Origin of the sequence: Mobilicoccus pelagius NBRC 104925 (assembly GCF_000247995.1) — a bacterium.
Taxonomy (GTDB): domain Bacteria; phylum Actinomycetota; class Actinomycetes; order Actinomycetales; family Dermatophilaceae; genus Mobilicoccus; species Mobilicoccus pelagius.
Genome location: NZ_BAFE01000043.1, coordinates 1 through 57,479 on the forward strand (window position 1 = coordinate 1; position 57,479 = coordinate 57,479).

48 protein-coding genes are annotated in these 57,479 nt (G+C 71.7%); 21 read left to right on the top strand and 27 right to left on the bottom strand.

Features of this window, described 5'->3' with window-relative positions; genetic code table 11:
• Positions 1-360 precede the first annotated feature (360 nt).
• Entirely contained in the window at positions 361-1,443 is a 1,083-nt protein-coding gene (locus tag MOPEL_RS06070; protein WP_009481984.1) for a CPBP family intramembrane glutamic endopeptidase, read from the top strand.
• Positions 1,444-1,542: 99 nt separating this feature from the next.
• On the opposite strand, the gene MOPEL_RS15800 is transcribed toward MOPEL_RS06070, so the two are convergent.
• On the bottom strand, positions 1,543-2,943 hold the full coding sequence (locus MOPEL_RS15800; protein ID WP_009481985.1) for a DNA polymerase III subunit epsilon: 1,401 nt from the start codon (positions 2,941-2,943) through the stop codon (positions 1,543-1,545).
• Between the two features lie 166 nt (positions 2,944-3,109).
• Between MOPEL_RS15800 and ddaH the strand changes: the two genes are divergently transcribed.
• Together ddaH and MOPEL_RS15805 are read left to right on the top strand one after the other, a co-directional pair.
• Positions 3,110-3,880 carry a dimethylargininase gene (ddaH, locus tag MOPEL_RS06080; protein ID WP_040633186.1) on the top strand — a complete coding sequence of 257 codons (771 nt, stop codon included), beginning with the start codon at positions 3,110-3,112 and terminating at the stop codon, positions 3,878-3,880.
• A 48-nt stretch (positions 3,881-3,928) separates the two neighbouring features.
• Complete coding sequence (locus tag MOPEL_RS15805; RefSeq protein ID WP_141631213.1) at positions 3,929-5,419, top strand: glycosyltransferase; 1,491 nt, start codon at positions 3,929-3,931, stop codon at positions 5,417-5,419.
• 859 nt (positions 5,420-6,278) lie between these two features.
• Here the strand turns inward: MOPEL_RS15805 and MOPEL_RS06090 are convergent.
• Positions 6,279-7,061, bottom strand: a complete 783-nt coding sequence (locus MOPEL_RS06090) for an ABC transporter permease (RefSeq protein ID WP_009481988.1) — start codon at positions 7,059-7,061, stop codon at positions 6,279-6,281.
• A complete protein-coding gene (locus MOPEL_RS06095; protein ID WP_009481989.1) occupies positions 7,058-7,990 on the bottom strand; it encodes an ABC transporter ATP-binding protein in 933 nt (310 codons plus the stop codon). Before MOPEL_RS06095 ends, MOPEL_RS06090 begins: the two co-directional genes overlap by 4 nt.
• Positions 7,991-8,202: 212 nt before the next feature.
• Between MOPEL_RS06095 and MOPEL_RS06100 the strand changes: the two genes are divergently transcribed.
• Entirely contained in the window at positions 8,203-9,447 is a 1,245-nt protein-coding gene (locus MOPEL_RS06100; protein ID WP_169316286.1) for a glycosyltransferase, read from the top strand.
• A gap of 301 nt (positions 9,448-9,748) precedes the next feature.
• Here the strand turns inward: MOPEL_RS06100 and MOPEL_RS06105 are convergent, their stop codons facing one another.
• The 8 genes from MOPEL_RS06105 to MOPEL_RS17595 form a co-directional block, all read right to left on the bottom strand.
• Positions 9,749-10,675, bottom strand: coding sequence for a triphosphoribosyl-dephospho-CoA synthase (locus MOPEL_RS06105; RefSeq protein WP_051992230.1), 927 nt, complete (start codon positions 10,673-10,675; stop codon positions 9,749-9,751).
• Entirely contained in the window at positions 10,672-11,178 is a 507-nt protein-coding gene (gene citX, locus MOPEL_RS15810) for a citrate lyase holo-[acyl-carrier protein] synthase (RefSeq protein WP_169316287.1), read from the bottom strand. The genes MOPEL_RS06105 and citX overlap by 4 nt, the downstream gene beginning before the upstream one ends.
• A 119-nt stretch (positions 11,179-11,297) precedes the next feature.
• Positions 11,298-12,893 carry a citrate lyase subunit alpha gene (gene citF, locus MOPEL_RS06115; RefSeq protein WP_009481993.1) on the bottom strand — a complete coding sequence of 532 codons (1,596 nt, stop codon included), beginning with the start codon at positions 12,891-12,893 and terminating at the stop codon, positions 11,298-11,300.
• A complete protein-coding gene (locus MOPEL_RS06120) occupies positions 12,890-13,867 on the bottom strand; it encodes an aldolase/citrate lyase family protein (RefSeq protein ID WP_009481994.1) in 978 nt (325 codons plus the stop codon). The genes citF and MOPEL_RS06120 overlap by 4 nt, the downstream gene beginning before the upstream one ends.
• Positions 13,864-14,148, bottom strand: a complete 285-nt coding sequence (gene citD, locus MOPEL_RS06125; RefSeq protein WP_009481995.1) for a citrate lyase acyl carrier protein — start codon at positions 14,146-14,148, stop codon at positions 13,864-13,866. The genes MOPEL_RS06120 and citD overlap by 4 nt, the downstream gene beginning before the upstream one ends.
• On the bottom strand, positions 14,148-15,218 hold the full coding sequence (gene citC, locus MOPEL_RS06130; RefSeq protein ID WP_009481996.1) for a [citrate (pro-3S)-lyase] ligase: 1,071 nt from the start codon (positions 15,216-15,218) through the stop codon (positions 14,148-14,150). Before citC ends, citD begins: the two co-directional genes overlap by 1 nt.
• A 464-nt stretch (positions 15,219-15,682) precedes the next feature.
• Positions 15,683-15,871 (bottom strand): nucleoside triphosphate pyrophosphohydrolase family protein, encoded by a 189-nt coding sequence (locus tag MOPEL_RS17145; protein WP_009481997.1) that lies wholly within the window; start codon positions 15,869-15,871, stop codon positions 15,683-15,685.
• 397 nt (positions 15,872-16,268) lie between these two features.
• Positions 16,269-16,592 (bottom strand): LytR C-terminal domain-containing protein, encoded by a 324-nt coding sequence (locus MOPEL_RS17595; RefSeq protein WP_009481998.1) that lies wholly within the window; start codon positions 16,590-16,592, stop codon positions 16,269-16,271.
• Between the two features lie 402 nt (positions 16,593-16,994).
• On the opposite strand from MOPEL_RS17595, the gene MOPEL_RS06145 reads away from it, so the two are divergent.
• A complete protein-coding gene (locus tag MOPEL_RS06145) occupies positions 16,995-18,617 on the top strand; it encodes a helicase HerA-like domain-containing protein (protein ID WP_009481999.1) in 1,623 nt (540 codons plus the stop codon).
• Positions 18,618-18,726: 109 nt separating this feature from the next.
• Here MOPEL_RS06145 and MOPEL_RS17600 read toward each other — a convergent pair whose 3' ends face one another.
• Both MOPEL_RS17600 and MOPEL_RS06155 read right to left on the bottom strand, forming a co-directional pair.
• Complete coding sequence (locus tag MOPEL_RS17600) at positions 18,727-20,352, bottom strand: hypothetical protein (protein ID WP_009482000.1); 1,626 nt, start codon at positions 20,350-20,352, stop codon at positions 18,727-18,729.
• Between the two features lie 150 nt (positions 20,353-20,502).
• A complete protein-coding gene (locus tag MOPEL_RS06155; RefSeq protein WP_009482001.1) occupies positions 20,503-22,047 on the bottom strand; it encodes a hypothetical protein in 1,545 nt (514 codons plus the stop codon).
• Positions 22,048-22,723: 676 nt separating this feature from the next.
• Between MOPEL_RS06155 and MOPEL_RS06160 the strand changes: the two genes are divergently transcribed.
• Positions 22,724-24,136, top strand: coding sequence for a malectin domain-containing carbohydrate-binding protein (locus tag MOPEL_RS06160; RefSeq protein ID WP_009482003.1), 1,413 nt, complete (start codon positions 22,724-22,726; stop codon positions 24,134-24,136).
• Here the strand turns inward: MOPEL_RS06160 and MOPEL_RS06165 are convergent.
• Complete coding sequence (locus MOPEL_RS06165; RefSeq protein WP_009482004.1) at positions 24,109-24,978, bottom strand: glycosyltransferase family 2 protein; 870 nt, start codon at positions 24,976-24,978, stop codon at positions 24,109-24,111. The two genes, MOPEL_RS06160 and MOPEL_RS06165, sit on opposite strands and share 28 nt — an antisense overlap.
• A 122-nt stretch (positions 24,979-25,100) precedes the next feature.
• Between MOPEL_RS06165 and MOPEL_RS06170 the strand changes: the two genes are divergently transcribed.
• A complete protein-coding gene (locus MOPEL_RS06170) occupies positions 25,101-26,396 on the top strand; it encodes a glycosyltransferase family 2 protein (RefSeq protein ID WP_009482005.1) in 1,296 nt (431 codons plus the stop codon).
• 24 nt (positions 26,397-26,420) lie between these two features.
• Here MOPEL_RS06170 and MOPEL_RS06175 read toward each other — a convergent pair whose 3' ends face one another.
• Together MOPEL_RS06175 and MOPEL_RS06180 are read right to left on the bottom strand one after the other, a co-directional pair.
• Entirely contained in the window at positions 26,421-27,926 is a 1,506-nt protein-coding gene (locus tag MOPEL_RS06175) for a lipopolysaccharide biosynthesis protein (RefSeq protein WP_009482006.1), read from the bottom strand.
• On the bottom strand, positions 27,923-28,786 hold the full coding sequence (locus MOPEL_RS06180; RefSeq protein WP_009482007.1) for a beta-1,6-N-acetylglucosaminyltransferase: 864 nt from the start codon (positions 28,784-28,786) through the stop codon (positions 27,923-27,925). The genes MOPEL_RS06175 and MOPEL_RS06180 overlap by 4 nt, the downstream gene beginning before the upstream one ends.
• Before the next feature lie 167 nt (positions 28,787-28,953).
• Here MOPEL_RS06180 and MOPEL_RS06185 point away from each other — a divergent pair, with 167 nt between their 5' ends.
• The gene (locus tag MOPEL_RS06185) at positions 28,954-31,116 is read left to right on the top strand and encodes a hypothetical protein (protein ID WP_009482008.1); all 2,163 of its coding nucleotides are present in this window, start codon (positions 28,954-28,956) and stop codon (positions 31,114-31,116) included.
• Positions 31,117-31,125: 9 nt separating this feature from the next.
• Here the strand turns inward: MOPEL_RS06185 and MOPEL_RS06190 are convergent, their stop codons facing one another.
• Positions 31,126-32,025 carry a glycoside hydrolase family 16 protein gene (locus MOPEL_RS06190; protein ID WP_009482009.1) on the bottom strand — a complete coding sequence of 300 codons (900 nt, stop codon included), beginning with the start codon at positions 32,023-32,025 and terminating at the stop codon, positions 31,126-31,128.
• A 247-nt stretch (positions 32,026-32,272) separates the two neighbouring features.
• Here MOPEL_RS06190 and MOPEL_RS06195 point away from each other — a divergent pair, with 247 nt between their 5' ends.
• Entirely contained in the window at positions 32,273-33,355 is a 1,083-nt protein-coding gene (locus MOPEL_RS06195) for a glycosyltransferase family 2 protein (protein WP_009482010.1), read from the top strand.
• Here the strand turns inward: MOPEL_RS06195 and MOPEL_RS06200 are convergent.
• From MOPEL_RS06200 to MOPEL_RS15820, 4 genes are all read right to left on the bottom strand, one after another.
• Entirely contained in the window at positions 33,270-34,058 is a 789-nt protein-coding gene (locus MOPEL_RS06200; RefSeq protein ID WP_009482011.1) for a glycosyltransferase family 2 protein, read from the bottom strand. The two genes, MOPEL_RS06195 and MOPEL_RS06200, sit on opposite strands and share 86 nt — an antisense overlap.
• Before the next feature lie 433 nt (positions 34,059-34,491).
• Positions 34,492-34,638 (bottom strand): hypothetical protein, encoded by a 147-nt coding sequence (locus tag MOPEL_RS17605; RefSeq protein WP_169316288.1) that lies wholly within the window; start codon positions 34,636-34,638, stop codon positions 34,492-34,494.
• Between the two features lie 152 nt (positions 34,639-34,790).
• A complete protein-coding gene (locus MOPEL_RS15815) occupies positions 34,791-35,360 on the bottom strand; it encodes a hypothetical protein (protein ID WP_009482012.1) in 570 nt (189 codons plus the stop codon).
• Entirely contained in the window at positions 35,348-36,133 is a 786-nt protein-coding gene (locus tag MOPEL_RS15820) for a DUF4352 domain-containing protein (protein ID WP_009482013.1), read from the bottom strand. The genes MOPEL_RS15815 and MOPEL_RS15820 overlap by 13 nt, the downstream gene beginning before the upstream one ends.
• A 202-nt stretch (positions 36,134-36,335) precedes the next feature.
• Here MOPEL_RS15820 and pepT point away from each other — a divergent pair, with 202 nt between their 5' ends.
• The gene (pepT, locus tag MOPEL_RS06215; protein WP_009482014.1) at positions 36,336-37,595 is read left to right on the top strand and encodes a peptidase T; all 1,260 of its coding nucleotides are present in this window, start codon (positions 36,336-36,338) and stop codon (positions 37,593-37,595) included.
• A 141-nt stretch (positions 37,596-37,736) separates the two neighbouring features.
• Here the strand turns inward: pepT and MOPEL_RS06220 are convergent, their stop codons facing one another.
• Positions 37,737-39,932: an alpha-amylase family glycosyl hydrolase gene (locus MOPEL_RS06220; RefSeq protein ID WP_009482015.1), complete on the bottom strand. Its 2,196-nt coding sequence runs from the start codon at positions 39,930-39,932 to the stop codon at positions 37,737-37,739.
• A 182-nt stretch (positions 39,933-40,114) separates the two neighbouring features.
• On the opposite strand from MOPEL_RS06220, the gene MOPEL_RS06225 reads away from it, so the two are divergent.
• A complete protein-coding gene (locus MOPEL_RS06225; RefSeq protein ID WP_009482016.1) occupies positions 40,115-41,458 on the top strand; it encodes a flagellin N-terminal helical domain-containing protein in 1,344 nt (447 codons plus the stop codon).
• Positions 41,459-41,492: 34 nt separating this feature from the next.
• Here MOPEL_RS06225 and MOPEL_RS06230 read toward each other — a convergent pair whose 3' ends face one another.
• From MOPEL_RS06230 to MOPEL_RS06245, 4 genes are read right to left on the bottom strand one after another with little or no spacing between them, the layout of a single operon-like run.
• Positions 41,493-42,206, bottom strand: coding sequence for an NTP transferase domain-containing protein (locus MOPEL_RS06230; protein WP_009482017.1), 714 nt, complete (start codon positions 42,204-42,206; stop codon positions 41,493-41,495).
• Entirely contained in the window at positions 42,182-42,781 is a 600-nt protein-coding gene (locus MOPEL_RS06235; RefSeq protein WP_009482018.1) for an HAD family hydrolase, read from the bottom strand. The genes MOPEL_RS06230 and MOPEL_RS06235 overlap by 25 nt, the downstream gene beginning before the upstream one ends.
• Positions 42,778-43,518, bottom strand: coding sequence for a class I SAM-dependent methyltransferase (locus MOPEL_RS06240; RefSeq protein WP_009482019.1), 741 nt, complete (start codon positions 43,516-43,518; stop codon positions 42,778-42,780). Before MOPEL_RS06240 ends, MOPEL_RS06235 begins: the two co-directional genes overlap by 4 nt.
• Positions 43,515-45,026, bottom strand: a complete 1,512-nt coding sequence (locus tag MOPEL_RS06245; protein ID WP_009482020.1) for a CDP-glycerol glycerophosphotransferase family protein — start codon at positions 45,024-45,026, stop codon at positions 43,515-43,517. Before MOPEL_RS06245 ends, MOPEL_RS06240 begins: the two co-directional genes overlap by 4 nt.
• Positions 45,027-45,236: 210 nt before the next feature.
• Here MOPEL_RS06245 and MOPEL_RS06250 point away from each other — a divergent pair, with 210 nt between their 5' ends.
• Entirely contained in the window at positions 45,237-46,448 is a 1,212-nt protein-coding gene (locus MOPEL_RS06250) for a glycosyltransferase (RefSeq protein ID WP_040633182.1), read from the top strand.
• A gap of 28 nt (positions 46,449-46,476) precedes the next feature.
• Here MOPEL_RS06250 and MOPEL_RS06255 read toward each other — a convergent pair whose 3' ends face one another.
• Positions 46,477-47,541 (bottom strand): glycosyltransferase family 2 protein, encoded by a 1,065-nt coding sequence (locus MOPEL_RS06255; protein WP_141631217.1) that lies wholly within the window; start codon positions 47,539-47,541, stop codon positions 46,477-46,479.
• A gap of 185 nt (positions 47,542-47,726) precedes the next feature.
• Here MOPEL_RS06255 and MOPEL_RS06260 point away from each other — a divergent pair, with 185 nt between their 5' ends.
• From MOPEL_RS06260 to MOPEL_RS06300, 9 genes are all read left to right on the top strand, one after another.
• Entirely contained in the window at positions 47,727-48,239 is a 513-nt protein-coding gene (locus MOPEL_RS06260) for a hypothetical protein (RefSeq protein ID WP_009482023.1), read from the top strand.
• Positions 48,240-48,250: 11 nt separating this feature from the next.
• Positions 48,251-49,513 carry a glycosyltransferase gene (locus MOPEL_RS15825; protein ID WP_009482024.1) on the top strand — a complete coding sequence of 421 codons (1,263 nt, stop codon included), beginning with the start codon at positions 48,251-48,253 and terminating at the stop codon, positions 49,511-49,513.
• A gap of 203 nt (positions 49,514-49,716) precedes the next feature.
• Positions 49,717-50,529, top strand: a complete 813-nt coding sequence (locus MOPEL_RS06270; RefSeq protein ID WP_009482025.1) for a flagellin N-terminal helical domain-containing protein — start codon at positions 49,717-49,719, stop codon at positions 50,527-50,529.
• A 103-nt stretch (positions 50,530-50,632) separates the two neighbouring features.
• Entirely contained in the window at positions 50,633-51,973 is a 1,341-nt protein-coding gene (gene fliD / locus MOPEL_RS06275) for a flagellar filament capping protein FliD (protein WP_009482026.1), read from the top strand.
• A 25-nt stretch (positions 51,974-51,998) separates the two neighbouring features.
• Positions 51,999-52,388 (top strand): flagellar export chaperone FliS, encoded by a 390-nt coding sequence (fliS, locus tag MOPEL_RS06280; protein WP_009482027.1) that lies wholly within the window; start codon positions 51,999-52,001, stop codon positions 52,386-52,388.
• Between the two features lie 4 nt (positions 52,389-52,392).
• Complete coding sequence (locus MOPEL_RS06285) at positions 52,393-52,698, top strand: hypothetical protein (RefSeq protein WP_009482028.1); 306 nt, start codon at positions 52,393-52,395, stop codon at positions 52,696-52,698.
• 143 nt (positions 52,699-52,841) lie between these two features.
• A complete protein-coding gene (flgK, locus tag MOPEL_RS06290; protein WP_009482029.1) occupies positions 52,842-54,347 on the top strand; it encodes a flagellar hook-associated protein FlgK in 1,506 nt (501 codons plus the stop codon).
• A 15-nt stretch (positions 54,348-54,362) separates the two neighbouring features.
• Positions 54,363-55,259, top strand: coding sequence for a flagellar hook-associated protein FlgL (gene flgL / locus MOPEL_RS06295; protein WP_009482030.1), 897 nt, complete (start codon positions 54,363-54,365; stop codon positions 55,257-55,259).
• A 315-nt stretch (positions 55,260-55,574) separates the two neighbouring features.
• Positions 55,575-57,392, top strand: coding sequence for a heparinase II/III domain-containing protein (locus tag MOPEL_RS06300; RefSeq protein WP_009482031.1), 1,818 nt, complete (start codon positions 55,575-55,577; stop codon positions 57,390-57,392).
• Positions 57,393-57,479: the final 87 nt, after the last annotated feature.

Consider the following 57,479-nt stretch of genomic DNA (forward strand, 5'->3'; position numbering starts at 1 on the left):
CGGCGCACCGTCCCCCGGCCCGTGCAGGACGTCGACCGGGTCCTCGGGCCCGCCCCTGTGCCGTCCACACCCCGCGTGGTCGGGGTGGCCGGGTCTCACACGGACATCGCGGACGCCGATGGCGAGGAAGTGGGCCGAGGCGGACGCGACCACCACGCGCGGCCCGTAGCGGCCGCCCGTTGCCGCCTCTTCACGAGAGCCGCCCACGGCGCCGCTCTCGAGGACGAGACGCATCCACGCTGCCCAGCGCTGCCGTGCCGGGTGGATCTGACACATGTCACGGGCCTGGCGTGTGTTCCGCACCACGACGGGTGAGCAGGGGCACCGGCCGTCCTCCGGATCGTCGGGGAGGCTGGGGCCATGACCACGAGCGACCACTCCACCGAAGATCCGATCGGCGCGACCTCCTCTGCGACGGCGGAGACGCCGCCGGCAGCCGCGACGGCTGCGACGAGCGGCACGCCGGTACCGACCGGCACGCACGAACCGAGTGAAACGGCGGCGGTGCTCGACCCGACGCTCGCGCCGCCCGTCCTCCCGACGGAGCCGCGGCCGGGGAGCGAGTACCCCCACACGCTCCGTACTCCCGCCGCGCGGTGGTGGCGGCCGCTCGTGGGCATCCTCGTCGCGGTCCTCCTCTTCGTGGCCGCATCCATCGCGTGCTTCGTCGCGGCCCTCGCCGCCGATGTGGCCGTGTTCGGGCGCACGGTCGACCCGTCGTCCATGCGGCTCACGCCGGCGCTGTTCGTGGGGACGCTCGTGCCGCTCATCCTCCTCGTGCCGATCACGTGGGGCATCACCCGGTGGTTCCACGGGCAGCGGTTCGGATGGACGGGCAGCGTCGAGAGCCGGTTCCGTCTCGGGCGGCTCGGGGCGGCGATCCCCGTGATGCTCGTCCTGCTGCTCGCCTACTTCACGGTGTTCACGCTCGCCTTCCCGACGGGGACCCCCGGCCGTGGGGAGCACTGGCTCGCGTTCCTCGTCATCGGCGTGCTCCTCCTGCCGGCGCAGGCGGCGGCCGAGGAGATCTTCTTTCGTGGCTACCTCATGCGTGCCGTCGCCTCGTGGTTCGCGCGCCCGCAGCTCGCGTTCGTCGTGGGCACGCTCGTGAGCGCCGTCCTCTTCGCCGCCGCGCACGGCGCCGCCGACCCGTGGCTCAACCTCTACTACCTGTGCTTCGGGATCACCCTGTCGCTCCTCACGCGGCTCACCGGTGGCCTCGAAGCGGCGATGCTCGTCCACGTGGCGAACAACGTGGCCTCGGCCGTCGTCGGCAGTCTCCTCACCGACATGAGCACCGCCTTCGACCGCAGTGCCGGCGTCGGCGGCCCGTTCATGCTCGTCCAGATCGTCGCCATCGCTCTCGTCGCCGCCGCACTCGTGTGGTGGACCCGCCGCCGCGACTTCGCCACCCGCGTGCCGGAGGTGCACGGCGTGGCGTGACCGACCGGCCTCTCCATGCCGCGCACGACGTGGCGTGGAGAGGACGTTGCGTGGAGAGGACGTGGCGTGGAGAGGCCTCGCTGCGCCGGGGGCGAGGTCTCAGATCGGGCTGATCGCCCGCACGGGCCCGCGTTCGCGGCGGGGGCACGCGGAGGTGTAGTGGCCGATCTCGAGGCAGTGGCCGCACCGCGGCAGGTGAGGCATCGGCGCCGGCGGCAGCGGCTTGCGGACCGGCCGGGAGAACGACCCCGAGCCGGGCTCCGGCGCGGGCGGCGGCTCCGGCGGGACGAGATCGTCGAAGTACCCGGGGATCCCCACCGACGCCGCCGTCGTCCGCAACCGGCTCACTCCGCGCGCGCCGATCCGCTCGTGCTCGAACGCCGCCCGCCGCAGCAACTCGAGGAGCCGCTCCTGGATCTGTCGCAGCTCCGCCGCGCCGTACCCCGCCGCGACCATGAGCCTCGTGAGCCCCCGCACCTCCTCGGGTACGAGACGACCCTGCAGGAGGAGCGGGACGAGCACGTCGACGAACCGCGCCACCCGCACGTCGTTGAGCTCCCGCGCGAGGCCGGACGTCCGCGCGAAGAGATCCGCGAGCCACGGGTCGGGCGCGTCGCCACCGGGGGCCGGCACCCGCCCCGCGGGCAGGACGATCCGACGCGGGTCCCCGGCCGCCTCGCAGGGGTACGTGAGGCGCTCGCCGTGCGCGCGGAGGATCGCCGGGAGCACGGCCGCGACCGCGTACGCGTCGTCGACGGCGCTGCGCCCGACGACGACGGCGGACCCCACCGCGCGGGCGAGCGTGGAGAGGCGGTGGTTGCGGGTCGGGAACGTCGTGAGGCCGAGCTGCCGCGTGCACAGGGCGGGGATGCTCGGCGCGAGGACGCCCGCCTCCATGAGGTGGGCGTCGAGGAACGCCTCGAGGAACTCGACGTCGTGGGCGACGACGACCCTCCCCTCGAGGAGCGCGAGCAGGTGGGGCGCCGCGCGGGCGAAGGAGGGTGCCTCGTGGATCCGGTCCGTCATGCCGACGAGGTGCGGCGGGATCGGCGCGACGCCGGGGGAGAGGTAGCCGTCGTGTCGGCCCTCGACGGTGCCGCGGGCGTCGACGTGGAGGACGGCGATCGCGACGAGTCGGTCGCGCACCGGCGTGAATCCCGTCGTCCGGTAGCCGAGGACGGCGTACCCGCCGGTGTGCCGGGTCCCGCCGAAGGCGCCGTCGGCACCTACGCCGCCGAGGCCGAACAGGCGCGTACGGCCGCGACGTGGAGCGGGCCACGGCGGTGCGCCGGGCGTGGTGGGTGACGCCGCGTCTCGCGTGGGGGTCTCGCCGGGGCGTGGACGCAGGGCCGGCCCCGGCCGGGTGGGCGGCGGGGGCACGGGGACCGGCAACGGGTCGAGCGGCGTCGCCTCCGCCTCGTCATCGGACTCGGCCGCGAACAGGCGGAAGAGCACGAGGAGGACGACGGCGAGCACGACGACGCTCACGAGCTGCGTCATCCCACCTCCACCCCTCGCACCGTCACGTCTCGCACCGGTGTTCCCTGCCCCCATCGGGCCCGCACGGGACGACCTGAGCCGTCACCTCGTCGACCGGTGCCGTGGAGCGGGACCCAGGCCGTCATCCGGCCCGCCGATGGCGGGGATCGGTGGCACGCTGGGGGGTATGAACCGTCGTCTCGCGCTCGTGCGTCGTCCCGGGGACCGTCTCGCCGAAGGACTCGTCACGCACATCGACCGTTCCCCCGTCGACCTCGACCTCGCGATGCGGCAGTGGGAGGGGTACGTCGAGGCGTTCCGCCAGGAGGGATGGACCGTCGTCGAGGTCCCACCCGCCGACGACCACCCCGATTCCGTCTTCGTCGAGGACCCCGTGTTCGTCTACGGCGACCTCGCCGTCCTCACCCGCTCCGGCGCCCCGGAGCGTCGCGGGGAGACCGACGGCCTCGACGACGTCCTCACCGCCCACGGCTACCGTGTCGCCCGCATCACCGAGCCCGCCACGCTCGACGGCGGTGACGTCCTCAAGTTCGACGGCACCGTGTGGGTCGGGCAGGGCGGCCGCACGAACATCGAGGGCCTCGAGCAGCTCCGCGAGCTCCTCGCGCCGTTCGACGTCGACGTCGTCGGGGTGCCCCTCGAGTCGGTGCTCCACCTCAAGTCGGCCGTCACCGCACTGCCCGACGGCACGATCATCGGATACCCGCCCCTCGTCGACGCGCCGATCACATGGGGCGAGGAGTTCCTGCCCGTCCCCGAGGAGTCCGGCTCCCACGTCGTCCTCCTCGGCGAGGACAGCGTGCTCATGGCGGCCTCCGCCCCCGAGACCGCCGAGGTGTTCCGCGAGCGGGGTCTGCGCGTCGTCACCGTGGACATCTCCGAGTTCGAGAAACTCGAGGGTTGCGTCACCTGCCTGTCCGTGCGGCTGCGGGGCTGAGTGGCGGTCGTCCTCCTCGGGCTCGGATCGCGGGGCGATCTCACACCGATGCTCGCGCTCGCGCACGCCTGCCGGGCGCGCGGGGAAACCGTCCGCGTCGTCGCGCTGCGCGAGTACGGCGACCTCGTCGCGGGCAGCGGCGCCGAGCACATCCCCGTCGAGGCCGACGTCGCCGATGCCCTGTGGCACCCCGACCCGTGGGTGCGTCGCGTGCTGCTCGCGCAGCCGGGGCTCATGTACGCGCAGATGACGGCGCGCCTCCGCCGGGCCGCGCCCCTCGTCGTCGACGCCCTCGACCGGGCGAGCCGACCGGGCGACACCGTCGTCGCGGGACTCGCCACCGCCGGGATCGCGACGGCACTCCACGACCGACGCGCCGTGCTCGCCCTCTTCGCGCCCGTCCTGCCGAGCCGGGAGCCGTCGGCGACGGTGATGACCCCCGGGCTGCGGGGGTGGCCGACGACGTTCACCTCGACGTGGGGTTGGATGCTCTCGACCGAGATGTCCGGTCGGGCGGGGCGGCTCGTGCGCGCGCGGTCCGAGGGTGTGGCGTCCGCCGAGAGAACGCATGGGGGCGTTTCGACGACCGCGACGGAGAGGTGGTCGCCCCGAGCGGCCACGGGCTCGACCGCCACGGACACGTCGGCCCGAGCGGCAGGAGCGAGGGGACTCCGACTCGTGTCCGCGCCGGGGGCGCGGTCGCTGAGGGCGGTGACGACCCGCGGGTACGCGGCCGTGGCCGGATGGGGGCACGCCCTCCTGGGGGTGCCGGGGGCTGCCGTCGTCGCAGGGCGACTCCCCATCCTTCTCGCGGCCGATCCCGCGCTCGTCCCGCCCGCCCCGGACCGGCCGGTCGGAGTACGACAGACCGGTTTCTGGACCCTCCCCTCCGACGACGTCCCCGCTCCGCGCGGAGGGGGCGCCGCGGCGGCCGCGCCGGGGCGCCCCGGCGGGAGTCGGGTGCACGAGGGCGGCCCTGCGACCACAGCGCGCCTCGAGGAGTTCCTCGCCGCGGGTCCGCCCCCGGTGTACGTGGGTTTCGGCTCGTGCCCGGCCGCGGACCCGGCCGCCGACCAGCGCATGTTCGTCGCGGCGGCACGCCGGGCGGGGGTCCGGGTCGTCCTCCAACCACCTCCCGGCGCAGCGCCGGAGGCGGGGGACGACGTACTCGTCCTCGGGGAGTACCCCCACGAGCGGCTGCTCCCGCGGATGGCCGCCGTCGTCCACCACGGTGGGGCCGGGACGACGGCCGCGGCCGTCCGCGCGGGGGTACCGAGCGCGGTCGTGCCGCACCTCGGCGACCAGGGGTACTGGGGTCGGCGGATCGCCGACCTCGGCGCCGGGCTCCGCCCGGTGCCGCGGGCCCGTCTCACGACGGAGCGCCTCGCCCGGCTGCTCGCCGAGGTGACCGGCCCCGACGCCCCGGCCATGCGTCGCGCGGCGCAGGACCTCGCCGCCCGTCTCCGCACCGACGGCGCAGAACGCGCCGCCGATCTGCTCCTCGGCGACCCGTCCAACGTCCGCTGCAGCGAGCCGTAGACCGCCCCGCCCGTGTGTGTCCGGGGTGGCGGGTGGCGGACCTCGTCGATCATCACGGACCACGACCACATGTCACCTCTGCCCACGACCGTGGGCTTCTCAGCTGCTCCTTCGTGGTGGGGTTCGGAGTTGTGGTCGTCGTTCGGGGCGCCGACGGGCGGATCGGGGCGCCAGTTCTCGTCCGTCAAATCGCGAGGATGCGTATCCGTGTTCGGATCCGCGTCGGATCCGCTGCGTCCCCATGGCGCAGAAGCGGCGTGCACGACAGGGGGCCGGTCGGGCGGTTCGTGAGACGCGTTCCACCGTCTCGCTCCTGGGCCCCGGCTCATTCCTCGCCGGTCCCGTCTCGGCCGCCGCCGTGGGCACGGCATGCGATCGTCGTGAATGACGACCAGAACTGGCACGGGGCCGGGTCGGCAGACGCTTCACCTGGGCTTGCGTGGCAGGGGTCGGAGTTGTGGTCGTCGTTCGGGGCGGTGGGGCGGCTCTGCCCGTTGGAGGGCGGTGACGTGTCGTCGCTGTGGGCCGGTAGCGGTGCATCGGCGGGTGCGGCACGCGATCGTCGTGAATGACAACCAGAACTGGTGCCCGGTCGGGTCGGCAGGCGTTTCACGTGGTCTTTCGTGGTGGGGGTCGGGGTTGTGGTTGTCGTTCGGGGCAGTCGGTGGCGCAGCGACGTGGGCGGCGTCAGGGGCAGGTCTGCCTCGTCCCGCGATCATCGACGGGGCCGGTTCGGTCCGCGCACCATCAGCGGGGCGAGGAACACGACCCTCGGGACGGGGCCTCCGGCATGGGTCGGCGGCATCGCTCTTCGCCGGTGTCGAGGGCCAGGCCGGGCGGGGTGCCCTCGGGGCGGGCGTCAGCGGAAGCGACGGCCCTCGTCGCGGCGGTTGGCCCACACGGCGAGGGCGAGGAGGGCGGCCGTCCACCCGAGCAGCACCGGCAGGGACGACGGCGGGATCGGCGCATCGAGGAGCGTGCCCACGGCGAGGTCGCGGGCCGCCCGCACCGGGGTCGCGAGGGACACGGCGTCCGCCCAGTGCGGGAACGTCTCCGGCGGGAACATGAGCCCGCCGACGAAGGCGAGGGGGAACGTGACGATCTGCGCGAGGGCGAGGGCCGAGCGCGGCGTCGTCGTGTAGGCGATCGCGACCGCCATCGCGAGGAACGGCAGCCCCGAGGCGAGGACGATCGCCGCGGCCGCCGGCGCCCGCCACCACGCGAGGGCACCGGCGGTGAACGCCTCCGGCGCGGCCGTCGCGAGCGCGGCGACGAGGAGCAGGGGGACGAGGCTCGCCGCGACGGCGACGAGTCCGACGACGAACCGGGCCGCCGTCGTCGCGACGGCGCCCGCGGGGAGGGTGCGCAGGTACGTCGTCCACGGGTCGGCCCGGTCCTGGGCGGCGGAGATGCCGTAGCCGAACACGAGGGCGCTGAGCACGCCGAAGAGGGAGAGCTGCGTCGTCGCGACGAGCGACTGCACGGGGTCGGTGACGATGCCGCGTTGGGGGAGGACGAAGAACGCGAACGCGAGCGTCGGGTACATCGTGTTCGTCACGAGCGCGAGGGGGCTGCGGGCGATCTCGAGGCCCTGGGCGCGGGCGTGGGCGAGGACGAGTCGCCAGGCGGCGGGGCGGGTCATCGGGGGTCTCCGGTGAGGTGGCGGACGGCGTCCTCGAGAGCGGCGGGTCGGACGTCGAGGTCGGCGAACGGGATGCCCCGAGAGGCGAGTTCGCGCACGGTGGCGTCGCCGTCGCGGGTGCGGATCTCCCACGACCGGGCCGTGCCCCTGGCGCCGGGGCCGTCGGCTGCGACGACCTCGACAACCCCGGGGAGGTCGTGCAGGAGGGCCTCGGAGGCATCGCTGCGCAACCGGACCCGGGCGATCCGGGCGAGGCCGCGGATCTCGCCGATGGGTCCGTCGGCGACGAGGCGCCCCTCCACGAGGACGGCGAGGCGCTCGGTGAGGGTCTCGATGTCGGGGAGGTAGTGGCTCGTGACGAGGAGGGTGCCGCCGCGCGCGTGGTAGCCGGCGAGCTCGCGCCAGAGGACGTCGCGGGCGTCGAGGTCGAGTCCGGTGGTCGGCTCGTCGAGGACGACGAGGCGAGGGCGACCGACGAGGGCGAGCGCGACGAGGAGCCGCCGCTGCTGGCCGCCGGAGAGCCCACCGCACTGGGCATCGGCGACGCGGGTGAGGCCGAACCGGTCGAGGAGGTCGGGGGTCGGCACGGGGTCGGGGTAGTGCCCGGCGACGAGGGCGACGACCTCCCGCACCCGTAGGGCCTGCGGGAGCGACGTCGCCTGCGGGGTGACGCCGAGCGCGGCGCGGGTCGACGGGTCGCGGGGCGAGCCGCCGAAGAGGCGCACGGTGCCGGTGTCGGGGCGTCGGAGGCCGGTGACGAGGGAGAGGAGCGTCGTCTTACCGGCGCCGTTGGGGCCGAGGAGGCCGAGGGACTCCCCGGCGCGGACGCGCAGGTGGACGCCGTCGAGGGCGACGTGGGTGCCGAACGTCCGACGGACGTCGGCGAGGTCGAGGACGGCGTCCCGGTCGTCGGGGGAGGGGGCGGTCATGGGTCTCCCGGTCGTGGGTCCGGCGGGTCGGCCGGGCGTGTGCGGGGTGGTCGGGCGACGGGCGGGGTCGTGGGGCGGGCGCCGCCGGGGCCGAAGGGGGCGGCGGCTCGTCGGGCTCCGCCAGGTTACGGGGGCGCCACCGGATAGCGTGACGCGCGAGGCGTGATCGACGGACGGGGGCGGGCATGGACGGGCGGGTCACCGTGCTCGTGGTGAGCGTCGAGATCCCTGCGCACACGGTCAACGCGACCCCGTTCGTCGCGAGGCTCGTCGAGGCGGGGCATCGGGTGCTCTGGTACTGCGACCCGGCGTTCCACGCGCATGCGCGGCGGCACGGCGCCGAGCCCCTGTCCCCGAGTCGCGCGGCGCCGACGGCGGTGCGCTTCGACGGGTTGCGCGACATCCGTGCCGCGTTCGCGCGGGCGTTCGTCGGGGAGGCCGCCCGGCGGTGCGGCGACCTGCGTGGGGTGATCGAGGCGGAGGGGGTCGACGTCGTCCTCACCGATGCGCTCGCGTTCGGTGCGGGCATGTCGGCCGAGTCGTGCGGGGTTGCGTGGGCGAGCTTCGGCGACGGCCCGCTCCACTACGCGGAGCGCGACACGCCGCCGTTCGGTACGGGGTTGCCGTACGTCACGGGGTGGCCGTGGGATCTGCGGAACGTCGTCGTCTCGGCGGTGACACGACTCGTGTTCGCGGGCTCGGCCCGGCGGCTCGCGCGGGCGCGTCGTGCGTGTGGGCTGTCGCCGCTGCGCGGTTCGGTGCTCACCGCGAATCTGTCACCGATGCTCCACCTGCATGGTGCGACACCGGGATTCGAGTACCCGCGCCGCCGGTTGCCGGCGCAGGTGCGGTGGGTGGGTGCGTTGCGCCCCGTGGGTGCCCCGTGGCAACCCCCGCCGTGGTGGACGGAGCGCGCCGACCGGCCGGTCGTGCTCGTGAGCCAGGGCACGATTCGCGACGACCCCACCGAACTCCTCGTGCCGACGCTGCGGGGTCTCGCCGACCTCGACGTCACGGTGCTCGCGACGACCGGGTCGGCCGGCGTCGAGGCCGTCCGCGACGCCTGTGGGGGGACGATGCCGGAGAACGCGATCGTCGTCCCGTTCGCGCCCTACGATGCGGTGCTCCCCGACGTCGACGTCTTCGTCACGAACGGCGGGTGGACGGGTGTGACCCTCGCCCTCGCGCACGGTGTGCCCCTCGTCCACGCCGGCGTCACCGAGGAGAAGGCCGACATCGGCGCGCGCGTCATGTACTCGGGCACGGGTGTCGTGCTGCGCACCTCTCGCCCCACGGCGACGCAGGTGCATCGGGCCGTCACGGCGGTGCTCGGCGACTCGCCGTACCGCGCGGCGGCGGCCCGTCTCGCCGAGGAGATGGCGGGGCACGACGCCGGACGCGAGGGGGCCGACCTCCTCGTCCGCCTCGTACGGGAGGGCTCGGTGCCGCCCCACTGACGGGCCGGCGTCGTCGACCGCGCCTGGTCGGCCGATGCCGCGGGGCGGTCCGGATGACGGGCCCGGCCCTCGGGGGGTCGCCTCGGGACGAGTCGCCGTGGAGGGCTCCGGATACGCGGCCCTCGTCCGTCGACCCCGCGAGCGTGGGACGGATGGCCTCGTCCGGTGTCGTGTGCAGCGGCACGATCTGCCGCGCGAACCGGCACCAGGTGTCACGACGTCACGGCGCGGATCTCGCCGCCCCGGAGGACGAGCCCGTCGGTGCGGACCGACGACGCGTGGGAGGTCGGCCCGCACCGGGTCAGGCGGGAGCTTGCGGCAGCGCGGAGAGCCAGATCGTCACGGCGAGGAGATCGGCCGTGCCGCCGGGGGAGAGTCGGGCGTGGATGAGCTCGTCGTCGAACATCTCGACGAGACGCACGTAGTCGGGGTCGAGGGCGCCGCCACGGGCGAGGATCCGCTCGGCACGGCCGGCGACCCACCCCATCGCGTCGACGCCGCCGCGATGCGCGAGGTTCGTGTCGGCGTTGACGGCAAGCATCGCGAGGAGCGCGTGGAGCAGCGCCCGGTCGCGCATCATCGGCCCGAGGGCCAGGTGGGGTTGGACGGCGAGGATCTCCATCGCCTCGCGGTAGGCGACGAGTCCGACCTCTCGTGCGGTCGCGTACCCGGAGGCGGCCTGGCCGCGCGCGCCGGTGAGCCCGTGGTCGCGGAAGAGGCGTTCGCCCGCGGTGGCCGGGGCGCGGTCGCTCGCGATGAGGTCGTCGACGAGGACGGCGGTGGCGACCTCGGCGACGTCGTCGCAGACGCCCACGTCGATGCGCCGCCCCTCGGCGATGCGGCGGCCGGCACAGCCGAGGAGCAGCCCGAACGCGAACACGGCGCCCTTGTGCGTGTTGATCCCGTCGGTCGCGTCGAACATCACCTGCTCGACGGTGCGTCCCACGGAACGGAGGTCGGCGAGGAACGCCTCGTCGTCACCGGACTCGCCGGGCGTCCGTGCGTACCGGGTCCCCACGAGGCCGAACTCGACCCACCAGGGGGCGAGGGCGTCGGCGCTCACCGTGAGGGTGTGGAGGTCCATGTCGGAGTGGGCGCCGTTGTTGCGGTGGTCGACGAGGCCGGGCTTGGGGGTGAGGCGTGCCTCGACCCGCAGCGCCGAGTCGACGAGACGGGCGAGCCTGTCGAGGTCGGCGTGGACGGAGGCCGGCACGGCGCACCCGGTCATGCCAGCACCTCGGCGATGGCCGAGGCGAGGGTCGGCAGGTCGTGGGCCCGGGACCGGGCACACGGGGCGGCGGGCCCGTCGCAGACGAGGCACCGGCGCGGTGGGGCGCCGATCTCGGCACGGGAGACGGGCACGCCGTCGATGACGACGTCGAGGTCGAAGAGGCGACCCCACGGGTGGGTGTCCTCGACCTCGACGAGGCGCCTCTTGACGGCGTGGGGCGGCCCGGCGAGGACGAGGTAGCCCTGCGGTCCGGCGATGGTCTCGTGGGTCTCGACGTGCCGGGCGTTCTCGGCGCCGACCGCGTCGATCGTGCACCGCACGGCGGCGTCGAACACCTCCACGGCCCACGCCGGGTTCTTGTCGGGTCCGGGCACGACGAGCGTGAGGCTCGCGAGCGCGGCCGGTGTCGTCGCCGATCCCGCGGATTCCGCTGCGTCGATAACGAACTCACGCGCAAGCTCGCGCTGTCGCTCGACCCGGGCGTCCCGGGCGGCGAGCACGGGGGTCACGTCGGCGGGGCCGTGCGTCGGCACCGCCGCCGGGGACGCCCCGACCTGCGCAGCCGGTCTCGACGGCATCTGTGCCGGCGGAGGATTCGACGGTTCGACCGCGGTGTCGATCATCGTCGGCCCCCGGCGACCTGGCGGACGACGTCGATGACGCTGCCGTCGCGGTAGCGGATGAGACCGACGATGCGGTCGTCGAACTCGATGGGGGCGGGGGTGCCCGCGATCGACGTGGCGCGGGCGTGGAGCTCCTCGATCGTCGTGACGGGCAGCCCGGCCGCGACGAGCCGGTCGCGCACTTCGGGGCGGGAGGGGTGGACGGCGATGCCGTGGTCGGTGACGAGGACGCCGACGTTCTCGCCGGGGGTGACGAGGGTCGTCACGCGGGACACGACGGTGGGGATGCGGCCGCGGATGAGGGGCCCGACGATGATCGACAGGTTGGCCCCGGCGGCGGTGTCGCAGTGCCCGCCGGAGGCGCCCATCATCACGCCGTCGGAGCCGGTGACGACGTTGACGTTGAAGTTCAGGTCGATCTCGAGCGCGGAGAGGATGACGAGGTCGAGGTCGTCGACGGCGGCGCCCTTGCCGAGGGGGCTCGCGTACTCGTCGGCGGAGATCTCGCGGTGGCCGGGGTTGTCGGCGAGAGAGCGTCCGGCGACGGTGTCGAAGCTCTGGACGTCGAGGATCTTGTCGATGAGCCCCTTCTCGTGGAGGTCGACGATGCCGGCGGTGATGCCACCGAGGGCGAACCCGGCGGTGACGCCGTGGCGACGCAGACGCGACTCGAGGAACCGGGTGGCGGCGGTGGCGCTCGCACCGGAGCCGGTCTGCATCGAGAACCCGTCGGTGAAGTAGCCGGAGTGCTCGATGACGTCGGCGGCGTGGCGGGCGATGAGGAGTTCGCGGGGGTTGCTCGTGATGCGGGCGGCGCCGACGCTGATCTTCGCGGGGTCGCCGACGGTGTCGACCCGGACGATCATGTCGACCTGGTTCTGCGTGATGCTCGCCGGCATGTGCGGGTAGGGCACGATCTCCTCGGTGAGGAGGACGACGCAGCCGGCGTGCTCGGCGTCGACCTCGGCGTAGCCGAGGGAGCCGCAGCGGGAGCGGCCGGTGACGCCGTTGGCGTTGCCCATCGCGTCGCAGGCGGGGACGCCGAGGAACGCGACGTCGACCTTCAGCTCACCGGACTGGATGAGTGCGACGCGGCCGCCGTGGCTGTGGATGTTGATGGGCTCGTCCATGAGCCCGGAGGAGATCTCCTTGGCGAGTCCGCCCCGCATGCCGGAGGTGTAGATGCGGGCGATGACGCCGCTTCGGATGTGGTCGACGAGGCGCGCGTGGCAGGAGTTGAGGGAGCTGCCCGCGAGCGTGAGGTCCTCGAAGCCCATGCGGGCGAGGGTGTCGACGACGAGGAGCAGGCAGGCGTCCCCCTCGCGGAAGTGGTGGTGGAACGAGATCGTGCCGCCGTTCTGCAGCCCGGAGTTCGCGATGGCGGCCTCGAGGGAGTCGACGAGCTTGCGGGTGCGCTTGGTGGCGGCGTCGGTGAGGTGCGGGGTGGCGGTGGCCCAGCCGTCGTAGAGACGGTGCCCGCCGAGGGCGGCGCGGTCGGCGTCGGTGAGGTCGGCGAGGCGGTTCAGGGCGCTCGCGGAGCCCGCCTGTGCGGGGGTGGACGTCGTGGCGGGGCCGGTCGGGTCGATGGTCATGACTGGGCTCCTTGCGGCTCACGCCGCACCCCGGAGGCCGCGGCGTAGCGGAGGGTGCGGCGGGCGGCCTCGATGATCGGCGCGTCGATCATCTTTCCGCCGAGGGAGACGACACCGAGGCCTTCCTCGGTGGCGCGTTCGGCGGCCTGGACGACGAGGCGGGCGTGGTCGAGTTCGGCCTGGGTGGGGGCGTAGGCGTTGTGGAGGAGGTCGATCTGGCGGGGGTTGACGAGGGACTTGCCGTCGAACCCGAGTCGGCGGATGACCTCGACCTCGGCGAGGAACCCGGCCTCGTCCTCGACGTCGGAGAAGACGACGTCGTAGGCGGCGATGCCGGCGACGCGGGCGGCGTGGAGGACGGCGCAGCGGGCGTAGAAGAGTTCGGAGCCGTCGCCGCGGGTGGTGCGCATGTCGATGACGTAGTCGAACCCGGCGAGGGCGATGGAGACGAGGCGGGGGGTCGCGGTGGCGATGGCGACGGCGTTGACGACGCCGGCGGCCGATTCGATCGCGGCCATGAGCTTCGTCGAGCCGACCTCGCGCCCGCAGGCCCGTTCGATCTCCTCGACGGCGGTCTCGAGTTCGGTGATGTCGGAGGCAGTCTCGGTCTTCGGCAGGCGGATGACGTCGGCGCCGGCGCGGACGGCGGCCTCGAGGTCGAGCCGCCCGAAGGGGGTGTCGAGGGGGTTGATGCGGACGACGGTCTCGACGCCGGCGTAGAGGCCGCTGCGGAGGGTCTGCATGACGAGGAGTCGCGCGGTGTCCTTCTCGCGGAGGGCGACGCCGTCCTCGAGGTCGAACATGATCGCGTCGGCGCCGTAGATGTAGGCGGTGGACAGCATCGCGGCGTTCGAGCCGGGGATGAAGAGCATGCTGCGGTGGGGCATCTGCTCGGGGTGCCGGTCCTCGGCGAGGGCGTCGAGGTGGGGGCGGTGCGCGTCGTCGCGGGGGGCGTCGAGGTGCGGGGTGCTCATAGCGCGCTCCAGTCGAGGTCGTCGTCGGAGGCGCGCATGACGGCGGCCTGCACGCGCGCCCGGAGGGTGCAGTCGAGGGCGCCCTTGTCCTCGACGACGACGCGTCCGTCGCGCACGTCGAGGGAGTCGAGGGTGTCGGCGACGACGGCGCGGATCTGGGCGCCGAACTGCGCCTCCACGGTCGAGACGACCGTGACCTCCAACGTGTCGTGCGGTGAGACCCGCACGACGGCGTCGCTGGATTCCAGCGTGCCGGCGAGGGAGTCGTTGACGATGCGCATCACGCACCTCCACTGGTGGGGGATGGGGCGAGGGCCCGGGCGGATGCCGGGGACGAGGTGAGGAGCTGCCACGTGGGGCGCGGAACGAGGGGGCGGAGGCCGTCGAGGTCGCCGGCGGCGAGGCGGCGGCGCACCTCGGTGGCCGAGATCGCGGCGCCACCGCGTTCGAGGCGGGGGATCTCGACGACCTCGATCGGCGGGGCGGGCAGGTCGCGGCGTTCGAGCCAGTAGTGCATGTCGGCGTTGTACTGGCGGGTGACGGTGCAGAACGGCTCGGTGCCGACGTAACGGTGCGTGACGCCGAGGGACGGGGCGATGTGCTGCCGGAAGACGAGGAGGTCGACGGCCGTGGCGACGAGGTCGACGATGCCGCGGTCCTTGATGAAGTACGTGGGGAACGTCGCCTTGCTCACGACGTACCGGGTGCCGGGGTGGACGTGGATGCGGTCGCGGAGGTCCATCTCGGAGACGCCCTCGCGCACGAGCGCGAGGCGCTGCGCGAAGGGGAAGGCCGAGGAGTCCTCACCGACGACGAACACGTGGAGGTAATCGCATTCGCTCGCCGCCCGCGTGAGGAGGTGACGGTGTCCGAGCGTGAACGGGTTGGCGTTGAGGACGACGGCGCCGACGCGCTCGCGTTCGCGCCGGTAGGAGCGCAGTTCCTCGGCGTAGGCGTGGACGCCGCGCGGGGTGTTCTCCATCATGAGCACCTGGTCGGGCACCGTGACGATCGGGTGGAACCCGCACGCGCGGAACGCCGTCTCGTTGCGCGGTGAGGTGTAGAGGAACAGGTGCGGGTGACCGCGGTCGAGGGCGAGGAACGACACCTCGAGCATGAGGCGCGGCAGGAGGTCGTGGCCCTGCATCTCCTCGGCGACGGCGACGCACTTGACGACGTCGCCGGTGAGCCCGGCGCAGCCGAGGAGTGTGCCGTAGTGGCGGGCCGTGACGACGACCTCGAGGGTGGTGTCGAGATCGAGGTCGTGCGCGGCGAGGAACCGCCGGATCTCGTCCATCTCCTCGGGGTGGGCGGCCGGGCTCACGGTGGAGAGGTCGATCTCGTGGATCACGACGACCACTCCTTCGCAGGCCCGACGCGGGTGGGCGCGTCGGCCGACCCCCTCCGCCGGCCAGGTGCGTCCCGGTGGTGTCAGCGTAGGCGTCCGTGCCCGGCGGAATCCGGGTTTTGCGAGATCGTCCGGGATCGTCGTCGCGTGCCGGCGGGAACGGCCGGAGGGTCTCGCCGCAGCCGCCCGCATCGGTCGCCGACGGGTGCCGGCCGGCGCGCGACGCGACGTGCCTGGGCGTGGAGCGGCCGTGCAGCCCGGCCCCGGACACGGCGACGGCCCGTGACCGGCTCCCTCGGGGAGGTTCGGATCACGGGCCGTGTACGAGGTGGTCGAATGGTGACGGCACGGCGACGGGTGGTCGCCGGGCGCGAAGGAGCCGCGGCGCGAGCGGGTCGTGACACTCGGGCGACCGTGCCGCCGGGTGGGTGGCGCGGCGCGTGGTCCGGTCGGCGGGGCGGAACGTGTCAGGCGGTCTCGCCGGAGACCGCGTCGTCGAGCCGTTCGAGGCCCGTCATCTCCGAGAGGAGACGCGTGAGGGCGTCGAGCTGGTCGTCGTCCCAGGGCGTGAAGACGGCCTCGACGACGTCGGCGGCGCCGGTCATCCCCGCGAGCGCGGTGTGAAGCTCTTCTGCCTGAATAGTGCTGTTGCTCATGATCTTTCCCCGATCTCTCGTCCCGGCCCCCCGCCGGGGCATCGGCCCTGCGCCGACACCTGCCTATCGGCGGGGTGGGCAGCCGTCCAAGACAATTCTCGAGATTCATGACGGTCGTCCTGGTCGGTCGTACCGGTCGGCTCGGGGCGAAAGTTTCCTCCCGGGCTATTCGTCGATGAATCCTCCAGTGCGTCAGTGCAGGTCATGGGTGTGGGTCGGGATGACGGCTGGGCAACATCTGGCGTGGGTCGTCACCAGGGCGGATCCGGCGAGGGGACGAAACGGACGACCGGATCGCTCACATCGTGAGATCAACTGAGGGGCAGAGAGGTTCAGGGGGTGCTGCCGCGTCGCTCGCCCCGCGAGCGAGGTGCAGCGGCGACGGGGCGCGCCAGGGTCAGCAGCTCGGGGATCCCGAGGGTGCGGTGACCGCGCCGAGGTCGGGGCCGACGAACAGGTCGACGGTCGTTCCCTCCCGGGGGATCTCGCGGAGGACGGCGCCGCGGATGTGGCGGGCGAGGACGGCTGCGCCCGCCGCACCGTTCTTGCCGTGCCGGATCTCGGCGGGGGCGGTGACGGTGGTGCCCGCGGGGGCGTTCGTCACCGTGCCGACCTCGAAGCGCTGGGCGCGCAGGGTGTCGGCGGTGACACCGGCGAGTCCGGCGCGGGAGGTCGCGTTGTAGACGTCGACGGTGATGCCGGCGGGGGGGGGTGCAGGCACGTCGTCGTGGGTGCGGCGGTCGGCGTCACGTCGTCCGGGCCGTGGAGGAGTGCGCGGATACCGAGCACGGCCGCGACGAGCGCGAGGGCGATGAGCGTGAGGAGGAGGGCGCGGCGGCGTCGGCGGCGTGCCGTGGGCATGCCGGCCTCGTAGGCGTAGCTCATCGCCGATCTCCTCTCCGGCGCAGCGAGTTCCGGTGGGCGGTGTCGTCGTGCTGCGTCGATGGTCCCACGGAGGTGGCGAGCGCGGGCGGGCTCGACGGGGAGGTGTGGGCGACGGGCGCACCTCGATGCGGCAGCACCTGCGACGCCGGCCGCGGCGCCCGGCCGTGCCTGGAGGATCGCGGGATGGGGCGTGGCGCGGACGGGTGGCCTGCCTCCGCCCGCCCGTAGTCTTCGGGGCGTGAGTACCGACCAGCTCGATGCCGTCCGCGCCGGTTATGCGTCCTCGGGGCCGGTGATACGCCTCGGGGCCGCCGTCTCCGGCGACCTCGCCGCGCCGACGCCGCACCCGGACGTCCCCGTCACCCTGCCGTTGTCCGTGATGAACCGTCACGGTCTCGTCGCGGGTGCCACCGGCACCGGCAAGACGAAGACGCTGCAGCTCATGGCGGAGCAGTTGTCGGCGAACGGGGTGCCGGTGTTCCTCGCCGACCTCAAGGGCGACCTCTCCGGCCTCGGCGTCGCCGGGGCGGGCGACGAGCGGACCCTCGCGCGGGCGGTGGACGTCGGCCAGGCGTGGGAGGGGGCGTCGTTCCCCGTGGAGTTCTTCGGCCTCGGCGGGGTCGGCACGGGCGTGCCGATGCGGGCGACGGTGACGGACTTCGGTCCGACGTTGTTGTCGAAGGTGCTGGGCCTCAACGCGACTCAGACGTCGAGTCTCGGGCTCGTCTTCCACTACGCCGACACGCGGGGTCTGCCGCTGCTCGACCTCAAGGATCTCCAGGCGGTCGTCCGCCACCTCACGTCGGCGGAGGGCAAGGCCGACCTCGCCGAGCTCGGCGGTCTGTCGAAGGCGACGGCGGGAGTGATCCTGCGGTCGCTCGTCGCGTTCTCCGACCAGGGCGCGGACGCGTTCTTCGGGGAGCCCGCGTTCGACACGACGGACCTCCTCCGGACCGCCCCCGACGGTCGGGGTGTCGTGTCGTGCCTCGAGCTGCGCGCGGTGCAGGACCGGCCGGCGTTGTTCTCGACGTTCCTCATGTGGCTGCTCGCCGATCTCTTCGCCGACCTGCCCGAGGTGGGCGACGCCGAGAAGCCGCGTCTCGTGTTCTTCTTCGACGAGGCGCACCTGCTGTTCGACGACGCGAGCAAGGAGTTCGTCGAGCAGATCGAGCAGACGGTGCGGCTCATCCGGTCGAAGGGCGTGGGGATCTTCTTCGTCACTCAGACGCCGAAGGACGTGCCCGCGGGGGTGCTGGGGCAGCTCGGCAACCGGGTGCAGCACGCGCTGCGGGCGTTCACGCCGGAGGACGAGAAGGCGTTGCGGGCGACCGTGAAGACGTTCCCCAGGAGCGGCTACGACCTGGGAGAACTCCTCACGAGCCTCGGCATCGGTGAGGCCGTCGTCACGGTCCTCTCGGAGCGGGGTGCGCCGACGCCGGTGGCGTGGACGCGGATGTGCGCGCCGCAGTCGCTCATGGGTCCGATGCCGGAGGCAGACATGACGGCGGCGGTCGCGGCGTCGCCCCTCATGGCGACGTACGGGCAGGCGGTCGACCGGGAGTCGGCGCACGAGATGCTCGCCGCCCGCGTCGCGGGTGCCGCCGACGGCGGGGAATCCTCGGCCCCTCCTGCCGCTCCCGCGCCGTCCACGTCGGACGAGGCCGGCGGCGGCCCCCGCCCCATCCCGATCCCCAGGGACGACCCGGCACCCCGCCGCCGGGCGGAGAAGGAGGAGCCGGGCGTCATCGAGCAGGTGATGGAGAACCCGATGGTGCGCTCCATGCTCCGCTCCGCCGGCACGACCCTCGGCCGCGAGATCACCCGCAGCATCTTCGGCACCGCCCGGCGCCGTCGGCGCTGAGTCATCCCGTCGGGACGACGCTGCGACCCTCTCGACACGCGGATCTGCCCTCACCCGCGCAGAGCGGGTGAGGGCAGATCCGTCTGTGGGCGGCGGCGCAGCGGAGCCGTCAGCGGCCGTAGGAGGCGGCGTCGAGGCGGAGGGTCTGGCCGTTCTTGCCGGCGTGGACGACGGTGACGACGTGGCGACCCCACAGGACGGGGATCGGCTTGAGGACCTGACGCACGGTCGTCGAACGGGACTTCGTGTTCACGGTGGCGACGCGCTTGCCGTCGACGTAGATCGCGGCCGGGGCGCCCTTGGGGGAGGTGCCGAACCAGAGCATGATGCGGTTCGTCGTGCTCGTCCGGGCCGTCCACGCCGACGTGCGCTGCGGCGTCGTGAGCATCGTCCCGCCGAACGCCGCGGGCTCCTTCGCGACCTTCCACGTCCTCCCCTGCGCGGCGGCGATGTCGAGGGGGAACCACACCGTCGTCGGCGCGGACCACGGCGACACCCGACGCCCCGCGACGGCTCGCACCTGGACCTCGGCGATCGTGCCCGGCCGCGCCTTGAGGGTCCCCTTGCGGGCCGACGACTCGAGGAGCCACGGCCGCCACGTCGCCCTCGCGCGAACCTGGTTCGGCGTCAACGTGACGACGCGGTAGCGCACGTCGTAGCGGGAGTTCGCGGGGAAGTCCGACGGCGGCGCCCACGTCACGGTGCTCGCGCCACGCGCGACGGCGGACGTCGGAACGACGACCTTCGGCACGGGACGCGACGCACCCGACGGGCCGACCGTCCACCGCGTCGTCCCGACGAGGGCGACGTCCTTGGGGGAGGCGCTCACGGCCTCGACCTCGACGGACGTCTTCGTGCCGACCGGCACCTCGACGACGGACGCCTTGTCACTCGTCTTGACGGCCTTGCCGTCGACCATCCACGTCACTCCCGGGACGTTCCGCACGACGACGAGGTTCGGCCCGCGCACGGCGGGCTTCGTCTTCGTCGCGGGGGCGACGTCGCCGTACCGGAACGTCGGCACCTTGCCGGCGGGCACATCGACGGGGGAAGCGCCGTCGAACGTGTACGACCACCGCGTCTGATCGGCCGGCAGCGGCGCGCCGTCGGACGTCGCGAGGCGATACCCCTTGTCGGCCGTCGCCGTCACCGTCATCGTGCCCTTGCCCGGCGGCACCCCCGGCTTGCCGGAGTACTTCACGCCCGTGACGCTCGGGATCGTCACCGTGTCCCGGTCGCTGCCCACCTCGTCGGTGAACGTCGGCTCCTCCGGCTGCACGCAGTCCTCGTTCGTGAGCCTGAGCATCTCCGTACCCCGCGTTCCGTCCGGGGCGTGGGACCAGGCGAGGGGGAGATAGACGAAATCTTCCCGGTCGTCGTCCCACTCAAGGACGCGCACGAGGGTGAAGGACTTCGTGGTGTCCGCTGGGCGCGACCAATCGGTCCCGTTCAGCGGCTTGAGGCTGCGCTTCCAGACGATCTCCGGCTGTCCCGTCAGCCAGGGGTCAGATCCTTCCGGCTTGGGCGCCTTTCCATCCGGCCATACCTCGACCCAGTAGTCACCCTTCGTGTCGACCTCGAGGAAGTCGACGCGCCCGCACCCGTCGGTGACGGAGACGACGGCGTCGTGCGTGTCCGCGGCGGCGCGTGTGGCGGGGGCGACCGCCGTGAGTCCGGTCGCAGCGAGCGCGACCGCGGTGAGTGCGCTGAGGGTGGTTCCCGATCCGTGGGGCATGGCCTTCTCTTCCGTGAGGAGGGGGGTGTGCGTGGGGGTTCGTCGTGACCTATCGGCACGGGGGGCGTGGGGCGAGTGCCCGAACCGCGGCGCCCCGCATGCCGTCGACATGCGGGGCGCCCGCGACGGATGTCGCCGCGGTCCGAGACGTCACTGGGTGGCGGCCGTGTAGTCCTTCATCACCTTGGGTTCGGCCTTGAGGTCCGTCGCGTCGGCGAACGGGATCGTCATGGTCGTCGCGCCGGTGTTCGTGATGTCGATCGGCTTGACGGCGAGGCGCTTGGCGGCGGTCTTGGTGCCGACCTTCGTCGTGTACGTGACGTTCCACGCGCTGATGCCCTCGTAGGGGTGGAACGTGACGTCCGTGCCGGACACGACGCGGTTGTCGGCGGCGATCACCGTCGCGTCGCGCTTGAACTCGTACTCCGTGGTCTTCAGGTTGGTCGTGTCGACGAGCCAGCCGCGGTTGGCGACGGCCTTGACGTGCACGGTCGCCTTCTCGTCGGGAGTGGTCGGCTTGCTCGCGTGCTTGGCCTTGTACGTGATGACGCCGTTCTTGCCCGGCTTCTGGGCGGCGAACTTGATCTTGCCGGTCTTGTCGGCCTGACCGACCCACCACGTCATGCCCTGGGAGGCCTTGATCGTCAGGTTGTCGGCGGAGATGCCGCCCTTGTCCTGGGCCTTGACGTCGGCGTCGGTGACGACGGCGGTGGGGGCGGTGGTGCCGTCCGTGAAGTCCAGCGACTTGGAGTAGTCCGCCGGGGCCGTGTAGCCCTTGCCTGCCTGGACGGTGACGGTGACCTTGCCCGCCGGGATGTCGTCGGGGTCGACGGGCAGGTAACCGACGCCGTTGACCGCGACGGCCTTGCGGGAACCGACCTTGAACTTCACGCCGGGAACGCCGAGGACCTTGACGGTCTCGACGGCGGACCCCGGGCCGTAGCCCTTCGTCGCGTCGAGGGGGTTCTCGCCCACGCTGATGAGGGCGTCGAGGGTGGCCTTGGTGAGGGCGACCTCGGCGGAGGCGGTCACCGTGCTGGTGAAGGTGCCCGGCAGGAGCTTGAGCGGGTCCGCCTTGTACCCCTCGGCGAGGGACGGGGTGACCGTCGTCTCGGACGTCGCGGGGACCGTGAGTGCCGCCTTGGTGCCGAACGCATCGGCGTCGAGGACCCGAATGTCGTTCGTGGTGGCGGTGTCGCCGTCGGTGTCGACGGTGTACGTCACGCCGGAGACCTTGGTGAGCGTGACGGTGTCGCGCTTGTCGCCGGGCAGGTCGTTCCACGTGACGACCACGGTGGTGCCGTCGACGGGAGCGGCCTCGTCGGCCGTGGGGCCGGGGAAGTTCCATGCGCCGGGCGTGCCCGGGGCGAGCGTGTACGGCGTCGTGTCGCCGGTCGTGGCGACGAGGGTGGCCTGGGACTTGACGGTGACCTTCCGGTCTGCGGTGCTGCGCCCGGCGTCGAACTGCACGGTCACCCCGTCGAGGCTCCACGACGCGCCAGGCACGTTCGTGAACCGGATGACGTCTTTGTTCGCACCCGGGTTGTCGATGAGGCGCGGGTACTGGGTTGGCTTGATCGTCACGGTCTTGGGCTTGGGGGTGGTGGTCGCGGCGGTGGCCGGGGTGGCGAGGCCTGCGCCGGCGAGACCGAGCGCGACGACCGTCGCGAGGGTGCGTCCGTAGGTGTGAAGCATGAGGTCCGTCTCCTTGAGTCATCCGTGAGTGGCGACCACATCGGCCACCTCGGGGTCGGTGTCCTGCACCGTCCCGCGCTGCGTTGCCATACGGCCGTCCTTGTCTGCTCCTGAGGGGGTGCCGGCGGTGCCGCGACGACGTGGAAAGCGTGGGGGGTGAGAGCCGGTGGGCGGCGGATGAACTCGCACCCCGATCCATCTGCCTCTCGTATGCAACCCCGGGTCGGCGCCCACCGAGGCCCCAACGAGCCACGACTTGCGGCCTCCGGCCCGATGTCCGCGCCCGCGCCCGCGCCCGCGGCCGCGGTCGTGGCCGGTGCGCGTGACGCCGGTGCCGGTGTCCTCGCCGAGGACGGCGTTCCCAGCTCCGAACGTCCCCGGGGAACGGGCCGCCGCCACCCGGGGCGACCGCCTGGCAATGCGCAGGGCACACCGAGCGTCGGCGGCGGACGCGCATCGACGGGGCCCCGCCGACGGCCACGGTCCACATGTCGAACACCGCCACGGCCTCGTCGACAACGGCCCGGCAGGAACCGTGGCCACCGTTCTCGTTGCGCGACAACGTCACTCACTCGACGACGAGAGGGGCGCCGCTGCGGCACGACACGGCCCCACGCACATCCACCGCAGCGGGGTCGATGGGCGGGAGTCCCGCCCCCTGCCACGAAGGTCTCCGATGCGTCTCCTCTCGACCCCTGCCATGTGCGCCGCGCTCGCGCTCGCCGCCACCTCCCTCCCCGCTGTCGCCGCCGCCGTCGGCGATACACCGGCCACCGTCACGACCGGTTCCGCGGCCACGACCGGCAGCACTGCCACGACCGGGTCGGGTGCGGTCTACCGCATGACGGTCGGGCCGGCCGCGACGACGACAGCGAACGGGACCGTCTACTCCGCGAGGGCCGGGTTCGTCGGAGGTCGCTACAACGGATCCCTCTACCGGAGTGGAGCCGACGTACGCGGCACGACGGACGACGCCCTCTACTACCCCGAGTGGTGCGTCCCCGCCGGGTGGCAGAAGCCCGTCACGAACGGCACCTACGATGTGACGCTGAAGATGCGGGAGGCGTACTTCTCCTACCCCGGCCAGCGGGTCTTCTCCGTCGACGCCGAGGGGCGGCGGGTCGCCACCGACATCGACATCCTCAAGGCCGTCGGTAAGAACGCCGCCTACGACCGCACCTTCCGGGTCGCCGTCAGCGACGGGCGCCTCGACCTCCGGTTCCCCGCGACCCGGGACGGGGCCTCGATCTCCGCGATCGTCGTCGCTCCCGTTGCCACGTCCACACCCGCCCCCGCCCCGCCTGCGAAGCCGATGCCCTCACCCTCACCCACCGTCGCCCCGGCGCCTCTCGGCGTGCCGGGCACGTGGCGCGTCGACATGCGCGACGAGTTCGACGGCTCCGCGCTCGACACATCGGTGTGGACCCCGCACCGTGGCCTCGCGCCGTACACGTACGGGCACCCCTACAACGCGAGCCTCGACGCGTACTCGTTCGCCCCCTCACGCGTCTCCGTGCGCGGTGGCGCGTTGCGTCTCGCCTGGGACCCCACGCGGTCGACCGTCCGCAACGGTGACGGCTCGACGACGACGTACCCGTACACCGCCGGCGTCGCCCACAGCGGGAGAGGGTTCACGATGACGTCGGGGTACGTCGAGGCCCGGATCAAGGTGCCGCGGCAGTCCGGGCTGTGGCCCGCGTTCTGGATGCTGCCGACGCCCGTGGACTCGACGTGGCCGCCCGAGATCGACATCGCGGAGATCATCCCCGACGACACCCCCGACGGGCTCGAGAAGCCGCACTTCAACTACCACTGGAAAGCCGCGGGCGGCGGCCACCGCCAGATGGGGTGGAGGTGGTTCGGCGACGCCGGGCGGAGCTACACCGGGGAGTGGCACACCTACGGCCTGCTCCGCGAGCCCGGGCGTCTCCAGGTGTTCGTCGACGGTCGCCCCGGACCGAGCTTCACCGATCCGGCGGTGACGACCGACCCGATGTACGTCGTCCTCAGCTCCGGGGTGCGCAAGGGGCACACGCCCCCGGCGGGGGAGATGCTTGTCGACTACGTGCGGGCCTGGAAGAAGGGTTGAGCGCCGGGCGGCGTCTCGGCCGGCGGCGTGCGGAACATCCACCGGCGACGGAGACGCCACAGTGCCCATGTCACTGGGAGCGCCACCTGGCTCACGGTGCGGGTGCCGCCCCCCAACGACCAGGCGTCGTCGGCGAGGACACGGCGCATGAGTTCGCGGTTCTCTCGGTAGTTCTGCTCCTCGTGCGTCTGGGAGTGGGCCGCCCTGCCGATGCGGAAGACGGCGTAGGGGGCGGCCTGGCCGTAGAGGTCGCCGTGGTGGAGGAGCGCGAGCCATGTCGCGAGATCGCTCGGGTAGGGCAGGTCCTCGTTCCAGCCGCCGACCGCGTCGTAGTCGCGGCGGCGGAACATCACCCCGGCCGGCTCACCGACGGGGTTGATGCCCGTGCAGGCGTAGCGGCGGGCGACCTCGCGGCCGCGACGTCGTCCGAGGAGTCCGCGGAGCCCTGCGGGGGGCGTGAGGATCCCGTGGTCGTCGACGAACCGACGCCGGGCGGCCACGACGGCGATGTCGGGGTTCTCGTTCAGCACCTGCGCCTGCACGGCGAGGCAGCCGGGCAGGAGCAGGTCGTCGGCGCAGCAGATCTTGACGAACTCGCCCGTCGAGGCCTCGACGGCGCGACGGAAGTTGCCGGTGAGGCCGACGTTGACCTCGTTGTGAAGCACCCGGACCCGGGGGTCGTCGACGGTGGCAAGGATCTCCTTCGTGCGGTCGGTGCTCGCGTTGTCGACGACGACGACCTCGAAGTCCACGCCCTCCTGGTCGAGGACCGAGTGCAGCGTCTGTCGGACGTATCGCTCGCCCTGGTACACCGGCACGCACACCGATACGGTCGTCCCCACGTCATCCCCCTCCTGTCGCGGGCCAAGTTAACGCACCTTCTCCGCGGCGGCCTCGGGGAGCCCCCCGGCGAACGGGGGTGGGCCCGTCGGTGAACCCTCCCGGAGCGTGACAGGCTCGACCCATGGCAGCTCGATTGCAGGGACCGGTGTTCGCGACGGCCACCCCGCCCACGTGGGCGGGTGCCACCTGGATCGGGGAGCTCCTGCTTCCCGCGGGGGACGGCGTGACGCAAGGGTTCTCGGACCTGTCGGTGCCCGACGCCGCGGGGTACTCCCGGGCCCGCCTGCTCGTGCGAACCCCGGACCGCCTGTGGGGCATGGTGGCCGTGCCGTTGCGGGAGGGGAGGATCGCTGCGGAGGACCTCGAACGTGAACTCCGTCACCTTTCGGAGTCCGCGGGTCACGACGTGCCCGTCTCACCGCCCACCCTGCCGTTCACCGTCGTGCTCTGCACCCGTGAACGCCCCGAGTCGTTGCGGGTGGCCCTCACGAGCGTCCTCGCCCAGGACTACCCGGTGATGGACGTCGTCGTCGTCGACAATGCCCCCGCCACCGATGCCACCGCCCGCGTCGTCGCCGAGCTCGCGGACACGCGCGTCCGCCTCGTCACGGAGACCCGCGCAGGCCTGTCCCATGCCCGGAACGCGGGCGTCGCCGCGTCCTCGACGCCGTGGATCGCGTTCACCGACGACGACGTCACCGTCGATCCCGGTTGGCTGCGCGGCCTCACCCTGGGCATCGCTCGGGGTGGGGAGAACTGCGTGTGCGTCACGGGGTTCGTCCCCACCGGGGAGCTCCGCACCCAGGCGCAGGCGTGGTTCGACAGCAGGATCGGGTGGAACCGGGTCTTCGAGCCGCGCGTGTTCCGTCTCTCGGAGCCACCGGCGGATCTGCCGCTGTTCCCCTTCCAGGTGGGCTCCTACGGGGCGGGTGCGAACTTCGCCGCCCGACGGGATGCCGTCGAGCGACTCGGAGGTTTCGACGTCCACCTCGGCGCCGGTACCCCGAGCAAGGGCGGGGAGGACATCGACTTCTTCTACCGCGTCGTCATCGCCGGGGCGGTGCTCGCCTACGAGCCCTCCGCCGTCGTGTGGCATCGTCACCGCGACACGGAGGAGGCCCTGATCTCGCAGGCGGTGGGGTACGGGCGCGGATTCTCCGCGTGGGTCACGAAGACCCTGCTGTCCCCTCGGGACCTCGCGCGGGGGCTCCGGGCCGTGCTCGGTCGGGGCCACGTCGACACCGCCCCGTTCGCCGCGTACGCGGCACCCCTCACCGAGTCGGCCCCGGAGATGCCGGGCGGCGTGGACATCCTCGCCGTCGAACACCGCGCCACTCTTGCCGGGCCGTTCCACTACCTCCGCTCCCGGGTGGGGACCGCGTGGCAGGCGGCACGCAGGGGTCTCGGCCGACGCTGACCGGGGCCTGAGTACGGCGGTGGCTCAGGCGGCGGCGCGGTGCAGGGGCTCCCGCCCCTGTTGGAGGGCTCGCAGCGCGAGGAAGAACGGGATCGTGCAGATCGTCGCGAACGCGAACCGGGCGACGTTCCACGCCGACGTTTGCGGTAGCCAGAGGGAGCCCGCGGCGAGGGCGACGCAGGCCCCGACGACGACGAGGCTCGTCCACGACGAACGCCGGAACGGGTGGTGGCGCGTCACCGCGACGCGCAGGACGAGCGCCTGGGCCATGAGACCGACGAGCGTGCCGAGTGCGGCGCCGTCGAGACCGAGCGTGTCGATGAGCGCGAACGTGACGACGAGCTTGACGATGACGGCGGCGAGTGCGCTCAACGCGAGAGGTCGTGAGTGGCGCATGGTGACGAGCATCCGGCCGGTCGCGCCACCCGCCGCGGTCGGCAGGGCGCCGAGTGCGACGAGGAAGACGACGGTGACGAGTGGCTCGAGGTGGTAGGACGCGGGGGCGAAGATGCGCAGCAGCGTCGGGGCCGCGACCGTGATGCCGAGCATCGAGAGGCCGAGGAGCCAGTAGAGCCCGTCGCGGGAGGTGCCGATGACCTGCCACCGCTCCTCGGGATCCTCGATGCTCTTGAGGCGGGGCAGCCAAGCCCGGTTGAGGAACATGAGCAGCAGTGACATGACGTTGCCGACGGTGAACGCCACCTGGTAGCGCGCAGTCTCGGACTCGCCGAGTCGCCGCTGGATGATGAACCGGTCGCCGGCGCTGAGGACGAACTGCGAGAGGCTCGCGAAGACGAGGGGGACGCCGAGCGCGACGGCACGGCGCACGAGCGGGGCGTCCCAGATGCCCGCCCAGCGGGGTCGGGTCCACCACAGCCCGCACGCGAACGCGAGCACCTGCCCGACGACCCCACCCCAGGCGTAGACGATGGCGGTGCGGTCGGCGAGGAGCAGCAGCGCCATGCCGAACACCTGGCCGCCGACGGTTGCGAGGAGGCTCACGACGGAGAACGCCCCGAGGCGGTCCTCCGCCTGGAGGAGCGACTGCATCATGAGCACGGCCGCGCCGGGTGCCGTCCACAGGAGAGTGACGAGGACGATGCCGTGGCCGTCGGGGAACCCGAGGGCGGGGGCCCACCACTGGCTCGTCAGGGCGGCGACGGCGGTGACGAGCGAGGAGTAGACGATGCCCGCGGCGAGGAGCCCTCGTGCCCGCGTGTCGTCGTCGCGGTCCTCGACTCGTTGCATCTCGAGGGCCTGGTCGAGGCCGAACACGGCGAAGAGGCTGAGGAGCTGGAACAACGCGATCGCGGCGGCGAGCGATCCGAACTCCGCGGGAAGGAGCAGGCGGGCGAGGATAGGGGAGACGACGGTCGCGACAACCGTCTGGGACGACCACACGAGCACGTAGAGCATCCCGCGCCCGAAGAGGTCGCTCTGCCCGCCGCGGCCGGAGCCGGTGCCGTCGGCGTCGCCGCCGGGGGCGGGCGGCGTGGCGTCCTCCGGGGGCAGGCCTGCGTCGGCGGTCACCGGCGGCCTCGGAGCTCGACGTCGATGCGGTCGAGCAGAGCGTCGCTCCCGTCGCCGAACTTGCGCGCGAAGAGGGGCCCGTCGGGGCGTCGTGCGGCGCGGGCGATGGCGTCGAAGTGGTCGTCGATGAGCCACTCGGGGCTCTGCGTGGGGGCCTGGCTCCAGTCGATGAACCACGGCTGCGGCACGTCGGCGACCTCCTCGTCCCAGTAGGGCGAGAACTCGGGGCTCGTGAGGACGGAGGGGACGAGCGTCTCGTCGGGGATCCAGACGCCGGTGAAGTAGCGCCGGATGTCGGGGCGTTCGGCGACGACGGTGACGACCCGTTCGGCGTGGGTGCGGCTGAGGACCTTGAGTGCGGAGCCGCCGGCAGGGTGGATGCCCCGCGGCCACGGCCGGGGGAGGGGGAGGAAGAGGCGGTGGCGCCGCCACGGCCGGTTGACGAACACGAACCGGTCGTACCCGCGCATCGGTCCCCACCGGTCGTAGGGCAGGTCGTGAAACGCGACAAGCGACCTGTCGCCGGCGTGGGCGAGTCGGGCGGTGAGTCCGTCGGCGTCGTGCAGGGGGTAGTCCGAGCCGGAGAGAACGGCGATGTGCGACGCGTCGGTCTCCTCGAGCGCGGCGCGGTAGCCGAGCAGTTCGGCGACGACGAGCCCCACGCCGGCCCATTCGGTGCGGACCCGCGGCAGCAGTCGGACGCGCTCGGGCAGGTCGGAGACGAGTTCGGCGTGCCGGGCGTCGGGGACGGAGGCGTCGACGTGGAGGAAGATCGGGAAGGGGTGCAGGGCGTCCACGAGTCGGTGCAGGTGTTGTGGCCGGTCGTGGGCCAGGACGACGACGGCGAGGGGAGTCGTCACGGTCCTCCTCTGCGGTTCGGCGGTGGTGCGGGTGGCAGGTCGGGTGAGTCGTCGTGGGCAGGGGCGACTCGGGGCACTAGACTCTCACGCCCCGTCAGAGTCGGGGTGGGGTGGTGGCCCGACTACGATGACCCGGACAGAGGGGCGCACCCCACCCATCATCGGGCGTGCCCCACAGCCACGTCGACCTGGGGGAGGACGACATCCCACGCCTTCGCATGCCCCTCATCGATGTCACCGACGGCGCCGTCGTCGGCGCTCCCCCCGGGGCGCAGGCTCCGGTCGCCGACGTCGTGCCCCGACGGACCTGGGGCCGGCTCGCCTGCGCCGGCGCGCTCGCGGGAGCGGTGGGTGCGGTGCTGCCCGCGCCCCTCGCGGTCGTCGCCGTGCTGCTCCTCGTCGGCCTCGTGCCGGGGTCGGTGCTCCTCGCGACCCTCCGCCCGGTCCCTCGGCCGTTGGCCGTCGTCGCCGCGCCCGCGATCGGGCTCTCGCTCGTCTCCCTGCTCGTCTCGGCCGAGCTCGGCGCCGGTACCTACGTCCCCGGGGCGACGCGGTGGCTCCTCGTCCTCGTCGGCGCCGTCGGCGGTGGGCTGCTCCTCCGGGGGGAGTCGCGCCACGCGGCACCCCGGCGTCGGACGGCGACGTGGCTCCGGCCCACCGGTGCCGAGCCCGCCGTGCTCGGTCTCGTCGTCGTCGCGCTCGCCCTGTGGGCCTGGGCCGTGCCCTCCGTGCGTGGCTCCGCCTACTCCTCCTACGGCCTGCTCGCCCACGTGCCCGTGCTCGCCGTCTCCGCCGTCCTCGCGGCGTGCGCGGTGCTGTGGGCGCTGCGGTCCTGCCGGCTCCCGTTCGCCTGGCTCGCGCTCGTCGCGTGGGTGGTCGTGCGCCGCGGCGTGACCCTCGTCGGCACCGAGGCGCCCCTCTACCAGTGGACCTACCGCCACCTCGGCGTCATGGACCTGTTCTCCCGCACGGGATCCCTCGCCCGCGACGTCGACGTCTACTCCAACTGGCCGGGGGCGCTCGCCCTGTGGGCCTGGGTGTCCGACGTCTCCGGCGTCTCGCGCTTCGACCTCGCGAGCTGGTACACCCCGCTCCACCACCTCGCGCTCGCCGCGGTCGTCTACGCCCTCGCACGGGCTTTCGGACTCACGCGCCGTCCCGCGCTGCTCGCGGCGTTCGTCGTCGAGGTGAGCGACTGGGTGGGGCAGGACTACCTCGCCCCGCAGTCGTTCGCGTTCCTCCTCGCCGGAGTCGTGCTCACCGCCCTCCTCGTCGCCCGCGACGGTCGGGTGGCGCGCGAGGCGATCGTCGTCGCCTCCGTCGTCTTCGCCGGGATCGTGTGGGCGCACCAGCTCACCCCGATGTGGCTGCTCGCCGTCATCGTCGCGTTCGTCCTGCTCGGCGTCGTGCGGCCGGTGGCGCTCGTGCCGTTCCTCGCGCTCCACGCGCTCATGCTCGTCGTCGACCTGCCCGCCCTGCTCGAGTACAGCACCGGCATCTCGCTCGACCTCCTCGGCAACGCCGGAGGCAACATCTCCTCCCCGGTGAGCCCGGGGCAGTCGACGACGAGCGTCGTCGTGTCCGTCCTCGCCGTGGCCCTGTGGGGGGCGGCGGCCTGGGTCGTCGTGTCCTCGCTGCGGCGGGGGCGGCGCGCGGTGCTCGTCCCAGCGGTCGTCGCGTTCTCCCCGCTGCTGCTCCTCGCCACCGGGTACGGCGGTGAGGCGATCTACCGCATCTACCTGTACTCCCTGCCCGGTGTCGCGCTCCTCCTCGCCCCGCGGCTGTGGGAGCTGCTCCACGGTCGACGTCCCGCCGCGTTCGTCGCCGGGGCGTTGACCCTCGTCGTCGCCCTCGCCGGCCTCCAGGGGTCGCTCGGTGGGTGGTACGCCGGACTCGTGCACGGGCAGGACGTCGACCTCGCCGGTCGGCTCGAGCAGGCGGCCGGTCCGCGCGGCGCGATCATCACCCCCACCGTGGGGTTCCCGCTCGAGACGACGTGGCGGTACGCCGACCAGAAACGCGCGGACGCGTTCGGTCTCCACGTCTGGTCGATGCAGAACGAGCTCTCCACGGGCAGCGGCATCGACGGTCGGCCCGTCGCGAGACTCACCGACGCGACGCGTCGCTCGCCCCAGCCGGCCTACGTCGTCGTCTCGGAGGCGATGCGCGTGTACGCGGCGCAGTACGGGGCGCTGCCCGAGGGTGGCCTCGACGAGGTGGAGCGGCTGCTCGAGTCGGAGGGGTGGACCACCGTCGTCAACGACCACGGCACCCGCGTCTTCGCCAACCCCGCGGGGGCGGACTCGTGGAGGCGACTCGCCCGCGGGTGACCCGCCGGGTCAGTGCGCCTGGTCGCCGGCCTCGTCGGACCACACCCGCACGTAGTCGACGAGCATGTCCGCCGCCGGCGGCTGCTGGCCGCGCACGACGCCCATGCCGAGGACGATGTACATAGGCTGGGCGGGGATGTGGTCCCCCTCGAACACCGGTCCGGGGGTGCCGTCGACGAACACCTGCGCGCGGCCCGGCTCCCACAGGAGTCCGTAGGTGTGCCACCCGCCTCGGTGGTCGGCGTCGGGCCGGCCGTAGGGGGCGGGCCCGGCTTGCCGGTGGTCGCCCTTCTCGTCTCGCCAGTGGACGTTGAACGAGGGCCGCGTCGTCGTCGCGACGACGGAGGAGAACTCCGCGATGTCGATCTCCGGCGGCCACTGGCCGTCCACGGGGCTGGGCAGCATCCAGAACGCGGGCCAGTACCCGGCCTCCGCCGGGATGAGGATGCGGGCCTCGGTGTACCCGTAACGGAACCCGCCGGTGGGGCCGGAGTGGACGACGCCGGAGACGAAGTCGTAGGTGGCGCCGCCGAGCGGATCGGTGACGCGGCGGGGCTCGGCCCGCAGCACGAGGTTGCCGTCGCGTACGTCGACCTGGTCGGGGTCGAAGTACGTGTTCTCCTTCGTCGGGTTGAACGGCGAACCGTAGGTGTGCGGGGGATTGCCCCGCTGGTCGGCCCACCGGCTGCGGTCGAGGGGGCCGTCGAAGTCCTCGTCGAGGACGAGGGTGCGGTAGGAGCCGACGGGGGGTGAGGCGGGTGCGCCTGCGGTGGCTCCGTCCCCGGTCCCGCCCTGCCCGTCCCGCAGCGTCGTCACCGTGACGAGGAGGGCGACGACGGCGAGGAGCGCCACGACGGCGGCGACGATCCGACCTCTGGGCGTCCCCGCCCGTCCCTGTTCCTCCACCATGTCTCCCCTCGATCGGCCGCCCGACGTCGTGCTCGCGGTGCGTGCGCCGGTCCGTCCCCCGGACGCGGCGGGGCCAAGCCTAGGGGGCCCTCCGCGTGACCGTGACGCCGCGTCAGGGTGGCCGGAGGGCGGCACGGGTCGGCGTTGCTAGGGTGCGGCGGGGTGCCCGCGGGCCCGAGGCGCACGGCCGCCCCGAGGTGCCACCGCGACCGGGTGGCCCGTCCCGATCCTCCGAAGGAGACGCCGCATGGCCGAATCCCCCTGCACGACACGGACGATCGCGGGCGTCGTGTGCTGCTACACCCTGCGGCGGTGGGACGACATCGTCGCGGCCGTCGAGTCGCTGCTCCACCAGGAGCGCCCCCTCGACGAGGTCGTCGTCGTCGTCGACCACAACGACGACCTCCTCCGGCGCTGCCACGAACGATGGGACGGCCGTGTCCGCATCGTGGAGAACGACGGCCGCCAGGGCCTCGCCGACGGCCGCAACGCAGGGTTGCGGGCGGCACGTTCGGAGATCGTCGCGTTCCTCGACGACGACGCGGTCGCGGCACCCGACTGGTCGGCGCGCCTCCTCGAGTCCTACGCGGTGCAGGTGCCCGGTCACGAGGTCGTCGGCGCGGGCGGGTTCATCGAGACCGACTGGCGTCCCGAGGCTCGGCCCACCTGGTGGCCTCGGGCCTTCGACTGGGTCGTCGGCTGCAGCTACACCGGTCTGCCGACGCGCCGCGCGCCGGTGCGCAACGTCATCGGCGCGAACATGAGCGTACTGCGGGACGTCGCCCTCGAGGCGGGCGGGTTCAACCCCGACATGGGCCGAGTCGGCACGATCCCGCTCGGTGGGGAGGAGACCGACCTCTACATCAGGGCGGCGGCGCTGCGTCCGGGTTCGGTGGTCCTCTACGACCCGGCGGCGCGGGTGCGGCACCACGTGACGGCCGATCGGGCGACGTGGTCGTACTTCCGACGCCGCTGCTACGCGGAGGGGCTCACCAAGGCGGCCTTGTCGCGTCTCACCCGTTCCTCTGCGGCGCTGTCGAGCGAATCGTCCTACGCGATGCGGGTCCTCCCTGTCGAGGCCGTGCGGGGTCTGTGCTCCACCGACCCGCGGCGGGGGCTGGCGGTCGTCGGCGGTCTCGGGGCTACGGCCGCCGGATATGTGCGCGGCCTCGCCGAGAGCTCCCGGGTGGGAAGGTCGTGGCGAGGCCGACGTGGGGCGGACGCGCAGGCGTCCTGGGGCGCGCTCAGGCGGAGAGACGCATCGTCTCCGCGTGGCGGGCAGTGCCGTCGGAGACAGGCTGGGAGTCGGTGCGGCCGAGCTTCTCGGTGACGATCGTCCGCAGTACACGCAGCCCGTCGGAGACGGCGTTGAGGTTGCTCAGGCCGTGGCGGCGGGGACGCTCGACGCTCGGCACCTCGGTGACGTCGAGGCCGGCGCCGACGACGCGGCACGTGAGGAGGGTCTCGATCTCGAACCCGTCGCCCCACACGCGGCTGTCGCGCCCGGGGCGTGCCTCGGTCGTGTGCGGCAGGCGCAGCGCGGGGAGGATGTCGGCCCAGAAGGCGTTGTAGCCGTAGCAGAGGTCGGTGTAGTGCGACCGCAGCATGACGTTGGAGAGCAGGTTGAGGCCGCGGTTGCCGAGCCCACGGATGATCGTGAGGTCCTCGCTGCCACCGCCGGGGCGGCAGCGGGAACCCTTCGCGAAGTCCGCACCGTTCTTGAGGGCGTCGACGAACGCGGGGATCTCGGCGGGGTCGGCGGAGTAGTCGGCGTCGAACATGACGATGATGTCGCCGGTGGCGGCCTCGAAACCACACACGAGGGCGTTGCCCTTGCCCTTACGGGTCTGGCGGACGAGGACGGCGTCGGGGCGCAGGCGGCGCGCGGTGGCGACGGTGTCGTCGGAGGAATGGCCGTCGACGATGACGATCTCCGCGTCGGCGGGGAGCTCGGGCAGGACGAGTTCGAGGTTGCGGGCCTCGTTGAGGGTCGGGATGACGACCGAGATCGTCGGATTGTCGTAGTCGCGCATGGAGGGGTCCTTACGTGTGGAGGGACGGCACGATCGGCCTGTGCCGATCCGCGCCCTTCGCGTATCCCTGGGCGGGCCACTGGGCCGTCGCACCCCCATCGGTGACGTGGCTCCTGCGGCGACAGTCGCGGGCATCGACACATCTCGGCCCTGGGACAGTCGTCCAAGGCCACGACACGACCTTAACGGAATTGGAGAGTGGTTGCCCAGGGAGGGGGTTCAGCGCCGTAGGCTTCGCGGATCCCCTGTGTCCCAATCCGCCCCGTCGGAGGTCGTGCTGTGCCCTCCCGTCTCTGTCGCTGCGGTCATGACCGCGAGGCCCACCGTCACTACCGTCGCGGAACCGACTGCTCGTCGTGCGATTGTCGGCGCTACCGGCCGTCGTGGCGGCTTGGGGCATGAGACGTGACGCCGGGCACCTCCGTGCGCCGCGTCAGGCCGGCGCGGCCTCGGCGGCCTCGATGAACGTGCGGAGCACGCCCGCGTCGGTGCGACGTCGCTGCAGCGAGGCGAACCGATCCTTGGGGTCGCTCCGCGAGGCGTCCGCGTAGCGATCCCTGGTCTCGACGTCCTCGAGCATGTCGTGTCTCCCCTGTGGCGTCGCTCGTCGTCGCCCTTTCCACCGCCCGGCCCTGCCGGTCGTGTCGGAAGACCGTCGCGGCGGAGCTCCTCGTCAGTCGACGGGAGCCGGCCCGTTCGTCGATGCGGCGGGCGATCGAGCCGTCACACCGTCTATTCTCCGTCGTCCAAGACGACGGAGGAGACCTTGCTCTTCGCGGGGATCTCGAAGAGGGCCCAGCCGTCGATGGTGCCGCCGGGCTTGAGGTCGATGTCGAGTGGGAGCGGGCCGTCGAGCGCCGCATCGCCGAGCGGGGTGGAGTCGGAGGCGACGACGCCGACGACGAGCCACAGGAGGCATGCGAGCGGCGCGAGGATCGGTGGGACGAGACCGGCGATCGCCGACCCCTTGTTGGTGGCGCGGCCGCCGGTCGTCCGAAGCAGACCTGGGATGGGCAACCCGAGAGCGATGATCGCGAGCGGCGCCCCCATCAGGCCGAGGACGGGGACGGGACGGACCACGGCGGCGACGATGCCGAGGGCGAGCCCGGCCGTGCCGAGGCCGTTCTCGTGAGGTGCGGTGTGGACGGGTGCAGTGGCCGTGGCTCCTCCTTCGTGGGGGGCGCCGTGGGAGCGGCGCGTCGTCCTCCCCGTCGCCCCGCGGGCGCCGGACGTGAGGACGGATCGCCCGAGATCGATGCGCGGGGTCGATCCGGCGCGGATGGGAACGGTCAGAGGGTCCACTCGGCGTCGTCGAGGACGACGGAGGAGACGGTGGCGTCCGCGGGGACCTCGAAGACGAGCCACCCGTCGACCTTGCTGTCGGGCTTGAGGTCGATCGTGTCGGGCAGCGCCGGGCCACGGTTGGAGGCGACGAGGGGGAAACTCGGGTATCCCTGGCCGTCGCTGCTGTACACCTTGGCGCCGATCCAGCTGATGTTCTCGTACGTGCCCTTGCCGAGGTTCTCGACGGAGACGTGCGCGGCGACGTACTTGTTGCCGGGGCTGGGCACCATCCAGGAGTCCGTGCCCTTGACGGTGGGGGCGAAGTCGTCGACGACGAACGACGCCTTTCCGCTGCTCAGCATGCCGCCGACGACGAGGTCCTCGCCCTTGGGGACCGTGCGGATCGCGGAGGAGCCCGTCTCGGACTCGGTGAACGTGCCGAAGGCGAGGGGCATGACGTCCTCGGTGGAGGCGCCCGTGGGGTCGATGCCGGACAGCATCGCGGCGGAGAACCAGAACGAGGCGAAGCCGAGGGCGGCGACTGAGAGGACGAGGCCGGCGGCGGCGATGCCGAAGTTCGACGCCGCCCCCGAGTGGGCGCGCATGACGCCGAGCAGCGAGAGCACGAGTGCGACGAGCGCGAGCGGCACGCCGAGGAGTCCGATGAGGGGTATGGCGCAGACGAGTGCGCCGATGATGCCGAGGACGAGCCCGGCGATACCGAGGCCGTTGTGATGGTCCTGCGGGACGGGGACTCGGACGGGCGTGGGCCTGTGCGCGACGGTGGTCATGGTGCCTTCTTCCGTGAAGCATGTGGCGACGAGTCCGTTCGTCGCGTCGTTCCCCCATCGGCCTCGGGTGCAGGCGGGTGAGAGGTCCGTCGGCGCGGCCGGGCGCGGTATGCCTCCGGTTGTATGCGGGGCATCGGGCGGACGTCGATGCCAGGTCGCCCCACGGCGTGTGTGGCGTGGCGGTGGCGGTGAGGATGGGGGCATGAGCGTGGACACGCGGCAGCGTCTGGTCGAGCGGTTCCTGCGGTACTCGGCGATCTCGAGTCAGAGCGACGCGTCGGTGACGGCGGTGCCGACGTCGCCGGGGCAGTGGCGGCTCGCGGAGCTGCTGCGCGACGAACTCGCCACGATGGGCGCCTCCGACGTCCACCTGTCGCAGACGGCGTGTGTCACGGCCCGCGTCCCCGCCCGGCTGCCGGAGGGGCACGCCCCGGTGCCGGCGATCGGGTTCTGCGCGCACCTCGACACCGTCGACGTCGACCTCTCGCCGGAGGTCCACGCCCACGTCGTCACGCACGACGGCGGCGACGTCCGCCTCCACCCCGAGCGCGACGCGTGGATCCGCCGCGACGAACACCCCGAACTCGACGCCTACGTCGGCGACGACCTCCTCGTCGGTGACGGCACCAGCGTCCTCGGCGCCGACGACAAGGCCGCGATCGCCGCCGTCATGGAGGCCGTCGTGCGGCTGCTCGCCGACGACCCCCTCGTCCACGGCGACGTGTACGTGGCGTTCGTGCCGGACGAGGAGATCGGGCTGCGTGGGGTGCGCACGCTCGACCTCGCGCGGTTCCCGGTGCGGTACGCGTACACGATCGACTGCTGCGAGGTGGGGGAGCTCGTCGCCGAGACGTTCAACGCGGCCTCCGCCACGGTGCGGATCACGGGCGTGAGCGCGCACCCGATGTCGGCGAAGGGCATCCTCGTCAACCCGGTGCTCGTCGCCCTCGACGTCGTCGCCCGCCTGGACCGCGAGCAGACACCCGAACGCACCGAGGGGCGTGAGGGATTCGTGTGGGTGACCGACCTGCACGGCAACCAGAGCACCGCCGAGATCGACCTGTCGATCCGCGACCACGACCGGAACGGGTTCGCCGCGAAGAAGCGCGCCCTGCTCGCGGCCGTCGAGGAGACCCGGCGGCAGCACCCGCGCGCGGTGATCGAGGTCGAGATCGTCGACGTGTACGGCAACATCGCCGACGCCCTCACCGACGAGAACCGCGTCGCCGTCGACCACCTGCACAAGGCGATGGCGACGCTCGGCGTCGAACCCCGACCGCTCGCCATGCGGGGCGGCACGGACGGGTCGTGGCTCTCGCAGCAGGGCATCCTCACGCCCAACTTCTTCACCGGTGCCCACAACTTCCACGGCCCCGCCGAGTTCCTCCCGCTCTCCTCGTTCGAGAAGAGCCACGCGATGGTGCTCGAGCTCGTCCGTCAGGCCGCCGACGCGGGGGAGTGACGCGGCACGGCGCCGGATACGCCGACGGGCCGGCGCCTCCTGCGGGGGAGATGCCGGCCCGTCGGGCTCGTGCCGGGGCGCCGCGGCTTGGCGCGGCGGCGCGGGGGTGTGGCGCGGCGATGTGATGCCGCGGTGCGCAGGTCAGCGGATCGTCGTGACGGCGCTCGCGGTGCGGGTGCGGCCCGACTCGTCCTTGACCACCACGCGGTACTCCATGCGGGTGCCCGGCCGCAGGTGCGTCGTGTCGTGGAACACCTGGTAGGGGCCGTTGTCGTCGGTGCCGAGCAGCGTCCACGTGGACTGGCCGGCGCGACGGGCGTAGAACGTGGCCTGCACGAACCGGTTGGGCGAGACGTTCGCGGCGACGCGCATGCGGCCGTCCTTGCTCACCGGCCACGTCGATGCCATGCGGACGGCCGGCGCGGTGCGGCGCGTGCCGATGGGGGAGGCGGCGCGGTGCACGGTCGCCGACATGGGCGGCACGGTGACCGTGATGGCGCCGGTCTTGTTCGAGCGGACCGCCGTCGACGTGCCGTGCACGGGCGCGAACCGCTTGCGGGCGTCGTACGTCTGGATCGTCGCCTTCTGCGCGACCGCGCTGTTGTTGACGGCGACGACGTACTCGCGGCGGTCGGCGCCCACGCGCGAGACGGCGAACACGCCCGGCTTCGTGGGGGCCAGGCGCGTGATCTGGGCGCCGTCGGCCAGCGCGGGGTGCTCCTCGCGCAGGGCCGACAGATCGGCGATCTGCCGGTACAGCGGCGCGGACGGGTCGAACCGGTCGCGGGCGCCCGCGGGGCCGGTGAGGTTGGGCTCCTTGGCGTAGAGGTCCGTCTTGGTCGTGAACATGTCCTGGCGGGCGGCCTGGTCGTTGCCGGTGCCGATGAATCCCTGCTCGTCGCCGTAGTACACGACCGGTTGACCGCGGGTGAGGAACATGAGCTCGTTCGCGAGGCGCACGCGGCGGAGCAGGTCGGCGCGGTCGTGCTTCTTCTCCCCCGGGTTGAGCAGGTAGGGCAGTCGGCCCATGTCGTGATTGCCCGTGAACGTCGGCAGGGAGTACGCGTTCGAGTTCGCGTCGGTGTACAGGTCGTCGTTGCGGTAGAACGCGGCCAACCCCGCCGCGGGCCCGCCCGCGACGTACTCCTGCGCGGCCTTCTGGAACCCGAAGTCCAGCGTGGCGGGCAGGGTGCCGCGCGTCGTGTACCGGCTCATCTCGGCCGGGTCCGGGTCGGCGACCTCGCCGAACATGAAGAAGTCCTTCTTGCCCTTGCCCGCGGCGTGCTGGAGCATCCGCGGGGAGAACTGCTGCCAGAACTCCATGTTCACGTGGCGGGTGGTGTCGATGCGGAACCCGTCGATGCCCAGGTCGATCCACGCCGAGTAGATGTCGCCCATGCCCTCGACGACCTCGGGGCGCTCGGTGAACAGGTCGTCCAGGCCGAAGAAGTCGCCGTACAGGGAGTTCTCGCCCTCGAACGTCGTGTTGCCGCGGTTGTGGTACATCGTCGGGTCGTTGAGCCAGGCCGGGACCTTGACGGTCTTGTCCGCCTCGGTCGCGAACGTCGGTGTGAGCGGGAACGACGTCGTGCGGTCCAGCTTGGGGAACAGCGACGTGCCGGCGTAGTCGCGGTCGTCGAACACGCGGCCCGAGGCATCCCGGTAGGGGGCCTTCGCCTTGGGCGCGTAGTCGTACCGGTTCTCCTCGTACGTGATGACGTCGGCCGTGTGGTTGGTGATGATGTCGAAATAGACCTTCATCCCCTTGGCGTGCGCGTCGGCGATGAGGGCCTTCATCTCGGCGTTCGTGCCGAAGTGCGGGTCGATCTGCGTGAAGTCCGTGACCCAGTAGCCGTGGTAGCCCGCGCTCTCCTGCTCGGCCGGGCCCTGGACGGGCTTGTTCTTGAACGACGGCGTCAGCCAGATGGCCGTCGTGCCCATGCCTTTGATGTAGTCCAGCTTGCCGCGCAGACCCGCCAGGTCACCGCCGTGGAAGAACCCCTTGTGCGACGGGTCGAACCCCGTCTTCAGGCGGTCGCCGCGGAGGCCGCCCCTGTCGTTGCGGGTGTCGCCGTTGGCGAACCGGTCCGCCATGACGAAGTAGAACCGTTCCCGCGTCGGCCCGTTGCGCAGCGACTCACGAGGGGTGGGATCGACGCCGTCCTGTGTCGTGCCGCGCGGCGCGGCCGGGGTCGGGGCGGGCGTCGCGGTGGGCTTCGGTGCGGTGGCGGGCTTCGGCGCCGCGGTCGGGGCGGATGCCGCCGACGCGACGGGGGCACCCACGAGCGAGCACGTGAGTGCCACCGCGGCGGCCATGGTGAGGGTTCGACGAGACACGACAGCTCCCTTGCTGCAGTAGTGAATTCGTCTGCAGCCTACGACCGGGAGAGCCGATGCGGGGCCGAGGCGGAGCGTCGGTGGCCGGTGGGATCGACTGGGGGGTTCGGGCCGGGCGGCCGATGGGGTGGGTGTCGACGTGGGCATCGCCCGGACACCGACCCGAGAGGACGTGAGCCCGCATGCGGATCAACCAGAACGTCGCAGCCATGAACGCCTACCGCCACACCTCGGCGAATCAGGGCGGCGTGGGCAGCGCGATGGAGCGGCTGTCGTCCGGGCTGCGCATCAACCGCGCCGCCGACGACGCGGCCCGGCTCGCGATCTCGGAGGGGATGCGTGCCCAGGCGAACGGCCTCGGGCAGGCCGTCGAGAACATCGGGGCCGGCATCGACCTGCTGCAGACGGCCGAGGGCGACCTCCACGAGACGCACGCCGTGCTCCAGCGCATGCGCACGCTCGCCGTCCAGGCAGCGAACGGCACGAACAGTGCCGAGAACCGGCAGCAGATCCAGGCCGAGATGAACCAGCTCATGGCGCAGATCGACACCATCGCCGACTCCACCCAGTACAACGGGATGCCACTGCTCGACGGCACGTTCGTGAAGAAGGACCTGCAGGTCGGCGCAAACGCGGGCGACACGAAGACGATCACGATCGGGAGTCCGCTCGTGGGGGCGACGCCGGCGCAGGCCCCGGCGTTCGCGCTGTGGAACCTGGACAAGGCGGACGAGCGGGCGAAGTTGCCGAACCCGTTCGTCGTGGAACAGGCCCTTACGACGACGGGCGAGAAGATCCGGGTGAGCGTGCCGCTGGACCCGATGCCCACAGACGCGTCGGAGCTGGCGGCCCGGCTGTCGGCCGATCCGACGTTCAGCGCGGCCTTCGAGGCGACGACCGGCCCCATCGTCGAGGCCGACGGCACGCGCCGGCCCGCCGCGAACCTCATCATCACCGCGAAGGAGAAGGGCGCGGGGGAGGTCCGCGTCCCGAACACGGGCGGCCTGCTCACCAAGACCCGGGGCGGCCGGGACGAGGTGCAGGAGGGAGGATACAGCGGGTATCACGCCGTGGAGCTCCTCGGCGGGCCCATCGACGTGACGACGGAGGCGGGCTCGGAGGTCGTCACCTGGCCGCCCCGCCCCGGCGGGATCGCGCCCGACGGAGAGGGCTTCGGGTCAGCCGACTACGTGCCCAGGGTCGTGCCACCGAGCCCCGGAGGCAGCGACGTCGTGACCCGGTCCTCCGGCGCAGCCGACGCCATCGCCCGCATCGACCGCGCCATCGAACGTGTCAGCCGCGGCCGCGCCGAGATGGGCGCCACCCAGAACGCACTCCAACACGCCGCCCGCTCCAACGGACTCGCGGCCGAGAACCTCGCCCTCTCCGAGAGCCGCATCCGCGACGCCGACATCGCCAAGGAGGTCACTTCGCTGCAACGACACCAGGTGCTGTGCCAGGCCTCGCTGTCGATGCTCGCCCAGGCGAACAAGGTGCCCGAGAGCATCCTGTCGCTGCTGAAGTAACCGGTTTGTTCGGCTACAGGGCGATGCCGCGATCTCAACTGCGCGCGAGACGAACCACGGCCGACTCCACAATCCGTTGAGCCGCCTCGCCTTGCCGTTCAACTCCTTCGAGGGGGTGGTGTGTCAGGGCGTAATCGAGGTCTTCGATCCGGTCGATCTCGTGGCTGACGATGTGTGCCCCCATCAAGGGGAGATCCTTGGAGAGGTGGGCGTACACACTGCCGTTCCCGCCCTCGCAGTAGTGGGCCGGCAGGTAGGCGAGATTGGCCCATTCATAAGGGGTCACGTCCGCGCGGGAGAAGCCGGTAACGGCGTTGCCGACCACGCTCACGTAGACCGCGTCGGCCGTCTTGGCGTCCGTGTAACCGACGAGGGGGCCTTCCGCCTCCGCGGCACGGGCCACGAAGCGCCGGAACGACTCCCGCTCGAAGACGATGTCGGCGTCCATGAACAGGCACGGCGAGGCTAGGTGCCGCGCACCCATCTCGTAGCTGATGAGCGTCGTCGTGCTGGCGTAGGCCGGGTTGCGCACTATCGTCACGTCCGCCCGCAGCGCGAGGGCGTGCTCCACGACGAGTTCTTCTTGGAAGCCGACGACGATTCGGACGTCCGGCACGTCGGCGAGAAGTTCCAGCTGACGGTCGAGGAGCGTGCGGCTACGAAACTCCACGAGACACTTGGGGTGCCCCCGACCGAGCCGGGAGCCGAAGCCGGCAGCGGCGATCACAGCGTGGTCAACAGACGGCACAGTGCCTCCTCGGTGTAGACGGCGTAGTCGCTCGTCTCGTACAGGGACGGGGCGGGTCGGTGCACGCCCCCGAAGGCCACACGCACGTGCGCCTCCTCGAACATCGGGATGTCGTTCACGCTGTCACCCACGCTCACGACGCGCTCATAGCGGGGGAGGAGGGTACGAACAGGCTCGGACTTGTTGAGCACCGATGCCACGTTGAGGAGTGTGTCCCCCTGCGCCTTCGCGACGGAGGTGAAACTCCGGCAACCGAGCCGATCGAGGATGGGCGCCACCCAGACGTCGAGGTTGCCCGTGACGACATAGCAGTCGTCGGGGCGGGCCTGGATGAACTCCACGAGGTGCTCCGCCAGCTGCACCCGCTGCACGATCCGTCGCACCTCCGAGATCGGGACCGCGCGAAGGATGGCACACCGCAACCGGAAGGAGTCCTCGAAATCGATCGCACCGCTCAACGTGAGCTCGGTGAGGGTGAGCATCTCCCGCTCCAGGTCGAGCTCCGCCGCGATGATGGGCAGGATCTCCTCCCGGGTGATCGTTCCGTCGAGGTCGAACGCGAACGCGGTGGTCACTCGGTCCGCTCCCACACGTAGAAGCGTTGGCGGGTCTCGGCACGGTTGTTGAGTGCCGCCTCGTAGAGGTCGTCCTGCGCCGCCAGGCGGAACCCCCGGGACACGAAAGCGTCCCCGAAGAGGTCGAGGAGTTCATCAGCCGTGCGATAGATGGCCGAGTACTCGGTCTGCATCTCGGCCGAGTAGATGCCGTCGAGTGTCAACCGCTCGACCAGTGCGGTGGGCTCGCGCAGCACCACACGGCACGCCGCCGCCGCGCCGGAGGCGAGCGCGCTCGCGAGGTTCCGCACGACGTCGTCGTTCAGGTAGATGAGGGCGCCACAGACCAGCACCTTCGTGGGGGCACCTCTCTCACGGACATCGGCCTCGGTCAGGTTGGAGACGTCCGCAACGTCGAAGACTCCACGGGGCTCGGACTCTCGGGCGGCGGCGAGCAGTCCTTCCGCGAAATCGATGCCCCGGTAGGCCGCGCCGCGATCGATGAGGGGAGTGGCCCACCGGCCCACACCGCAAGCGACGTCAAGCACGCGATCGTGCGGGCCCGCGTCGATCATGCAGAGCAGGCGGTCCTTCTCGGCCCGGTCGCGAGCCTCGGCGAGTGTCGGGTCATGATCCTGGTAAAGCACCGCGGTAAGGGGGTGGTCTGTCGCCAGACGTGTCTCCCGGTTGGTGAAGAAGGAGCGGACGTGGCTGGGGTCGAGCTCCACGGCTTCGCCGCTAATTCGCTTCCCGGTCATGGGGTCTCCTTGATCATGTCGACGATGTCCGACGCGATGCGTTGGGCGGATTTCCCGTCGAGGTGGGCGAAGTGGCGTTCGAGGACGAGCCGCCGCCGCGGGCCGTCATGGTCTTGGCCGGTGCGCACGCGTTCGAGGAAGTCCTCCACCGCGGGCCAGTCGAGGGCGAGCGGCCCCTCGAACAGGTACTGCGCGTCGCGGTTGACTCCGTGGCTCTCCGAACGGTGGAGGTACAGGACGGGTTTGCCGGTCGCGAGGTATTCGGGGATGAGGCTGCTCAGATCGCTCACCATGGCGTGCGAGGCCGCGAACGACTGCATGTAGTCGGGCTCCTCATCGACCTGCATGTTCGGAAGCGCCCGGGCCGTGTCCAGCACGGAGTGAACGAACCTTTCGTAGTCACCGCCGACGACAGATGCGTCGCGGAGAATCCGGAAGTGCGGGCGCAAGATGAGCGTCAGGTCCTCGTGTTCAGCGGCGTAGGTGAGGAACCTCTCCGCGTAGGTGAGGAAGGTCGACCAGCCGTCGGGCTCCACGCTGAAATGGGGATTCCACAGCACGGTCGGGGTTCCCGCAGGCTCCGTGGAGGCGCGCAGCATGCTCCGGTCGAATTTCGGTACCCCAAGCACGCGGACGTGGTCGGCGCCGCTGGAACAGAACTCGGCGAACATCTGCCGCTGCGTCTCCGAGCGGGCGTAGATACGACTGGCCAGACGGTGCATCGGGAGGTCGTAGGCGTAGGACTCCCCATCGGAGCCACCACCGACGTTGGTGCCGTAGGGGATGTACGCGATGCGTACACCGGCCTGGGCCACCGTCACCGCCTGGGCGGGTTCAGGGCGCAAGCCGTCCCACGGGTCGTAGAAGAACACCGCGGACAAGGGGCCGCCGACGTCGTTCAGCTGTCGGCTCAACCAGTCCAGGTCACGTGGTGGGTAACCGAGCTGCCCGATAAAACCGGCGGTGTCGGTGGCGCGATTCTCGTGCTCGCTCGGTACTGCGACGATCTCGACGTCCGCGTCGGCGCGCTCGGCCAGGTTCGCGACGACCTCCGCGACGGCACCCCAGGTGGCCTGCACCTGGGCCACGATGACGATGAGCGGCCGCTGTCCCGGTCTGCGGGCCGCGTCACGGGTGGAGATGGCGGCGTTTCGGGCGCGCAGGAGCTCCTGCCCCGCCCCGGCGGCCCCCCGGGCGGCGGCTCTCAGCACGGCCAGCACGGCATCCGCGGCTGCGGCGGGGCTCGTGCCGGGGCGGATCCATGGCTCGTCCGCGGCCTGCGTCACCTCGTGTGCGTCGAGCAGGTTGAGCGTCGGGAGAGGCCGTCCTGCGGCCAGGCGCGCACACGCCTGCACGACCGCGTCCACGACAGGCTCGGTCAGCTCCTGTGTCCGCGTGCCCAGGAAGAGCGTGTCAGCGGGTTTGGTCACCCGCAGGGCGGTCGCGAGAAGTAGCTCCGAGGCGGGGTCTCCGGGCGCGATGTCGAGGAAGAGGCGGGCTGCAGGCACGGTGACCTATCGGCCCCGAGGCACGGGGAATGAGCGCGCCCCCAAGCGAAGGACGTGGCAGACAGGGGAGTTGGCCTCGGGAAGGGCGCCCAGGTCGCGCATGTGCCGGCCTCGGGAACACCTGGACGACGCCGATAGGGCCTTGGACCCGGCGAGGAGAGGAACACCATGACTGCGGAGGACCGAACGCGGCCGGCTGCGGCCGAGGGGTTGCTCGACGCCTGCCTGATCGTCAAGAACGAGGAGGCGGCCCTCCCCGCCTGTCTGGACTCGCTCCGCGCTCTGGGCGAGTTCGTCCACGCGATCCACGTGTACGACACGGGGTCGACGGACGACACCGTGCGCATCGCGCGAGACGCCGGATGCCGCGTGGTCGAGGGGTATTGGGAGGGCGACTTCTCCCGGGCGCGTAACGAGTCCCTCGCCATGTCGGACGCCGAGTGGGTGCTCATCATCGACGCGGACGAACGCGTGATCGCCGACCCGCGGGCGGTGGGACGCATCCTGCGCAGCCGGGACGACGTCGACGTCTACAACGCTTCGCTGACGCACGTGGACGAACACGACCAACCGATCGGCACGTCCTCGTACGGCGCCGTTCTTCGGCGCGAGCGCGTGACCTACCAGGGGCGGATCCACGAGGTGGCCGCGCGCCGAGACGGGTCGCCGACCAGGACGGCAGACCTGGCCGAGCGTGAGCTGACGTTTCTGCACAGCGGGTACGCGACGCCGCAGATCCGTGCGCAGAAGGCCGAGCGCAACGCGCGCGTGGCCCGCGAGGAACTGACCGAGGCGCTCGCCGGTGGAGACGCGGAGCGGATCGCCGAGGCGAAGTACCACCTGGCCCGGTCCGTCCTGCGCACCACGCCCCAGGACGCCGAATCGATGCAGCTCCTGCAGCAGTCGTTCCAGGAGTTCCCTCCCGGGGCCGTCGGGCGCGACCGCGCGCTGGCGGTGCTCGTCCCCGAACTGCTCGCGAGCGGCGACGCGGATGCGGCCACGTCCCTGGTGGGGGCACACCTGCGCGGCGGCGGATCCGCCGTGCACGGACGATTCCTGGTGGCGAGGATCGCCGCTGCGCGGAGTGACTGGCCGGCGGTCCTGCGGGCGCTGGAACCGCTGCCGGACGAGGGCGACCCCGAGCATGAGGTCGACCCCCGGCGGGTGCTCGACCTGCGGATGGAAGCGCTCGACGCACTGGGGCGCCCCGACGAGGCGCTCGTGTGTTCGCTGCTGCTCATCGCGCGCTGGGGCGAGGTCGCGTGGGTGCCGGATCTGCTGGCGCGGGTCGCGGGCCAGGAGGCCGTCGTGGTCGCCGAACTGCTGCGCTCGGCGCATGGTCCCGATGTCGAGGCGGCCGTCGTGCGTGCCCGCCTGCGAGCCGAGGGTGATTACGGGGAGCAGGTCGCCGCCCTGCTGTGAGGCGGCGCGGCGTCGAGCTCGACCGTCGTCAACGGCGCAATTCGTCGGCGCGCTTCGTCCAGAATCGCGCGCCCTCCTCGTCGCCCAACCCCGTGCTGAGTGCGGCGAGGTTGGTGGCCGCGAGGTGGCCACCGCAGCCGGGAGTGTGGTCGCGCCCGTCGGTGGGGTCGCCCACCTCCAGGCAGGTCAGCCACGCCCGGCGTGCCATCTGGAGGAACGCCGCGTGCTTCTGCGGGTGCACGCCCGCCAGGTCGACGAACAGGTTTCCGGCGGCCAGCAGCACCTCGGCGGAGACGTCCGGGCTGCGAAGGATCTCCTGCGCCGACCGCAGCGCGTCGGCGTGCCGGCCTTCACGTTCCAGCGAGAAGAGCAGGCGGGCCCGCAGCTCGTCCCGCCACGGGGTGCTGTCGGTGATGCCAGGCAGGGCCTGCTCGTAAGCCGCGCAGGCGCCCGCGAAGTCGCCCGCGATCTGACGCTCCCTGCCCACCTGGAAGAGCAGGTACGGATTGCCGGGATCGTCGTTGAGCGACCGCAGCAGCAGGCGCTCGTTGCGGCCCTGCTTGCGGCGGGACTGCTCGGGCAGGTAGCCGTCGTGGCGCAGCACCACCCCGGGCACGGGCTCGGTCTGTGCGTAGCCCTGCGGCTGCTCGTGCACTCGGCCCACGTAACGGCACGACCGCGGGAGCAGCCGCACCGATTCGGTGTGGGAGGTGACCTGCCTGCCCTCCGACTCCGTCTCGCTGGCGACGGTGACGAGGCCGGCCGTCCCCGGAGTCGCGGCAGCCGTCCAACGACGCAGGGTGTCGGCGTCGTCCGCCTCGATCCACTCATCGGCGTCGAGGATGAGCACGAGGTCGCCGGTGCAACGCTCGATGGTCGCGTTGCGGGCGACGGAGAAGTCTTCGGGCCATTCAAAGGACTCGACGCGGGCGCCGTGCTCCCGGGCCAGGCGGGGCGTCGCGTCGACCGACCCGGTGTCGAGCACGACCATCTCATCCACCAGCGGCCGCGCACTGTCGAGCGCGCGGGCGACGCACCGCTCCTCGTCACGGACGATCATCGCCAGGGATAGTCGCGGCGATCGGTCGCTCATGGGGGAGTCCCTTCGGTGGCGCAGCTGGGGGTCGATCACCTGCCCATCGTTCGTCCGCAGGCCGTTCTGAGCCTGCGCGAACACATCCGCCGGCACGAGCGCCCCTCAGCCGCACCGGAAGTACGCCGATGAGGGATGCGGGCCACCCGGTCCCGGACCCATCCCTGCCCAGAGAGAAGACCCACGTGAGCGACCAGAACTTCTCCGACCTCGACGCCCTGCTCGACCAGCTCGACGAGGTGACCGCCCCCGCGGGCGCACCCGGCGCCCCCGCGCGGCTGATCGTCGCGACCGACTGGTCCAAGGCGGCGGCGCCCCTCGCGGTGCTGCGCGCGTTCCGCTCGATCATCGCCGCGCCCATGCCGGTGCAGCTTGCGTTCGCCGTGCCCCACGAGCCGAGCGAGGCCGACGCCCAGTGCGTGCAGGTACTGCTCGAGGGTCTCGGGCAGGCGGAGGACGGCGCGCCCGACGCGCTCGCCGGCCTGGAGGTCGTGTCCTTCGAGGAGGCCGCCGCCCAGCCGTACGATTCCGCGGTGGTGCCCACCGGCGACCCGGAGGAGCTTCTCATCCAGGTGGCCGGCCTCATCGTGCGGATGCACGACTTGACGCGCCGGCTCGACCGGGCGGTCTCGGACGACACGGTCAACCGGGGCGACGGCGTGGCGCTCAAGGACCGCCTCGACCGTTTCGCGGCCTGACGGGAACCGCCGTGGAGCCGCTCGTCACCCCCGTGATGATCGTCCGGGACGAGGAGCACTACCTGCCGGGCGCGCTGGAGTCCCTGCGTGCCGCGGGTCCGGTGTTGGCCGCTCCGTGCGTCTACGACACCGGCTCGGTCGACACGACGCGGGAGATCGCCGCCGCGGCCGGCGCCACGGTGCAACAGGGGTACTGGGACGACGACTTCGCGCGCGCCCGCAACGCCTCCATCGCGATGGCTGATACTGCCTGGATCCTGTGGATCGACGCCGACGAGCTTCTCGTCACCGATGGGGCCCTCCTTCGTCGGGCCGTCGAGCTGGCCGACGCCGAGGGAATGGACGCCCTCGTCATCGAGGTGGACGACGTTCGAAACGGCTCCGTCGTGAACACCGCGCCGAGCATGCGGCTCTTCCGTCCGGCGGTGGCGGGGTTCCGCAACCGCATCCACGAGAGCGTGCACCGGATCGGCGGGGGCAAGCTGCAGGTCGGCCGGCTCCCCTGCGAGGCCGTCCGCATCGAGCACCTGAGCTACGGAGCGACGGAGAAGGCCGAGGTGCGCGCCGAACGTAACCTGCGCATCGCGGAACTCGAGGTCGAGGCGCGGCGGGCAGGATCGGATCTCGACCTGCTGTGCGAGGCCCTCGTCAATCGCGGACGCTCCCGCGCACTGAACGGAGACGACGAGGGCGCCGAGGTCGACCTGCGGGAGGCGCGCAGCCTGGGATCCACCGGCTCGTTCGCCCTCTACGCGGGGGAGCTGCTCGCCGACCGCTACATAGAACAGGAACGGATCGCGGAGGCCACCGCGCTGCTCCGGGACCTGCGCGCCGAGGGGGCGGACCCCTCCCTGCTGGCATGGCTCACGGCGCAGGCGTTCGCGAAGGCCGGCCGACCCGACGCGGTTGTGCGGTGCCTCGCCCAGGTCACGCCTCCGCATACTGCCCTGGGGGAGGCCCTGAGCGTGGCCCCCGTGCTGCAGGCCCGGATGCTCGCCGCCGCCGAGGTGGGGGAGACCGAGGTGGCGCTGGGTGACGCGGTCGAACTCATCGCCCGGCACGGGGTGTACGGCTTCGCCCGCCTGGCCCTCCTGCTGTGGGGCGACCGCCCCGCGGAGGGTCTGGCGGATCGCATGGCGGGAGCGTCGCAAGCACATCTGGAGCAGGTGGCGGAAGAATTTTCCGGACTCGGTGAGGCCGGCCAGGTGGTGGCGAAGCGCCTGAGTCGTTGCAGCGCAGTGGAACCTGTGGAGGGCCCTAGTGCCGGGGGCTGACCTGGGCCGACGCGGTCGAGAAACTTCTTCGGAAACGACTCATGGCCGAGACGCCCAGGCCGATGAGCTGAGTGTCCGGGGGGCAAGAAACCCCGGGTAAGCCTGGGGAAACCTTCCCCGGACATTCGATCCGCTCATGTCGAGCGGATCTCGGTACCACCACGGACGGTGGGCCGGACCCCATTCCACGAAGGAGCTTCATCATGGGTCTTCAGATCAACACCAACGTCGCCGCCCTCAACGCCTACCGCAACCTCACGGGTACGCAGGGCGCCCAGCAGACCTCCCTGGAGCGTCTGTCCTCGGGTCTGCGCATCAACCGCGCTGCGGACGACGCCGCTGGTCTCGCGATCTCGGAGAACCTGCGCAGCCAGGTCAACGGCCTCAACCAGGCCACGTCCAATGCGCAGGACGGTATCAGCATGGTTCAGACCGCTGAAGGCGCGATGAACGAGGTCCACTCCATGTTGCAGCGCGTCCGGACCCTCTCGGTCCAGGCCGCCAACGGCACGAACAGCGCCAGCAACCGCGAGCAGATCCAGGCCGAGATCAAGCAGCTCGGTGACGAGATCGGCGCGATCGCTTCCCGCACCAACTTCAACGGCACGCAGCTGCTCAAGGGCGGCACGATGACGCTGCAGGTCGGCGCGGGCAAGGACGACCAGCTGTCCTTCTCCCTCGGTTCGCTCGACGACGTGGCGACTGCGGTCAAGGCCCTGGACGTGACGGCGGCCGATGGCGCCAAGACGGCCATCGAGTCCATCGACACCCAGATCGGTGCTGTCTCCAAGTCGCGCTCCAACCTCGGTGCGGTCCAGAACCGCCTCGAGCACACCATCAAGAACCTCTCGGTCTCCGCGGAGAACCTCGCCGCCTCCGAGAGCCGCATCCGCGACACCGACATGGCGAAGGAGATGACGAGCTTCACCCGCTCGCAGATCCTCTCGCAGGCCGGTACCGCGATGCTGTCGCAGGCCAACCAGAGCACGCAGGGTGTCCTGCGCCTCCTGGGCTGATCCTGACAACCGGATAAGTCGCTAGACCCCGAGGGGGCGTGGGCATCTCGCCCACGCCCCCTCGTGGGTTTGCGGCGCCACCTCCACGGAAGGAGAAGCAGTCATGGGTATGTCAGTTTCAGGATTGGGCAGCGGGATCGACACCGCGTCGATGGTGCAGCAGCTCATGCAGGTCGAGCGCCAAGCGGGCAAGGGGCTCACGACGGCCAAGGCTGCCGCGCAGTCGACCGTCAACGTGCTCACCACGCTCAATGGGCAGATGAAGTCCCTCGGTGATCTGGCCAAGACGTTCAAGCCCGACACGGTCACGGGTGCCTCGGTGTTCACCGGGGTCACGGCGGCGTCCACCAACAAGGACGTGGCCACGGCCACCGCCACCGACAAGGCCGCGGCCGGCTCCCTCACGTTCACCGTGAGGAGCATCGCCCAGGCCGGCTCGGGTGCGTTCGACACGACGTTCAAGGCCGACCAGAACGTCAGCGACTCCGACTTCTCGCTGAAGATCGGATCCGGGGACAAGTCGGCCGACATCACAGTCAAGGCGGGGATGAAGATCGGCGACGTCGCCGCTCTCATCAACCAGAGCGACGCAGGTGTGAAGGCGACGACCGTGCAGGTCGCGCCCAACACCTACAAGCTGCAGATCACCTCGGCGACCTCGGGCGCGCAGAGCGGCGTCAACGTCGTCGGGGACACCGGCGCGCCCACCGCGGCGTCGATCCTGGGCGGCTTCAAGCAGCTCACCGAGCCGCGGGACACCGTCCTGCAGGTCGGGGACGAGGGCACGGGCTACCAGGTCACGTCGAACACGCGCGACGTCAAGGACGTCATCCCCGGCGTGACCATCTCGCCCGTCAAGGTGGATGCCAACCCCGTGACGATCGACCTCAACGCCGACGTCGACGGCATGGCCTCCAAGATGGAGGCCTTCGTCAAGGCCGCCAACGACGCCATGGGCACGATCACCAACAACAGCAAATGGGACTCCGACAAGAAGGTCGGCGGTCCGCTGTTGGGTGATTCGCTCACCCGAGGTCTGCGCGACCAGCTGCAGAACGCCTTCACCGGTTCGGCCACGGCGCTGCCGGCGACGCTCGGCATCAGCATCGAGCGCGACGGCACCTTGAAGTTCGACAAGACGAAGTTCACGGCGAACTACAAGAACGACCCCGACGCCGTGACCAAGGCCGCCGGGGAAATCTCCTCCACTGTCGAGAACGTCAGTAAGCAGGCGACGAGTGCTGCCGATGGGGCGTTGACGAACCGCATCGAGTCGGAACGGTCCTCCATGAAGGACTACACGACTCAGCTTTCCAAGTTCGAGGACCGCATGGCCCTTCGCGAGTCGACCCTGAAGCAGCAGTTCAGCGCCATGGAGTCGATGCTCTCCAAGATGCAGGCGCAGGGCAACTGGCTCAACGGCCAGCTCGCCGGCCTCATGTGATCCACCCTGAGAGAAGGACACACGCATGACCGCTCAGACCCACCTCCGCAACCGGTACGCCCGTGAGGCCGTGACCACCGCGTCGCCCGCGAAGCTCGTGACGATGCTCTACGACCGGCTCCTCAAGGACCTCCACGACGCGGAGGCGGGTCTGGGCGCGCGGGACATCCAGGGCACCCACAACGCCCTCACCCACGCGCAGGAGATCGTCCGTGAGTTCCACTCCACGCTCGACACCTCGGTGTGGGCGGAGGGGGAGAACCTCAAGCGCATCTACGAGTGGTCTCTCGAGATGCTCCTGGCCGCGAACATGGAGAAGAACCTCCAGCGCGTCGTCGACGTGCGCGAGGTGCTCGAGCCTCTGAGCGACGCCTGGCACCAGGTGGCCGACCAGGGCCACAACGGCGAACGGTGACGACATGAGCCGCGCCGCCTGGGAGCAGGCCCTCACCCGGATGGAGGATGAACTCGACGCCCACGAGGAGTCCGTTCGCCTCGGTGATGCCGGCGTCGTCCCCGCCTGGGAACCCCCCACAGATCTCGGCGCATTGCCCCCAGAGCTCGGAGACCGCGTCACCCACCTCATCAACCGCATCGAACTGCTCAGCACCTTCGTGCAGTACGCGATGCGGTCGGCCGAGAACGACCTCGCCCACCTCGACCGCCGACACGGGCGGAGCGGCACCGCCAGCGCCGTCGCCCTCTACCTCGACAGCTCCGTCTGATCCTCCTCCCCTCCGTCGAGCGCACGACACGGCCCTCAGGTCGTGACCGGTCGCGGCCGATAGGCAGACGACCGTTCAGGCCCGATCGGGACGGACCCACCGGGCATCCCCAATGCCCACGACTCACGGATGAGAGACAAACCATGGTTGCAGCGTTCAGCGGCCTGCACATCGGCTCCTCGGCGATCCACGCCGCCCAACGCGGCCTCAACGTCACCGGCCAGAACATCGCCAACTCGGCGACCGAGGGCTACACCCGCCAGCGGGTCAACCTCGAGGCCGTCGGCGGCCCCGGCGTCCCGGCCTTCTGGTCGAGGTACGACGGCACCGGCGAAGGCGTCCACGTCACCGACGTCACCCGGATGACGGACTCGTTCCTCGTCGCCCGCGCCAACAACTCCAACGCTGCGCTCGGTGACCTCTCCGAGCAGCAGAAGACCCTCGCGGCGGTCGAACGGACCGTCAGCGAGCCCAGCACCACCGGCCTGCAGCAGAAGCTCGCCGACATGTGGAACGCCATGGGAGCCGCCGGTAACAGCCCCAGCGTCGCCAACGAGGCCCCTCGGGCGGCCGCGCTCGAGCGGACGAAGGAGGCCGCGGCCCAGCTCAACCGGCTGAGCAATGCCACGAGCACCCAGTGGCACGACACCACGACCGAGCTCCAGGCGAACGTCACCGACATCAACAAGATGGCCGAGGACATCGCCAAGCTCAACGTCGCGATTCGCAACAACGACATCGCCCGCGTGCCGAGCAACGAACTGCTCGACCAGCGCGACCTCATGATCTCCAAGCTCGCCGACCTCACCGGCGCCACCGTGCGGCCCGCCCAGATGGACCAGGGCGTCGACTTCAACAGCCACGCCGTCGACGTCGTCGTCAACGGCAAGGCCCTGGTCTACGGCACCCAGGCCGCGTCGCTTCAGGTCAGCGATCCCAACAACGGCACCTACCCCACCGACGGAAACGCCCCCGAGCCCGTATCGATCACGTGGGCGTCGGCGGCCGCGAGCGACACGAACCCGCCCGCCGTCGGCGACGACGTCTCCCCGATCAGCGGCCAGGTCAAGGGGCAGCTCACCTCCCTCAACGAGATCCTCCCCGGCTACATGCAGCGGTTCGACAAGGTCGCCCAAGAGCTCGCGGAGACGGTGAACACCCAGCAGGCCGCCGGATACACCGTCGACGGGGACAAGGGCGGCGATCTCCTCGTCCCCGAGACCGGCGGCACGATCACCGCGAGGAACATCCGCGTCGCCAAGGACGCCGTCGCGAACAGCATCGCCGTCTCCCAGGGCAACCCCAAGGGCACCTGGACCGACAAGGACGGCAAGACCCAACCGGCGAGCCTCGACGGCAACAACGCGATGGCGATGGCCCGGCACACGGGCGACGCCGCCGGCGCCGACGCCACGTACAAGTCGATGGTCGTCGAACTCGGCGTGCAGACCCAGTCGGTCAACCGCAACGTCAAGGTCCAGGAGAACGTCGTCCGTCAGGCCGAGGACGCCCGCGACAACGTCTCCGGCGTCTCCCTCAACGAGGAGATGACGAGCATGATCCAGTACCAGCACTCGTTCGCCGCCGCCGCGAAGTTCATCGCGACGATCGACCAGACGCTGGACACCCTCATCAACATGAAGCGCTGATAGGAGGTAGCCGACATGTCTCTTCGCATCACTCAGAACTCGATGAACCGGACCCAGCTGATGGGTCTCAACACCGCTCAGAGCCGCCTCCAGGGCACCCTCGAACAGGCCACCACGCAGAAGCGCCTCAACCGCCCGTCCGACGACCCGGTGGGCACCGTCCAGGCCCTGCGGTTCCGCGGCGAGCAGAGCCAGATCGCCCAACACGGTCTCAACATCACCGACGGGCTCTCCCGACTCCAGGCCTCCGACGACGCCCTGAGCCAGGCGAACAACATGGTGCAGTCGGTCCGCACCTCGGTGATCCAGGCCGCGAACGGCACCCTCGGCCCGAACGAGCGCAAGGCCATCGCCGAGCAGGTCCGTGGCATGCGCGAGGGTCTTCTCCAGCAAGCCAACAGTCAGTACGCCGGCCAGCCGTTGTTCGGTGGGACCACCCCGCTCGACAACGCCTTCGGGCCCGACGGGACGTTCCAGGGCAACACCCTCCCCGTTCTGCGCCAGGTGAGTGACTCCCCGGGCGACGCGGGACAGATGAACGTCGGCGTCAGCGGCAAGGACGCGTTCGGGAACGCCCTCGTCAAGGGCACCGGCGACCTCGACAAGCTCGCCGCCGCCATCGAGAACGGCGACGGAGCAGGCATGAAGGCTGGTCTCGACGCCCTGGACACGTTGCGCACGAACATCAGCAACGTTCAGTCGTCGGTCGGTGTCCGGTCGGCCCGCCTGGCCAGCCTCGAGGCGCTGAACTCGAAGCAGGAGGACGCCGCGACGATCGGTCTCTCCAAGGTGGAGGACACCGACTTCGTCAAGGTCGCGATGGACATGGCAGTGCAGTCGCAGGCCTACCAGGCGGCCCTGTCGGCGTCGGCGAAGATCATCCAGCCGAGCCTGATGGACTTCATCCGCTGACGTCTCGGCACGACGTGCCCTCGAACGGCCCCCGACCCGCCCGGTCGGGGGCCGTTCGACGTCTCCCGCCCGACGGCGGGGTGGAGATCGCCGCACAGAGATACCGGCGGCCACGACGCGGCGGCGGCGTCGAGCGTGACGTCTCCCGCTGCGCCGCTGAGGATCCCGGCCCCACTCGCCGGAAGCCCACGAGTCGCGCACCCCCGCCGATCCCCGCCGCAGAACGACGGGTCGTCAGGCCGATGCCGCAGTGGCCGATGGGGGGAGGTCGATCGGATCGACTCCTGCGCTCCACCGCCCACGGAAGGGACTCCCATGCGTTCTGTCACACGTGCCGTCTCGGTCGCGATCGCGACGTCGATGCTCGGCCTCACACCCCTGATGGCCGCGTCGTCCGCCGACGCCGCCCCCACCGACGCGTCCACGCCGTCGTACCCGTGCCGCGGCTACGGAATGATGAACTACAGCAACACCGTCTCCGCCCTCGACAAGGACCTCTTCACGGGCCCCGGCTACCGCGCCGCGAAGGTCGGCAACGGCCGCCACGACATCAACTGGAAGCTCGACCCCTTCCGGCAGGACTCGTGGAAGACCCACCTCAACGGCCTCCAGTGGACGGGCGCCTACCTCGACAAGTCGACCCGCGGCATGACGAAGCAGCGCGACCCCAAGGCGATCGACGGGGCCCTCACGATCACCCGCGACTGGATCCGCGACAACCCCTACCCGTGGGCCACCGGCCCCGGCGCCGGCAACGCGACCCACACCCGCGCCGACGTGATGATGTGCCTCCGCAGCGGCCTCCAGCAGCTCGGACGCCCCGTCCCCGCCTGGCTCGACGCCTCCCTCCTCCAGCACGCCGACTGGCTGAAGAAGCACACGTGGCCCGACCACAACGTCGGCACCGACCAGACCCTCGCCGTCATGGGCGTCGGATGCACCCTCGGCCGCCGCGACCTCCGCGACTACGCCGTCGGCAGGCTCAGCCGCGACATCGGCCGCGTCATCGACTCCCAGGGCGCGAACAACGAGCAGTCCGTCGGCTACGCCCGCTACAACCACGCCCTGTGGGGCTACGTCGGCGACGCCCTCACCGCCTGCGACGTGACGACCCCCGCAGCCCGCACCATCCAGTCCCGTCGCGCCGGCCTGCAGACGTTCCTCACCCACGCGACCCGCCCCGACGGCACCTACTGGCAGCTCGGCGACACCCAGATCGAACGCCCCCAGGGCCCGCTCACCCCCGAGCAGGAGTGGATCGCGAGCGACGGCAGACGGGGCGAGGCACCCCGCGAGCGCGTGAAGACGTACTCCGCCGGCTACGTCTTCGGACGCTCCGGCTGGGGCACGACCGGTCGCACCCCCTCGCAGGAGTCCGCCTACGCCCTCCGCTTCGGCCCGACCCGCGTCGGCCACGGCCACAGCGACCACACCGCGATCACCTGGAACACCCAGGGCCGCTCGATCCTCGCCGACACCGGCACCGGCTCCTACAACCAGGACGCGTGGCGCCTCCACTACATCGGCCCCGAGGCCCACAACCAGCTCGTCCCGGCCGGCATGCGCAACGGGGCGACGACGAAGCTCGTCCGCTCCCGCGTCGCCGACAAGGCCGACTTCTACCAGTTCGCCGACACGCCCTACCTCAGGACCAGCCGCACCCGCAGCGTCATCGTCCTCTCCGACCCCGACGTCGTCCTCGCCGTCGACAAGGCCACCTCGTACACGCCGACGACGTTCACCCAGTACTGGCACCTGCCCCGCGAGGCGAGCCTCCGCACCCACGGCACGCGTGCCACGGCGACGAACCGCGGCGTGACGACGACGCTCCTCCAGCTCCCCGCCGCCGGCGTGAGGACGACGTCGTTCGGGCAGGTCCGCGGCTCCTCCCGACCCATCCAGGGCTGGCAATGGACCGACCTCCAGCACAAGTACGCCGCGCCCGTCGCTACCGTCACGCAGAAGGGGAAGGCGGCAGCGATGGTCACCGCCGTCGTCGCCGCCCCCGGCACGACCCCCGTCTCCGTGAAGCCGGCCGTCTCGGGCTCGACGACGACGTACACGTTCCGCGTCGGCTCCAAGACCGCCGTCGTCACCCTCGACGGCAAGGGCACCCTCACGCGCGTGCGGTGACCCCGCCCGACATCACGGACGCGACGGCCCTACCCCACGACCGGGGTCGGCCGTCGCGCATGTCGGGAGACGGTGCGGGGGAGGCGA

What these genes read in the sequence shown, in the direction of transcription:
- MOPEL_RS06095 (WP_009481989.1), bottom strand. Translation starts at nt 7,990, where the DNA reads ATGACCGCCCCCTCCCCCGACGACCGGGACGCCGTCCTCGACCTCGCC.
- MOPEL_RS06155 (WP_009482001.1), bottom strand. Translation starts at nt 22,047, where the DNA reads ATGCTTCACACCTACGGACGCACCCTCGCGACGGTCGTCGCGCTCGGT.
- MOPEL_RS06105 (WP_051992230.1), bottom strand. Translation starts at nt 10,675, where the DNA reads ATGACCGGGTGCGCCGTGCCGGCCTCCGTCCACGCCGACCTCGACAGG.
- MOPEL_RS06225 (WP_009482016.1), top strand. Translation starts at nt 40,115, where the DNA reads ATGCGGATCAACCAGAACGTCGCAGCCATGAACGCCTACCGCCACACC.
- fliD (WP_009482026.1), top strand. Translation starts at nt 50,633, where the DNA reads ATGGGTATGTCAGTTTCAGGATTGGGCAGCGGGATCGACACCGCGTCG.
- MOPEL_RS06270 (WP_009482025.1), top strand. Translation starts at nt 49,717, where the DNA reads ATGGGTCTTCAGATCAACACCAACGTCGCCGCCCTCAACGCCTACCGC.
- MOPEL_RS06090 (WP_009481988.1), bottom strand. Translation starts at nt 7,061, where the DNA reads ATGACCCGCCCCGCCGCCTGGCGACTCGTCCTCGCCCACGCCCGCGCC.
- MOPEL_RS17600 (WP_009482000.1), bottom strand. Translation starts at nt 20,352, where the DNA reads ATGCCCCACGGATCGGGAACCACCCTCAGCGCACTCACCGCGGTCGCG.
- fliS (WP_009482027.1), top strand. Translation starts at nt 51,999, where the DNA reads ATGACCGCTCAGACCCACCTCCGCAACCGGTACGCCCGTGAGGCCGTG.
- MOPEL_RS06170 (WP_009482005.1), top strand. Translation starts at nt 25,101, where the DNA reads ATGGCAGCTCGATTGCAGGGACCGGTGTTCGCGACGGCCACCCCGCCC.
- citD (WP_009481995.1), bottom strand. Translation starts at nt 14,148, where the DNA reads ATGCGCATCGTCAACGACTCCCTCGCCGGCACGCTGGAATCCAGCGAC.
- MOPEL_RS15820 (WP_009482013.1), bottom strand. Translation starts at nt 36,133, where the DNA reads ATGACCACCGTCGCGCACAGGCCCACGCCCGTCCGAGTCCCCGTCCCG.
- MOPEL_RS15805 (WP_141631213.1), top strand. Translation starts at nt 3,929, where the DNA reads ATGCTCGCGCTCGCGCACGCCTGCCGGGCGCGCGGGGAAACCGTCCGC.
- MOPEL_RS15800 (WP_009481985.1), bottom strand. Translation starts at nt 2,943, where the DNA reads ATGACGCAGCTCGTGAGCGTCGTCGTGCTCGCCGTCGTCCTCCTCGTG.
- MOPEL_RS06070 (WP_009481984.1), top strand. Translation starts at nt 361, where the DNA reads ATGACCACGAGCGACCACTCCACCGAAGATCCGATCGGCGCGACCTCC.
- citF (WP_009481993.1), bottom strand. Translation starts at nt 12,893, where the DNA reads ATGACCATCGACCCGACCGGCCCCGCCACGACGTCCACCCCCGCACAG.
- MOPEL_RS06300 (WP_009482031.1), top strand. Translation starts at nt 55,575, where the DNA reads ATGCGTTCTGTCACACGTGCCGTCTCGGTCGCGATCGCGACGTCGATG.
- MOPEL_RS06190 (WP_009482009.1), bottom strand. Translation starts at nt 32,025, where the DNA reads ATGGTGGAGGAACAGGGACGGGCGGGGACGCCCAGAGGTCGGATCGTC.
- pepT (WP_009482014.1), top strand. Translation starts at nt 36,336, where the DNA reads ATGAGCGTGGACACGCGGCAGCGTCTGGTCGAGCGGTTCCTGCGGTAC.
- MOPEL_RS06255 (WP_141631217.1), bottom strand. Translation starts at nt 47,541, where the DNA reads ATGAGCGACCGATCGCCGCGACTATCCCTGGCGATGATCGTCCGTGAC.
- MOPEL_RS06240 (WP_009482019.1), bottom strand. Translation starts at nt 43,518, where the DNA reads ATGACCGGGAAGCGAATTAGCGGCGAAGCCGTGGAGCTCGACCCCAGC.
- MOPEL_RS17605 (WP_169316288.1), bottom strand. Translation starts at nt 34,638, where the DNA reads ATGCTCGAGGACGTCGAGACCAGGGATCGCTACGCGGACGCCTCGCGG.
- MOPEL_RS06160 (WP_009482003.1), top strand. Translation starts at nt 22,724, where the DNA reads ATGCGTCTCCTCTCGACCCCTGCCATGTGCGCCGCGCTCGCGCTCGCC.
- MOPEL_RS06200 (WP_009482011.1), bottom strand. Translation starts at nt 34,058, where the DNA reads ATGCGCGACTACGACAATCCGACGATCTCGGTCGTCATCCCGACCCTC.
- flgL (WP_009482030.1), top strand. Translation starts at nt 54,363, where the DNA reads ATGTCTCTTCGCATCACTCAGAACTCGATGAACCGGACCCAGCTGATG.
- ddaH (WP_040633186.1), top strand. Translation starts at nt 3,110, where the DNA reads ATGAACCGTCGTCTCGCGCTCGTGCGTCGTCCCGGGGACCGTCTCGCC.
- flgK (WP_009482029.1), top strand. Translation starts at nt 52,842, where the DNA reads ATGGTTGCAGCGTTCAGCGGCCTGCACATCGGCTCCTCGGCGATCCAC.
- MOPEL_RS06120 (WP_009481994.1), bottom strand. Translation starts at nt 13,867, where the DNA reads ATGAGCACCCCGCACCTCGACGCCCCCCGCGACGACGCGCACCGCCCC.
- MOPEL_RS06285 (WP_009482028.1), top strand. Translation starts at nt 52,393, where the DNA reads ATGAGCCGCGCCGCCTGGGAGCAGGCCCTCACCCGGATGGAGGATGAA.
- MOPEL_RS17145 (WP_009481997.1), bottom strand. Translation starts at nt 15,871, where the DNA reads ATGAGCAACAGCACTATTCAGGCAGAAGAGCTTCACACCGCGCTCGCG.
- MOPEL_RS06195 (WP_009482010.1), top strand. Translation starts at nt 32,273, where the DNA reads ATGGCCGAATCCCCCTGCACGACACGGACGATCGCGGGCGTCGTGTGC.